Consider the following 52,573-nt stretch of genomic DNA (forward strand, 5'->3'; position numbering starts at 1 on the left):
ACGTGCTCGTCGCCAAATGCACGCGCCAGGCGATGATGATGAAAAAGGCAGCCTGATGCGCTCGCTGCTGTTTGTGCCCGGCGATTCCGAAAAGAAGCTGGAGAAGGGTTTTGGCGCCGGCGCCGACGTGGTCATCGTCGATCTCGAAGATTCGGTGGCGCCACAAAACAAGGCTACGGCGCGCGAGATCGCGGCACGCTTCATTGCCGGCAACAGGCAGCAGACAAGCTCCGCCGTCTATATCAGAGTCAACGATCTCTCGACCGGATTGACCGACGACGATCTGGCAGTGCTGGTGGCAGTCAAACCCGACGGCATCATGCTGCCGAAATCGAACAGCGGCCAGGATGTGCAGCAGCTCTCTGCAAAGCTGCGCGTGCATGAGGCCGAAAACGGATTGCCGGACGGCGGCATAAGAATCCTGCCGATCATCACCGAGACCGCTGCCGGCGTGCTCGCAGCCGCGAGCTATGCCGGGGCAAGCGCCCGGCTTGCCGGCCTCACCTGGGGTGCGGAGGATCTGTCGGCGGCGATAGGCGCGCGCGCTGCGCGCGACGACAACGGCCGCTATACCGACGTCTTCCGCCTTGCCCGCACCATGACCATCCTCGCCGCTGGCGCGGCCGAAGTCGCGGCGATCGACACCGTCTTTCCGAATTTTCGCGACATGGTCGCCTTCGAGGCGGAATGCACGGAAGCCGAGCGCGACGGCTTCACCGGCAAGATGGCGATCCATCCGGCGCAAGTGCCAGTCATCAACGCCGCCTTCACGCCATCGGCCGAGGCGGTGGAACGCTCGCAGGCGATCGTCTCCGCCTTCGAGGCGGCCGGAAATCCCGGCGTGGTCGGCATTGACGGCAAGATGTTCGACCGGCCACATCTCAGGCTGGCTGAACGGCTCCTGGCCCGCGCCAAGGCGGCAGGCGTTTCCTCTTAGTCTCGCGCCAGGACAATGACCCGGTCCCCCGGCAGATACGCCAGCGCTTCCGACTTCAACGGGTTGACGGTGACGCCGCCCAGCGCCCGCGCATCGGTTTGCGCGGCACGGACGCGCGGTACCCGATGGCGACCTCGCCACGCAACCGCGCCGATTCCGCGATCGTCCAGAACGTCACCGGTTGGTCGATGGCGACATAGTCGCCGACCGGGCGCATGTAGATTCCGGAGCCCTCCTCATCGAGCAGGTCATCGAAGATCGCGGCGAGATACTGGTTCTCCGACGCCTGCGCCAACATCAGGCTGACCAGCCTGTTGCTGACGACGAAGTCATCCGCCTTCTGGATGAAGGGCATCGCTTTTCGCGTGTGCACGGCTAAGGAATCCACAGGAACGTCGAACCTGCCACACACGTCTGGCAAGCCACCCTGGACGGGCCCACTATGGCTCGCAGACCGGTCAGCCGTTCCACGGTCCTGTGTAATCGGCATAGAGCTTTGCCGGATCGGGCCGCGGCCGTTCCGGCGCCGGCCCCTGGTAGGAGCCGATATGGACGAAGCCGACGACGCGTTCCTGCGGCGCCAGTCCCAGCAGTGCCCTGCCCTCGGCCACGTCGGAATACCAGTTGCTGATCATGTTGGTGCCGTAACCCAGCGCGTTGGCCGCGATCATCAGGTTCATCGCCGCCATGCCGCCGGACAGGAACATCTCCCATTGCGGGATTTTTGGGTTGTCCTTCGGAATCGATACCACGCCGATCACCAGCGGCGCACGCGAAAACCGCGCCAGCTCCTGGTTCCGGCGGTTTTCCGCCAACGGCCCTTCGCGCTGTTCGGCAAGGGCGGCCAGCTTCCTGCCGATCTCGACGCGTACTTCGCCGCGATAGAGGATAAAGCGCCAGGGCTCCAGCCGGCCGTGATCGGGCACACGGCTTGCAGCCGCGATCATGATCGCGATATCGGCATCGCTGGGCGCCGGTTCCTTCAATTCAGGAATCGGTGCGGAATTTCGGGTCAGCAGGAAGTCGATGATCGGCGACGCCATGGGGGCCTGGTCTCCTAAAGCACTCGATTTTGAGCTGAAGCACGCCATTGCGGATCGGGGCGGCTTGGGGCATTGGCGCGGACGCGCCGGACGAAAGAGCCTGTTGCCAAGGCGGACCGGACTCTTAAGCCTTGAAATTGCCACCGCCTTGGGCTTCAACGCAAGGCATGTTTGAGGGGACATTGCGCCTTTTCCTGATTTGGCTCGCCGCCGCGCTGTTTGCGCCGGCCTCGATGGCCGTGGCGCAGAATGCCGACGGCATCTCCAATCTGAAACTCCCCGATATTTCGAGCTACGCATCGCCCAAGAGCGAGAGGTCGCTGGCGCTCAGTGGCGGTGGCGCCATAACGCTGTCGGCGCAGTTGACCGACAAGGGGGCCGACATCACGCGCGGCATCGTCTGGCGCGTGTTCAAGCCCGAGGCGGCCAGCGACGGCAAGCTGCCGATGGTGGCGTCCGCGCATGGCGGCACCGCGGTGTTCCAGCTCGAACCCGGCAGCTATCTGGTGCACGCCTCCTACGGACGCGCCGGCGCCACCAAGCGCATAACCGTCGGCAAGGACGCCAGGCGCGAAAGCCTGGTGCTCGATGCCGGCGGCCTCAAGCTCGACGCAGTGCTGTCGGGCGGCGTGCGCATTCCGCCCAAAAAGCTGCGCTTTTCCATCTATGAGGGCACCGCTGAGGCCAATGGCGACCGCGCCTTGATCATCCCCGATGTCGAGCCGAACAGCGTCGTACGGCTCAACGCCGGCGTCTACCATGTCGTCTCCACCTATGGCGCGGTGAATGCCGTCATTCGCTCCGACATACGCGTCGAGGCCGGCAAGCTGACCGAAGCGACGGTCGAGCATCGTGCGGCCGAGATGACCATGAAGCTGGTTCGCGAGACCGGCGGCGAAGCCATCGCCGATACATCCTGGTCGCTGCTCAACGAATCCGGCGATCCGATCAAGGAAGCCGTCGGCGCCTTCGCCTCGATGGTGCTGGCCGAAGGCCAATACACCATCATCGCCAAGAACCGCGACCGCATCTACCAGAAGGATTTTACCGTCGTTGCCGGACAGAACCAGGAGATCGAGGTGCTGGCCACCGAGGCGTCGGCGATCGATCCCGAGGAAGGTGCCGACTAAACCGGCGGGTTTTGCCTGCTCAATCGAAGGTGTACCCGTTTCGTCAGGCGGCCTTGCGCAGGCGGCGCGGCAGGAAGTGGACGCGGCCGCGCGGCGCATCCGGCGCCAGATCGAAGACGCCACGATGAAGGCGGTCGAGCAAGGCCTTGCGGTCGCGCAGCGGCTCCAACTCGTCCCAGCTCAGTACGTTGCCTACGCGCACGTCGATCGCCTTGCCGGACAGCCGCGCGAACTCGCGGATGAGCATCGAAAGGCGCAGCGTCAGCGACGCCTTGCCGACGAATTTCGCCACCCGCCCTTCACGCTCGGCCATGTTCATCGGGCCGCTGACCAGATGGAACAGCCGCCCGTTCTGACCGGAAAAATGCATCGGCACCACCGACGCCTTGGCATCCTGCACCAGGCGGGCCGGAAACATCTTCCACGGGAGGTCGCGCGCCCGGCCAAAGCCTTTCGGCGCGGTGGCGACGCCGCCGGCCGGAAACACGACGATGGTGACGCCCTCTTTCAACAGCCGCACAGCCTCATGGCGCACAGCCATATTGTTCTTCACCGCGTCCTTGGTCTCGGAAAAGTCGATCGGCAGCGAGTACGGTTCCATCTCGCGGATCTTGAGCAGATCCTTGTGGATCATGACACGGAATGGACGCCCGAGTTGCTCGGCCAGCGACAGCACCGCAATGCCGTCGCCGATGCCGAACGGATGGTTGGCGACGATCACCAGCGGTGTGTCAGGCAGTTTCGCCGGCGGCCACTGATCGGCGCTGCGCACCTTGACGTCGATGAGCTCCAGCATGCGGCTGAACACGCGTTCGCCGGTAGGCGCCACCTGGCGGCGCCAGAAATCGTAGAGCGCAGCATACCGGTCACGTCCCGACAGGCCTTCAATGGAATGGATGAACCAGCGCGTCAGCGCGGGCTGGCTCGCATTGGCGTAGGAGAGCTCGGGAAACGGTCTTTCCCGCATTTTCAGCTTGAGCATGGGGGCTCGTTACAGGGTTGGCGTGACAGGCATGTGAAAATGGCGGTGGATCGCTCCACCGCCATTCCTTAGAGATATTGATGTTCAGGCCGCGTTTCGTCTGCGGTCGGGCGACGTGGCTTCGTCGGACAGCGACTTGAGCGCATCGGCCAGCTTGAGCGATTCCTGGTCGCGGGAGCCGAGCCGGCGGATGTTGACCGTCTCCTCCTCCGCCTCGCGCTTGCCGCAGACGAGGATCACCGGAACCTTGGCCAGCGAATGCTCGCGGACCTTGTAGTTGATCTTCTCGTTACGCAGATCGGCTTCGGCGATAAGCCCCGCGGCCTTCAACTGTGCGACAACCTTTCGCGCATAGTCGTCGGCATCGGACGTGATCGTCGCCACCACCACCTGCAGCGGCGCGAACCACAGCGGGAAATGGCCGGAATAATGCTCGGTCAGGATGCCGAGGAAGCGCTCCATCGAGCCGCAAATGGCGCGATGCACCATCACCGGCTGCTTCTTTTCCGAATCCGAACCGATGTAGAAAGCGCCAAAACGCTCCGGCAGGTTGAAGTCGACCTGCGTGGTGCCGCACTGCCATTCGCGGCCGATGGCGTCCTTCAGCACATACTCGAACTTCGGCCCATAGAAGGCGCCCTCGCCCGGATTGATCGAGGTCTTGATGCGGTTGCCCGAACGCGTGCGGATCGTATCCAGCACGCTGCTCATGATCGCCTCGGCATGATCCCAGGCCTCGTCGGTGCCGACGCGCTTGTCAGGCCGCGTCGACAGCTTCACGCTGACCTCGTCGAACCCGAAATCGGCATAGGTCGACAGGATCAGGTCATTGATGCGCAAGCACTCGGCGGCGAGTTGATCCTCGGTGCAGAAGATATGCGCATCGTCTTGCGTGAAACCGCGCACACGCATCAGCCCGTGCAGCGCGCCGGACGGTTCGTAGCGATGCACATTGCCGAATTCTGCAAGCTTTACGGGCAGATCGCGATAGGATTTCAACCCATGCTTGAAGATCTGCACATGGCCCGGACAGTTCATCGGCTTCAGCGCGAACACGCGGTCGTCGTCGGTGTCGTCGCCGGCCACCGTCACCTTGAACATGGCGTCGCGATACCAGCCCCAGTGGCCTGACGTCTCCCACAGGCTCTTGTCCAGAACCTGCGGTGCGTTGACCTCCTGGTAGCCTTGCTCGTCGAGGCGGCGGCGCATGTAGTTGACCAGGTTCTGGAACATCTTCCAGCCCTTGGCGTGCCAGAAGACGACGCCCGGCCCCTCTTCCTGGAAATGGAACAGATCCATTTCGCGGCCGAGTTTGCGATGGTCGCGCTTCTCCGCCTCCTCCAGCATCGTCTGGTAGGCATCGAGCTCAGCCTGGTCGGCCCAGGCCGTACCATAAATGCGGGTCAGCATCGGGTTGTTCGAATCGCCGCGCCAATAGGCGCCGGCCACCTTCATCAGCTTGAAGGCGTTGCCGATCTGCCCGGTCGAGGCCATGTGTGGGCCGCGGCAAAGATCGAACCAGTCGCCCTGGGCATAGATCTTGAGATCCTGGTCCTCGGGAATGGCATCGATCAGCTCAAGCTTGTAGCGCTCACCCTTGTCGGCAAAGATCTTTTTCGCCTTGTCGCGCGACCAGACTTCCTTGGTGAACGGCTTGTTGCGCGCGATGATCTCGCGCATCTTCTTTTCGATCACCGGGAAATCGTCCGGCGTAAACGGCTCATTGCGGGCGAAGTCGTAATAGAATCCGTTCTCGATCACCGGCCCGATGGTCACCTGCGTTCCCGGCCACAGCTCCTGCACGGCCTCCGCCAGCACGTGCGCCGCATCGTGGCGGATGAGCTCCAGTGCGCGGGGATCGGTGCGGGTGATGATCTCGACCTTGCCGGACTTGCCGAGCGGGTCGGAAAGATCACGCACAGTGCCGTCGATGGCATAGGCGACGGCTTTCTTGGCCAGCGACTTCGAGATCGATTCGGCCAACCCAGCACCGGTCATCGCCGCGTCGTAGTCGCGGACGGAGCCATCGGGAAATGTCAGGGAAACGGAATTCAGCATCAGGTATCTCCTATCCAGTCCCGCAAACGAGCGCGGGTGGTCGTGGTGTGAAGCCGGAGGCATCCGGCAGCGGGCGGGTTTTAGAGGCAGCACGGTAAGAGGTAAAGAGCCGTCGTTGGCGCAACCGTCAGGAATTGGCGCGACAGATGTCGCAGGCCAGTCGCACAGGCTTGCGAATTTCCCCGACACGAGGTTGGAATCCCCGGCATGGAAGACACAAAACCCAGCCGGACCGCACTGGGCGTCGCGCGCCTGCGGGCCCTCCACCAGTTCTCGCCGCAGGCGGCGCTGTTTCGCGACCCATACGCGAGTGCGATACTGGGCGATGCCGCACCGACGGCGCAGGAGCTCGAGCAGGAAGATGAGCGCAGCCGGCGCATGCGCCTGTTCGTGGCCTTGCGTGCCCGTCTCACCGAGGACTGGCTGGCTGCGGCGGTGCGCCGGGGCGTTCGGCAAGTGGTGGTGCTCGGCGCCGGTCTCGACACTTTCTCGCTGCGCAATCCGTACCCGGATGTCGCGGTGTTCGAAGTCGATCATCCGGCGACACAGGCCTGGAAGCGCAAATGCATCGCCGATGCTGGTCTTGCCGAACCGCCGGCCACCACGTTCGTGCCAGTCAATTTCGAGCGGCAGAACCCGGCGGACGAACTGGCATTAGCCGGCTTGAGGCCAGCCGAGCCCAGTTTCTTCATCTGGCTGGGCGTCGTTCCGTATCTGAGCCAGGAAGCGATCTTCAGCACCCTGTCCTGGATTGCCGGCATGCCCGGTTCGGAGGTCGTCTTCGACTATAGCGAGCCGGCCGAGAACCGCGATGCGGCGGGTCAGGCTGCCCTCTCCTTCCATGCAGAGCGCGTCGCCACTGTCGGCGAGCCCTGGATCAACTTCTTCGTCCCCGCCGCGCTGGCGCGATCGCTGCGCGAACTCGGCTTCGCCGAGATCGAAGATCTGGAAAGCAGCGAGATTGCCGCCCGCTTCTCCAGGGCGCCAAAGGCAGAGGCAAGGAATTCCGGCGGCCACCTCATCCGTGCCCGCCGGAGCGCTTAAGCCACGCAAGATCATTTCACCAGCTGCGGCAAATCCTTCAGGAACGCCGTGCGCGTCGCAGGGCCTTTCGGCGTGTCGATCGGCTTGGTATCGACCACCAGCCGGGCAAAGACGATCCGGCGTCCGCCCTTCTCGGCCCAGCCGACGAACCATCCGAGCGAGCGTTTGTCCTTGCTGTTGCCGAGCCTTGTGCTGCCGGTCTTGCCCTGCACCGTCCAGTCGCCGGCCTGAAAACTCGGCAGGATGGCTTGGGTCATCTCATGCGCCTTGGCCGTAACAGGCATCTTGCCGGCAAGCAGCTGGCGCAGGAAGGCTGTCTGTTCGACCGGCGATATCTGCAGCGAGGAATTTATCCAGGATTGCGTGAGCCCGTTGTCCTTGCCGGCATCGCCCGAGACATCCATGTTGCCGTAGCCGAATTTCGAGACGTAGCCGGCAAAGCTTTTCGCGCCGAGCCGGCGCACGATCTCGCGCGAATACCACACGATCGAGTCGCGCTCCCAGATCGTCGGGTCGACGGTTTTGTGGTCGCGCTTCACGGCCTTGAATTCAGGCTTGTACTCCCAGCTCGGCGTATGCGCGTCACTCAGGATGCCGCTGTCGTAACCGATCAGCGCCAGTGGAACCTTGAAGGTGGAAGCCGGGCTGACGCGTTGGTCGCAGACGCCGTTCTGATAGAGCGTCCCGCCGCTCGCCGCGTCCTGGATCAGCGTGCATTGGACATCGCCAAGCGGCGCCGAGTGCGCCCGCATCGGAAACCCCAAAAACCAGGCCAGCAGGAACAGGACCGCGGCAATGATAAAGGGATGGGTTTCGATCCGACGCATGTGAGCTCTCCTGGGAATGACCAGGAGGCGCTTAGCGAAGCGTCTTGGCTCGATTTTGACTCAAATGCGCAGTCTTTGTGCAGGCCGTTGTTAACCCTACCGGATCGTAAAGAAATGCGGCCTTGGCGATCTGAATCAGGAGCCTAGAGCGTCGCCGTCAGGCCTCGCCGCGCTTCTTGCCGATCCGCCAATAACGCCAAGGTGTGAACCAGACATAGCGTGGGGCGAGCACCTCCGGAACACGGTCTATGCCATGCGTTCCGAACGGCCCGCAGCGCAGCACGCGAAACAGTCCCATCCAGCCGCCGGCCCACAGGCCGTGCCGGGCAATCGCCTCGTGCGCGTATTCGGAACAGGTCGGCAGATGCCGGCAGGAGTTGCCGACAAAGCCGGACAGCGTCAGCTGGTACAGGCGCACCAGCGACGTGCCGAAAATGCGGCCGGGCGTCTTGCGCCAGGGACCGGGCCAGTTGCGCCCGCGCTGGGTCTGTCCGGTGGCATGCACATGCCGGTGCTGGTCACCCACGGCGATCTCTTTCTAAACGTGATCCCGAACCCGTTTTTCGGGATCGGCTTGCGCTTCCAAGCCGATAGATGTGAGCTTCGGCAGGCAAACGCAATCCCGTTCACTCACTTGCTTCCCTGTCGGCATCAGGGTCGCGAGCGACGAAAGGGATGCCGCTCCCTTGGAGTCGCCCAGCGGATGGCTGGCCGTTCCTCAATGCGCGGGGCGTGGTGCCTGTCGCCATGCCATTGAAACGTCGCGATCCGCATCACATCGCCAAAGATTTCCAGAAACTGGATCATGTCCGTGTCTCCTTTGAGACGGATTAGACGCCCACTGGTCTTCGCCTTCAAACGAGTATAATTTCCGCTTCGGATAACTTTGGGTTATGCGAATGAAGCGCGGCCGGCTGCCCCTGACAGCGTTGCGAAGTTTCGAGGCAGCCGGCCGGCAATTGAGTTTCAGCCGGGCCGCCGAGGAGCTGTTCGTCTCGCAGGCCGCGATCAGCCGGCAGATCCGCGAACTGGAGCAGTTCCTGCGCCGGCCCTTGTTCCACCGCCATCATCGCCGCGTCGAGCTGACCGAGGCCGGCCAGCGTCTGCTCGATCAGCTGGTCAAGAGTTTCGACGACATCGACAGGCTGCTTTCGGACTTGGTGGCGGCCCCGGCGCAGTCGGTGGTCCGCGTCAGCGTCGAGCCATCGCTGGCCTCGGTATGGCTGTTGCCGCGGCTCAACCGCTTCAGCCAGTTGCGGCCCGATATCGACGTTTCCCTCGAAGTCGACCCAAGGCCGATCGAGTTCCGCAGCGATCAGCCCGAACTTGCCTTGCGCTTCAGTGCGCGCGCCACCTCATGGCCGCGCAGCGAGGCCGAATGGCTTGCTTCGACCGTCGATTCACCGGTACTGTCGCCGGCCTTGCTGGCGTCAGGCCCTCCTCTCGAAAAGCCGCTCGACCTCGCCCGCTACACGCTGTTGCACGAGGAAAACCGTCAAGGCTGGGCGCGCTGGTTCGAGGCAGCCGGCGTGGCCGCCGACGCCATTCCGGCGCGCGGCCCGATGTTGGCGGATGTGTCGCTGTCAAAGCAGGCGGCCCTGCTCGGACACGGCGTGGCGCTGGGTGACCTGTTGCAGATCGGTGAGGAGATCGCGTCCGGCGCGCTGATCAAGCCGTTCGACATCGATGTCGCATCCGGCGCCTACTGGCTGGTCGCCAGGAGTTTGAACGACCTGCCGGAGCCGGCCAAGGCCTTTGCAGACTGGGTGAGAAGCGAATTTGCCGAAAGCAGAAGGACGCAGGAAACGAAGGCTGGAGCCACCGGCTAGTTAGCGATCCAGCAAGGCTCGAAGCAAAAACACCAGGCTCTGGCGGTCAAACGGAAAGGTCAGGCGGCTTCTTCGGCGCGTTTCTTCTCGATCTGGCCGATGGCATCGACTACGGCATCGAAGGTCAGCATGGTCGAGGCATGGCGCGCCTTGTAGTCGCGCACCGGCTCCAGATATTTCAGATCGGCGAAACGACCTTCTGGCGGCGCCCCGTTTTCCTTGAGCATCTTCAGCATGGTGTCGCGCACAGCCCGCAATTCGTCAGCGCTGGCGCCGATGACATGCTGAGCCATGATCGAGGACGAGGCCTGGCCAAGCGCGCAGGCCTTCACGTCATGAGCGAAATCGGTAACGACGCCATCGTCCATCTTGAGGTCGACAGTCACCGTCGAGCCGCACAATTTGGAATGGGCACGTGCCGTCGCGTCCGGATCATTGAGCCGGCCGATGCGTGCGATGTTTCCGGCAAAACCCAGAATTTTCGCATTGTAGACGTCGTCAATCATATTTTTCCAATCCGTCGCCGCCAAGCGAACAGCGATTGCCGCTATGGCGTCTTTCATTCGCTGGGCACGACCATATATAATGCTGGCAGTCGGGTATCGACAAGGCAACGCAAAGCCGCCGTCCTTGCCCATTTCGTTCACGCCGCTTACGGGCTGGAAGCCGGGCGAATTTCCAGCACCCGAAAGGTCGTGGTCCGTTCAACTCGTTCCTCCTGAGAGAGGAACTACGGGAGACGCCTTTATGGATGCCGTCATCAAGAAAATCATGCCCCCCTCCGACTATCTAGACAAGCCGGTCACCGACAGGCCGAGCGAAGCCGAGGTCGAGGCCGCCGTGCGCACGCTGTTGCGCTGGACCGGCGACAATCCGGACCGCGAAGGCCTGATCGACACGCCCAAGCGTGTCACCAAGGCCTATCTCGAAATGTTCAACGGCTACGACATGTGCCCGGCCGAAGAACTTGGCCGCACCTTCGAGGAAGTCGCCGGCTATGACGATCTCGTCATCGTCAGGGATATCCACTTCCATTCGCATTGCGAGCATCACATGGTGCCGATCATCGGCAAGGCGCACGTCGGCTATCTGCCGGACGGCAAGGTCGTCGGCCTGTCCAAGATCGCCCGCGTCGTCGATATCTTTGCCCATCGCCTGCAGACGCAGGAAGCGATGACCGCGCAGATTGCCGGCGTCATCCAGGACGTGCTCAATCCGCGCGGCGTCGCCGTCATGATTGAGGCCGAGCATATGTGCATGGCCATGCGCGGCATCCGCAAGCAAGGCTCCACTACGCTGACCTCGACCTTCACCGGCGTGTTCAAGGACACGCCTGAGGAACAGGTCCGTTTCGTCACCATGGTGCGCGGCCTCGGGGTGTAAGCCCCGCCGGCATCGCTAGATCAAGGACCGGCGATGTCGGCACTAACATTTCCCAAGGCTCCATCGGACAAGAAGGCGCTTGAAGAAGGCGCGGTGTTTTCACCGCGCTTTGACGCCGCGGGCCTCGTCACTGTTGTCGTCACCGATGCCGAAGACGGCATGCTTTTGATGGTCGCGCATATGAATGCCGAGGCGCTGGCGCTGACGCTGGAGACCGGCATCGCCCATTACTGGTCGCGCTCGCGCAATGCGCTGTGGCAAAAGGGCGAAACCTCCGGCAATTTTCAGCATGTCGTCGAGATGCGCACCGACTGCGACCAGGACGCCCTATGGCTTCGCGTGAAAGTGTTGGGCCACGACGCAACCTGTCACACAGGCCGGCGTTCATGCTTTTATCGGACGGTGGGGCTCAACGACGGCAAGGCGACGCTTGCCGACGATGGCAGCAGACCGCTGTTCGATGCGGACCAGACGTATCGGAAGTGAACCATTCAACAGTCACAAACCACTCATATTCACTATTTTCAAACGTCCTTTCTCTAGAATGGACAAGGGACATGGGAGATCATGATGCTCGAATGGGCGTCATTGCGTAGCAGACCAGACGCGCGGGAGGCCAATGGCCCCTCATCGTCCGGCGGCGTGCCTGACCCGCAACCTGCGGGGAAGACAGGCATTTCGCTCGCGCTGGGCGGCGGCTGTGCACGCGGCTGGGCGCATATCGGCGTGCTGCGCGCGCTCGACGAGGCTGGCATCGAAGTCTCGATGATTGCCGGCACCTCGATCGGCGCGCTGGTCGGCGGCTGCTACATCGCCGGCAAGCTGGATGAGCTCGAGGAATTCGCACGCAGCCTGACCAAGCGCCGCATCTTCGGCCTGCTCGATCTCAATCTGCGCGGCAGCGGCCTGTTTGGCGGCATGAAGCTGGACGCCAGGCTGCGCGAGCACATGGCCGGCATCCGTTTCGAAGACCTGACAAAGCCTTTCGTCGCCGTTGGCGCGGAAATCCGCACCGGCCATGAGATCTGGCTGTCGAGCGGCTCGCTGATCACCGCCATGCGGGCCTCCTATGCGTTGCCCGGCGTGTTCGAACCGGTGAATTGCAATGGCCGCGTGCTGGTCGACGGCGCGCTGGTCAACCCGGTGCCGGTCTCGGTCTGCCGCGCCTACGAGCAGCCGCTGGTCGTCGCGGTCAACCTTCACTACGATCTGTTCGGCCGCGCCGCCGTCATCAAGCACAGTGCCGGCGAACTGCTCATCGAGAAGGACGCGCCTCGGCCGGGCCAGGCCGACCCCGACCACCAGGCGCACCAGACGCGCCTCGGCATCACCGGCGTCATGGTCGAGGCCTTTAACATCATCCAGGACCGGATTTCGCGCGCGAGGCTGGCCGGCGATCCGCCCGACATGTCGCTGCAGCCGAAGCTCAGCCATATCGGCCTGACCGAATTCCACCGCGCCGACGAGGCCATCAGCCTCGGCTACCAGGCGACGATGGCGCAGATCGGCGAGCTGAAGCGGCTGCAGACGGTTCTGGCTTAAACCAATCCAGCAATCTCAGGCCTTGGCTGCATCGGTGATGCGGAACTGCACCGTGCGGTTGCCGTTCCAGTAATTGCCCGACAGCGAGCCTGCGACATGGATCGTCTTGCCGCGGTTCTTGAACAGGAATTCGCCGAGCGCGGTATCGACGGAGCGAAAGGCGATCGCCTGGATGCGGCCGCCGCTCTCCGACTGCAGGTCGGCGCGGATGTGGTTGGTGCCGACTGCCCGCGCGTCGGCCAGCCGGTGGCGTGGCAGCGCGAACACCGGCGCGACATGGCCGGCCCCGAACGGACCGGCCTTCTCCAGTGCATCGAGCAGGCTCAATGTCGCCCCTTCGGCGGCGAGCGCACCGTCTATGGCCAGGCTTTCCTCGTCCTGCAGGCGGAACACCTCGGCCGCCGCGCGCTCCTCGAAGAAGGCTCTGAGTTCACCGAGTTTTGCGCGCTCCACCGTGATGCCTGCCGCCATGCCATGGCCGCCGCCCTTGACGATCAGCCCGGCATCGGCAGCTTCGCGCACCAGCCGTCCGAGGTCGAAGCCCGACACCGAACGGCCCGATCCGGTGCCGATGCCATTGGCGTTGAAGGCGATAGCAAAGGCCGGCCGGCGCGCATGATCCTTCAGCCGCGATGCAATGAGCCCAACGATGCCGGGATGCCAATTGGTGCTGGCGGTGACGATGACGGCCGGGCCATTGCCGCCGGCAAGCTCGGCATCGGCCTCGGCACGCGCCGCGGCCAGCATCTCCAGCTCCATCTGCTGACGTTCCTGGTTGAGCCGGTCGAGCGTCTCGGCAATCGTGCCGGCCTCGACCGGATCGTCGGTGGCGAGCAACCGGCTGCCAAGAGCCGCATCGCCGATGCGACCGCCGGCATTGATGCGCGGCCCGATCAGATAGGCGAGATGAAAGGTGCTGATCGGCTCGCCGATGCGCGACACCCGCGCAAGTGCTGCCAGCCCCTCACTCTTCTGCTGGCGCGCCGTCTGCAGCCCCTTGACCACGAAGGCGCGGTTGACGCCGATGAGCGGGACGACGTCGCAAACCGTGGCCAGCGCAGCGAGATCAAGCAGCGACAGCAGGTCCGGCTGCGCGGCATCGGGCATACGGTTGCGCAGAATCCTCGCCGTCTGCACCAGAGCCAAGAAGACGACGCCGGCGGCGCAAAGGTGGCCTTGTCCGGAAAGATCGTCCTCGCGATTGGGATTGACGACCGCGGTCGCTTCCGGCAGCGCACCACCGACCTGATGGTGGTCGAGCACCACCACATCGGCGCCGGCCGCCTTCGCCGCGTCGATGGAAACGGCGCTGTTGGTGCCGCAATCGACGGTGACGATCAGCGTCGCGCCACGCGAGACCAGTTCGCGCATCGCCTCCGGATTGGGGCCATAGCCCTCGAAAATGCGGTCCGGAATGTAGATTTCAGACGGCACAGAGAAATGCGTCAGGAAGCGTTTGAGCAGCGCCGACGAGGCGGCGCCGTCGACGTCGTAGTCGCCGAAGATCGCCACTTTTTCCTTGGCCATGACCGCTTCGGCAATACGGGTGGCAGCCTTGTCCATGTCGGTCAGCGAGGCCGGATCCGGCAACAGGTCGCGGATCGTAGGATCGAGGAAGCGCTCGGCCTGGTCGGCGGTGACGCCGCGCCCGGCGAGCACGCGCGCGACAATGTCGGGCACGCCATGACCCTGCGCGATGGCAAGCGCCGTCATGTCCTGCCGTTCGCTCAACCGGTGTTCCCAGGAAACACCGGTCGCGGACTGCCTGACATCGAGGAAAAGGCGTTTGTCGCCCGTCATAGGAGGGGTCGTCTGCAGATTGTCATTTCCGGCAATATGCGACGGCTAAACAGGAAAGTCTCAAAACTTTTCCAGATCCTGGTGACGCGCCTTGATCTCGCGCACGGTGCGCGAAGACGAGCGCAGCACGATGGTGTGCGTGGTGATGGAATTGCTGCCGAACTTGACCCCGGCCAGCATGTTGCCGTCGGTGACGCCGGTCGCCGCAAACAGCACGTCGCCACGCGCCATGTCCTCGGCACGATAGATCCGCTTCGGATCGGCAATGCCCATTTTTGCCGCGCGCGCCACTTTTTCCGCCGTGTCGAGGATCAGCCGGCCCTGCATCTGGCCGCCGGTGCAGCGCAGCGCGGCGGCCGCCAACACGCCTTCCGGCGCGCCGCCGGTGCCGAGATAGATGTCGATGCCGGTCTCTTCCGGATCGGTGGTGTGGATGACGCCGGCGACATCGCCGTCGCCGATCAGCCGGATCGCAGCACCCGTGGCACGCACCGCTTCGATCAGCCTTTCGTGGCGGGGACGGTCGAGGATGCAGGCGGTGATTTCGGATATCGCGACGCCTTTGGCCTTGGCCAGGCTGGCGATGTTTTCGGCTGGCGAGGCATCGATGTCGATGACGCCTTCGGCATAGCCCGGACCGATAGCGATCTTGTCCATATAGACGTCGGGCGCAAACAACAGGCTGCCCTTTTCGGCAATGGCGATGACGGCGAGTGCGTTGGGCAGGTTCTTGGCGCAGATCGTCGTGCCTTCGAGCGGATCGAGCGCGATATCGACCGCCGGACCGATGCCGCTGCCGACTTCTTCGCCGATATAGAGCATCGGCGCCTCGTCGCGCTCGCCCTCGCCGATCACCACCGTGCCCTTGATGGCCAGGCGATTGAGTTCCTGCCGCATGGCGTCGACCGCGGCCTGGTCGGCGGCCTTTTCATCGCCGCGCCCGCGCAGTCTGGCGGCCGCGACCGCGGCGCGCTCGGTGACGCGCACGACTTCCATGGTGAGTATCCGGTCGAGACCGGCGACAATGTTCTGGGCCACATTCATCAGGAAAAATCCTCGTTCACAACGCGCCGCCGCTGGAGCCGGATGATTTCAGGTCTGTTCGACCTGAAATCTGAATCCGACTCTAAATCAAAAGAGATAGAGCATGATGTCGTCCGAAAACCGCTTCACACTTTTCGGCATTATGCTCTAGAGGCGCGCTTCTTGTGTCAAAGCTCCATGACAAGGGCAAGACTTGCGGCGTCAATTTTTCGAAATCACAGCAATATCAATCGATTAAAGGGGAAAGATGACTTGCCCCTAGCCCGCACGCTCGATGCGGATGACCTGCGGCTTGTCTGTGAGATGGCCGTCCTTGGTGATACCATCGACGGCCTTGCGCACCGCCGCTTCCGTCGTCTCGTGGGTGACCAGGATCACCGTCTTTTGCGCATCGGTTTCTGGTCCAGCCGCATGTTGGACGATCGATTCCAGCGAAATATCGTTGTCGGCCATGCGCTTGGCGATCGCGGCGAAAACGCCGATGCGGTCGTGCACGGTCAGCCGGATAAAATAGCCGCCGGCATGGCTACGCATCTGCGCCTTCTTGTAGGGGCGCAATTCCTTGGCCGGCAGGCCGAAAACCGGACCGTGCTGGAAGCCCGGCCGGCTCTTGGCAATGTCGGCGATGTCGCCGACCACCGCCGAGGCGGTGGCGTTGCCGCCAGCGCCGGGGCCGGAGAGCAGAAGTTCGCCCAGAATGTCGGTTTCGATCGCCACCGCATTGGTCACGCCGTGCACCTGCGCGATCACCGAGGCCGTCGGCACCATGGTCGGGTGCACGCGCTGCTCGATGCCGCTGTCGGTGCGCTGCGCGACGCCGAGCAGTTTGATCCGGTAGCCCAGGTCGCCGGCAGCGCGGATATCAGCCTGGCTGATGTTGGAAATGCCTTCCATGTAGATGTCGTTGGCGGCGATCCTGGTACCGAAGGCCAGGCTGGTCAGGATCGACAGTTTGTGCGCCGTGTCATGGCCCTCGATGTCGAAGGTCGGATCGGCCTCGGCATAGCCCAGCCGCTGCGCGTCCTTCAGGCACTCGTCGAAGGAAATGCCCTCGGCTTCCATGCGGGTCAGGATGTAGTTGCAGGTGCCGTTGAGGATGCCGAAGACGCGCGTGACCGAATTGCCGGCCATCGCCTCGCGCATCGTCTTGATGACTGGGATGCCGCCGGCCACCGCTGCCTCGTAGTTGAGCAGCACGCCCTTCTTCTCGGCGATTTCGGCCAACGCCACGCCATGCTTGGACAGCAGCGCCTTGTTGGCGGTCACCACATGGCGACCAGCCTCAAGTGCTGCCTTGACCGACGCGCGCGCCGCCCCTTCGTCGCCGCCGATCAGTTCGACGAAGACGTCGATCTCGGCGGTCTGCGCCATCTTGACCGGATCGTCGAACCATTTGGCGGCGGCGAGATCGACGCCGCGGTCACGCTTCGAATCGCGGGCCGAAACGGCTGACACAACGACGTCACGGCCGCACTGGCGCGTCAGTTCGGCCGCTTTGTCGCGCAGCACGCGCGCCACCGAGGCGCCGACGGTGCCAAGACCCGCAATTCCAACACGCAACGCTTCAGCCATGTCCGGCGACGCCCCTCAAACTCTGCTCAATTAAGATGTGCGGCGACCTTAGAGCAATTCCAGGAAAAGTGTGAAACGGTTTTCCGTCCGGAATTGCGTCAAAAACAATGAGTTAGAGCAGATCGCCGTTTCCGTGAAACGGTGAACTGCTCTAGCGATGCGCGGCGAGCGGCACCACATTGTTCGGCTGCTTGGCGCTGGACGCCAGGAAGCGCTTGATGTTGCGCGCCGCCTGCCGGATCCGGTGCTCGTTTTCGACCAGTGCGATGCGCACATGATCGTCGCCATGCTCGCCGAAGCCGATGCCCGGCGCCACCGCCACGTCGGCGTGCTCGATCAGGAGCTTGGAGAATTCGAGCGAGCCGAGATGCTTGAACGGCTCCGGGATCGGCGCCCAGGCAAACATCGAGGCCGCCGGTGCGGGAATGGTCCAGCCGGCGCGGCTGAAGGCGTCGACCATGACGTCGCGGCGCTTCAGATAGACCTCGCGCACTTCGGCGATGTCGGCGCCGTCGCCATTGAGCGCATATGCCGCCGCCACCTGGATCGGCGTGAAGGCGCCGTAGTCGAGATAGGACTTCACCCGCGTCAGCGCCGAAATCAGCCGCTCATTGCCGACCGCAAAGCCCATCCGCCATCCGGGCATGGAGAAGGTCTTCGACATCGAAGTGAACTCGACGCAGACATCGATGGCGCCCGGCACCTGCAGCACCGAAGGCGGCGGATTGCCGTCGAAGTAGATTTCCGAATAGGCAAGGTCCGACAGGATGATGATGTCGTTCTTCTTGGCGAAGGCGACGACGTCCTTGTAGAAATCGAGCGAGGCGACCAGCGCCGTCGGGTTCGACGGATAGTTGAGGATCAGCGCCAGCGGCTTCGGGATCGAATGGCGGACACCGCGCTCGAGCGCCGGAATGAAGCCGTCATCCGGCTCGACCTGCAGCGAACGAATGACGCCACCCGACATGATGAAGCCGAAAGCGTGGATCGGATAGGTCGGGTTGGGGCACAGGATCACGTCGCCGGGCGCGGTGATCGCCTGCGCCATATTGGCGAAGCCTTCCTTCGAGCCGAGCGTTGCCACCACCTGAGTGTCGGGATTGAGCTTCACGTCGAAGCGGCGCTGATAGTAGGCGGCCTGGGCGCGGCGCAAACCGGGAATGCCGCGCGAGGATGAATAGCGATGCGTGCGCGGATCGCGCACCACTTCGCACAATTTGTCGACGATCGCCTTCGGCGTCGGCAGGTCCGGATTGCCCATGCCAAGGTCGATAATGTCGGCGCCGCGCGAACGGGCACTGGCCTTCAGCCGGTTGACCTGCTCGAACACGTAAGGCGGAAGCCGGCGGACCTTGTGAAATTCTTCCATGTCAGTTCCAGACGATTAGAATTGGCTTTGGCAGAGTTGGTTTGGCAAAGCGGACCTTGGCAAAGGTGGGCTTTCGGCGCGCCATATAGCCCTATTTGCAGGTAGGGTCGAGGGCGGGATCGCATTTGGCCTCGATCTGTTTCAGCGTGTCCTTGCCATGGTTCTTCGCCAGCGAGTTCAGCGCCGCCGGGCTGGTGGACGGGACACCGCCGCCGCCCTTGCCCGCCTGCGCCTGCTGTTCGCCCTTCAGCAGGTCAAGCTTGGCCTGGGTCTCCTCAGGCGTGAGCTGCTTTGCCGCGACCTGCGGCGGGATGTTCAGATTGGGATAGGAGCCGGTGTCCTGCGCGCCCTGTGTCAGGCCCACATTCATCCCGTTGCCGGTGTTGGCGCTGGTGCAGCCGCCTGCTGCCAACAGCCCTGGCGCCAGAAAAGCTGTCGCAACAGCGATGCGGCAAAAGCGGCCTGCCCCCGAAAAAATGGTCTTGCCGGTGTTAATCGTCATATTGTTTTCCTGGCAGCCGGGGTACAGCGCATTGGACCCGGTCAGATGTCCCATGATAATATGTCAAGAAAACGCCTCGGGAGGAACCCCGCGAGCCATGTCCAAAACACCTGATTCGAGCAAAGCGGAAGATGATCAATCTTCGACCGTCGAGCAATATCTGGTGAAAGACCCGGAACGCTTCGCGTTGAACATGGCGCGCATGGTCGAACAGGCCGGCAAGGCGGCCTCTGCCTGGGCCGAGCCGCGTGAAAAAGGTGAGGTGCGCGATCACGTCGCCGAGCCCGTGGTCGACATGGTCAAAACCTTCTCCAAGCTCAGCGAATACTGGCTTGCCGATCCGCAACGCGCGTTGGAAGCGCAGACGCGACTGTTCGCCGGCTATATGACCGTCTGGGGAAACGCCATCCAGCGCATCAGCCCGAATGCCGAAGCGCCCGACGATGCGGTCAAGCCGGAGCGCGGCGACAAGCGCTTCCAGGACCCTGAGTGGGGCCGCAACGCGTTCTTCGATTTCCTCAAACAGGCCTATCTCGTCACCTCGCGCTGGGCGGCCGACCTCGTCGAGCATGCCGAAGGCCTCGACGACCACACCCGCCACAAGGCCAGCTTCTACGTCAAGCAGGTGTCCAACGCCATCTCGCCGTCGAACTTCATCCTGACCAATCCGGAGCTGTTTCGCGAAACCGTCGCCTCGAATGGCGAAAACCTGGTGCGCGGCATGAAAATGCTGGCCGAGGACATCGCCGCCGGCAAGGGCGACCTGAAGCTGAGACAAGCCGACTATTCGCCCTTCGAAATCGGTAAGAACGTCGCGACCTCACCCGGCAAGGTGGTCGGACGCAGCGATGTCGCCGAGATCATCCAGTACGACCCGACGACGGAAACGGTGCTCAAACGCCCGCTGCTGATCTGCCCGCCCTGGATCAACAAATACTACATCCTCGATCTCAACCCGCAGAAATCCTTCATCCGCTGGGCGATCGAGCAGGGCCACACCGTCTTCGTCATTTCCTGGATTAATCCCGATGAGCGCCACGGCGCCAAGGGCTGGGAAGCCTATATCCGCGAGGGCCTGCAATACGGCCTCGACACGATCGAGAAGGCCACCGGCGAGAAGGAGGTCAACGCCATCGGCTACTGCGTCGGCGGCACGCTTTTGGCGGCCGCACTCGCGCTGCTGGCTCAGGAAGGCGACAACCGCATCAAGTCGGCGACCTTCTTCACCACGCAGGTCGACTTCACCCATGCCGGCGACCTGAAAGTGTTCGTCGACGAGGACCAGGTCGCAGCGGTCGAAAAATCGATGAACGAAAAGGGCTATCTCGACGGCACCAAGATGGCGACCGCCTTCAACATGCTGCGCTCGGGCGACCTGATCTGGCCCTATGTCATCAACAATTACATGCGCGGCAAGGATCCCCTGCCCTTCGACCTGCTCTACTGGAACGCCGATTCCACCCGCATGGCGGCGGCCAACCATTCCTTCTACCTGCGCAACTGCTATCTCGAGAACAATCTGACGCGGGGCGTGATGGAGCTCGCCGGCCGCATCGTCTCACTGGCCGACGTCACCATCCCGGTCTACAATTTGGCGTCGAAGGAAGATCACATCGCGCCGGCGCTTTCGGTGTTCCTCGGTTCGCAATATTTCGGCGGCGACGTCGAGTATGTGCTGGCCGGCTCCGGCCACATTGCCGGTGTCGTCAACCCGCCGGCAGCGAAGAAGTACCAGTACTGGACCGGTGGCAAGCCGGTGGGCGATTTTGGCCAGTGGTTCGCCAATGCGGTAGAGCATCCCGGCTCCTGGTGGACGCACTGGCAGCACTGGATCGAGACCCAGGACGACACCCTCGTTCCGGCCCGCAAACCGGGCAAGCATATGAAAACCCTGGGTGATGCCCCCGGCACCTATGTCAAGGTGCGTGTGTAACGGACTGTAATGTCTGGTGAGTTGACGGGCCGGCAAAACGGGGCGAAATGGTGTCGTCAACCATCAAGAAGCCTCAATTCGCCTCCAACGAGCGATTAATTCAGAGGCTTGCAGAATTGACACAAGTCTCGTTTCCGGTTTGGGAACACAGGGTTATTGGACGTGAACGTTTCGACGCCGCACCAATAGCAGGCAGACCGGACACCGAGGGGGAATTTAGTTTTGAAATCAGTAGGATCGCGTCTCGCGGGGAGAGAGGGTCGCACAATAGCGGCAGCGCTTTTCTCCGTGCTTCTGGCGTCCTGCACCTCCGCCGGCGACCCGACAATGTCGGTCGGTATGCCCGGCTACAACGCCACTGCTTCTGACATCGCGGCAGCTTCCGGCACCAGCGCTGCGGCGCCAGGCGATTCGACCGTGCAGGTCACATCGACCGCGCAGATCACATCGACAGGGCCGCAGATGATGATGACGGCCGCGGGCGATGCGACGCTGCCCGAGCAGGTCGCCTATGTACCGATGACCAAGCCCGGCGCCAATTTCCCGGTCACTGTTCCCGCGGGCGCCGACACCATCGTCAGCCAGACGCCGCAGGCGCTGCAGCAGCCGGCACAGACGGCGGCCGCAACGGACGACGCGGCGCAGAAGATTGCCGCCGCCGATGCCGGCGTGACCGCACCAAAACCGACGGCCGCGGCACCCGCGACCCCCGCGACCAATGAAGTCTACGTGACGGCAGCCGCTCCCCAGCAGGTCGACGCGCCGAAGAAGGGCTTCTTCGCTTCGCTGTTCAGCACAGCACCAGCCTCGGCTGCACCTGCTCCGCTGATCAACTCCCGCTCGGGCGAACAGCCTGCGGTTGCTGCCCAACCCAAGGAAGCACCCGCCAAGCCCATTGTCACGCTGGCTTCTGCCACTTCGGCCGACAAGCCGGTTCAGTTGGCCTCGCTCGGCGACGACAGCAGCAGCCATATCACCGGCGCCGATGCGCTGCCCGGCGTGCGCCAGACGGCGCTGTTCGAGATCAAGCGCAAATCCGGCATCGACGACGAAAGCGACGTCGATCTGAACGAGGACGAAGGCTCGGGCGGCGCCTATCAGGTGGCGTCCGCCGCCGGCCTCGCCCGGCTGGCGCCCAACGGCCTGCTGAAGCAGAACGAAAGCGTCGATGTCGCCTGCCTGAAGCCGTCGCTGGTGCGCGTGCTGAAGACCATCGAAGGCCACTACGGCCGCAAGATGATGGTCACCTCCGGCTATCGCGACCCCGCCCGCAACCGCCGCGCCAACGGCGCCAAGAACTCGCTGCACATGTATTGCGCCGCCGCCGACATCCAGGTGCCGGGCGTCTCCAAATGGGAGCTGGCGAGCTACATCAGGACTATGCCCGGCCGTGGCGGCGTCGGCACCTATTGCCACACCGAATCCGTCCACGTCGACGTCGGCCCCGAGCGCGACTGGAACTGGCGCTGCCGCCGGCGGGGTTAGGCCTCGCCACACGGCAGACGGGTTGAGGAGCTGCCAGCAGCCCACCGTTCCTTCCGGCTAGCTATGAGCAACGTTGGAGATTGGCCGGAGCCCTCCGCGACTTCGTCATCCTTGGGCGCAGCGACGCGAAGCGGAGCGCAGACCCAGGGATCCATGCCGGGACTCAAGCCGCAGAAACACTGCGGAGCAGAATCTGCACCGTGGCAATGCTCGAACGTCGCGGCATGGATCCTCGGGTCTACGCCGCGTCGCTACGCTCCTTGCTCCGCCCGTGGATGACGAGCGTGCGGAACGCTTCGGCCACAGACATGCGATTTCCGCGCGACCACCAAGCCCGCCTGCCTTACCGAAACCGCGGTTCTTGCCCCTTTTGAAAAAAGTTGTCGCATCTGGCGGCTGATGGGTTGCCGGTTGGCAACAACGCAATTATAAGCCGCTTCGTCTGAGCGCGCCCATCGTCTAGCGGTTAGGACACCGCCCTTTCACGGCGGTAACAGGGGTTCGATTCCCCTTGGGCGTACCAGATCTTTCAATGACTTGACTATGATCTGATGTCTGCGGACCCGAAATGCATCTCCGCGTCGGTGAGTCTCCGCACCAAGGTAGGCTTCGCGAAGCAGCGCAGGTGTGGCCTTAAGTCGCAAACTGTTGGCTTCAAAAGCAGGGGCGTCGGGCTTCATTGACGGTGCGACCAGCACCATATGGTGATCCAAAGCCCTCCAAAACGAGAGAAGCTCGCCCGACAGGCCGCACTGCGGCTGTCAGCCAGCAATGGTTATGAACTAAGGAACCTGAAAACCATCATGCCTGAAAATACCAGACTACCTTCGAGAGACATTCCCCTCATTCAGCTCGGCCTCCATCAGTGCCGCTTCCCGGTGAGCGAAGATCCGTCAGTACCTGGCGGCTACCGCTTTTGTGCCGGGCCAACTTCGCCGGATCGAGTCTACTGCGATCGCCACCATAACATTGTGACCGCCGTGGACCCTCGTCGAGCCCGTTCGGGTCTTCATATCCCCCAACGGCGCGCCGCTTAGACTACGAGGCCCACAAGCAACACGCCGGCACCGGCGCGCGTCAGATCCCGGTAGCTTGTCCAATGGACAACCGCAGGACATCGCTGGGGGTGGAAACGTGCTGTTAACGTCGTTCGCGGGAGATGGTATGTCGGCGTCTGTTTGCAAGTGTAAGTTCCATTCGCTCTCAGCCGTGGAGGTCGGGAATGAACTTGCTGCGAATAGCGCTTTTATGCGCGGCCATGATCGGCCTGGCAGACGTGGTGTCCGTTCGCGCCGAAGATCAGCCTGTTTCGCCGAACGCCGCAGCGGTACCAGAGCAGCCGCCGGTTCATTGCGAGGGGCAAAATTGCTTGCCGCCAGCCGAGGACCACGTCGAGGAGTGCAAGGGGCAAGATTGCACGCCGGTGCCCTCGACCGACCAGGCGCCTGCTCCTGAGGTCGAACAAGTCAACTAAGCAGCATCGGCCGGTATCCTCCCAGCGAAACCGGCGACGATAATGAGGTCCAGTATTTCGCCAAGAAGGTCGGGATCACGCATCAGCTAGATAGTGCCAGTCCGTATGATCCATTCCAGCAAGTTGGAATCTACGTCATCGCTATCCGTATAGTCTCGGATCAACAGGGCAGCCTCATCACGCCATCGGTCCTCTGGGATGTTCTTTTCGATGACGCATTTTACGAAGGCGCCGCGCAAGACATTGCAGTCGGAAGCCGATATCCTTGGCTGGGTCATGATGCCCACCTCTAATTCCCGGGGCGAAAGCGCAACGAACTCCAAGCACCGATGTCCATACATCGCCGGTGACCTTGGGGGATTTAATGCGCTCAGAGGTGGCTTCAACCAGGACTCACTGTACATCCTTAACCAATCGTTGCCGATCGTTCGGAGAGCGCTAATTTCCGTGGGCGGTTCCCGTGTTCCGCGGTGGCCGGCGCGGATTTCACTGTTCTCACCGGCCAATATCGCGTCGGCCATTTTCTGGCTCGATAAGCATCGCCCAAATGAACGATTCCACTAACCGGCCTGGCCCCCGGGCCGGTTAGGCCCGACGTTCAACCCGCCACCCCAAAGCACTGTCGGGCCGCTTGAACTCTCACCTTGCAGACAGGTTCATGCTTCGCTTTTTTTGTTCAAAAAGTGTGAGCTTGTCCGGATAGCCAAGCCTTATCCTCGCGTCGCATTGGTCGCAGTTGAAGCTCGATATAACCTTGAACCACGAGCCCTTTTTCAGCATTACATGGGAACAGTTGGGGCACTCAAATTCCAGGTACTCGTCCTTCAACTCATTCGAAATTGGCATCAAGCCACCTCCCCAATACAACGACGCGAATGACACTGCCGAACGTAGCGCCTGAGCAAACGTTCCGCGTTCCGACGTCAGGCCCATTGCACATGGGACCTAGGTCCGATTACGTTGTCTCGGGCGCGATCGGCGATTTTTTGATCGACTTGATGACCCTTGCATTCGTCACCGAAGTCTTTGGCAATCACCTCGCAGACGCGGCTCGCAAACTCGCTCGGCGAAGGCTCTCAAAAGTCAGGCTGCTGACTAAGACCTGACGGGCGGGCTTAATATCTCATTGTCTGGTTCGGCTCCGTAGCTGTCTCTTATGTAAGCGAGATGGAACATTCGCTGTCAGCCGCTGTTCTTTGCCAGGAGGAACGGTCATGGCCGACGACATTAGGAACCACGGCGTCAGCCAGCAGGACGGCAGAGGCGAAAGCGCTTCGATCCTGGTGATGACACCAGAGCAGTCGCGGGCGGCACGGGCGCTATTGAACTGGTCTCAGGTGCGGCTCGCTTCAAAGAGCGGTTTGAGCGAAGGGACAATACGCGACTTTGAAAACGGGCGGAGGATTCCGCGTCCCACGAAGCTCGCCGCCCTACTTCAGGCGTTTGAGGTGGCTGGTGTAGTATTCACCGCTGCGGGGCCGTCACGAACTAACTTCTCTGAAGGCGAGTCGGGTGTGATCGGCTCCAATGAGATGTAGCGCTACTAAGCTGGATCCAAGAAAATCAGGCGGGTTAACGACTAGCCGCCTTCGCCAGCGCGCGTTCACCCTTGCCCAGCACCGTGTGCGACCCATGCGTGATGCCCACGATCTCGGACCCGTCGAACCAAGTCGAAACGTTCAATTTCGGAAAATGCAGCACGCGAGCCGCCCACCAGCCCTTTTCAATGTCGTGGTCGCCTAGCCCTTCGCCCATGGCGCCAATCTCCTCTCTCGGGCTTCCGCGATCACACCATAGGCTAACGCGATCCCGGCAGTTCACAATACATCTACAAGCGGTCGATTCCTTAGGGATGTAGCCGCTCCCATCAGAGGTCCGTCGCGTGGGGGCACGCGGCGGACTGCTGGTGGCCCATCCGGCTCATGTAGCGCGGCGCCTGGACCATCGTCAGATGACGGTGGTTTGTTTAGCCTTCCCTTACGCAAAGGAACGTCTCCTGCACGGTTCGGGAACGGAAGGAGCCCATTCTACAACACGTTATGTCGGCGTATGATCCCTTGCCAGCCGGCACCCTCACGCCGGTTAGGCCCGGTGGTCAAAACCCTCAAGCCCCCCGCCCTTGACCGCTGGGCCGCTACTAGCCCCACCAGCGAGCGTTTCCGCGGGCCGCCATCCCTACCGCCGGCGAAGAGCCTCGCGGATCCTGGCGCCCGCCTGTGGCTCGACGCCGGCGCTGCGCAGCCAGTCCGCCCAACCAGTCGGGCGCTCGTCGTGGATGAGTGAAGCGTCGAGCGGGTCGGCGGGCGTGCGCAGCGTGCTGGCCACGTCTTTCGTCGCGATAGGCGACAGAAAATCCCTGGCGCTCAGCAGGCTTTCGCAGCCCTCCGGCGGCGCATCGGCGTAGAGGCTGGAGTAAAGCGCGGCATTCCAGTCCGTGATGCATCCATCATCCGAATGGCAACGCCGTCTTTACCGGCGGATGTCAGGATCCAGCCGTCATTGTGCCTTCATCGATGACGGCGGATTGTGGCAGGTGCCACGGGCGGGATCGGCAGGATGCTGGCTTGGGAGACATCGCATACGGACCGGTGGCCGTCGCAGGCCGGCGGATGGAATGCTCTGCAAGCCGGCTTTGCCTTCCTCGCTCTGATGGTCGTCTTCATGCAGCCGGTGGAGGCAGGCGACCGTATCTCGCATGTGCTTGACCACACCAGCATGGCGACGGCCTATGCCGGCGGATCGGATCTCATCACCGCTTACACCACAGGCATGGCGCGCAGCCGCCTGAACCTTGCCGGGCGCACCGGTGAGACCAATCTGGCGGTCCCGCTCGAGCCATGGTCGTTGCGTGCGGAATTCCGGGCGCGGACATGGCGCGCGGCGGATGGCAGCCTGCTGCAGGGTTTTGCAGGAAAAGGCAGTTTTCGGCTGACGGTCGGAAACTGCGTTGCCCGCATCTGTACCGCCAGCGAATGCAGCGACGCCGGCGCGCCGGTTTACAGCTGCAGCGACGGGCGCAAGCGCAAGATGTCGGTGAAAGATCTTGTGACGGCAAATTTCGATGGCGTCGCCTACCGGCGGCTGAGCGCCTTGCCATCCGAGGACTGACGCCGGCAGCCACTCACCCCTGATCGTGCGCCACTTGCGGCCAGCGCTGCAGGGCGGCATGACCGACTTCGGTCAGCGCATAGACCCCACGCTCGGCCCTGGCGAACCATCCATAGACGTTGTCCAAAAGGATGCTGGCCGCGCGTGGCGAAATCGTTTTCAGATCACGCGGCCGCTTCGGGCCATCAGTCATGGCGGCGGCGCAGGCCAGCGCATCCTGCCGGTAGGCGGTCATGATCGGCGCGCGCGAACCGCCGCCGACCACCGGATCGCCGCGCCGGCGCCGGTGTTCCTCCATCAGCCGCGAGCGCCGCTTCGGGTCGCGGCGCGGTGGCAGAGCGGCCGGGCTGAGCAGCAATTCGACCTCGCCCTTGCTGCTGACAGCTAGAAGCCCGAAGCCGAGCCGCCGACAGAGCGCGCGAAAACGACGGTCATGCTCGCGGCCCTTGCCGCGCGCCGACATTCGTGCCGCCAACCATACCTCGTCGCAAGCGGCGGCGCGATCGACGCCTTGCAGGACAAGTTCCAGGTTGAACTGCAGTTTCAGTTCGCAAATGACCAGCACCGGCGGCTCGCCGTCACGCACCGCCACGATATCGCAATTGCCGATTTCGCCCTTGACCGTGAATTCCAGGCTCTCAAGAAACCGCTTCACCGGGACGTAGAGAGACGTTTCCTGCATGGCGCAGGCATAGCCGATTCGGGCCGGACCGGCACCGGGATCGCCGAGGGACCTGGCCGCGCGCTAAACCACCTCAAACCCCACCGTCTGCAAAAGCCCGCCGCCCGGCAGGTTTTCCAGCGTGATGGTTCCGCCATAGCGTTCGACGATTTCCTTGGCGATGGCCAAGCCCAGACCGGCGCCGAGGATGGATTGCCAGCGGGCGGGGTTGACGCGGAAGAATGGCTCGAACGCTTTGTTTAGCAATTCCGGCGGGATGCCGGGGCCATGGTCGGCGATTGCCAGGACGGCGCGGCCGTCGGCAGCGGTGAGCGAAACGCTGCAACCCTTGCCGTGTGTGGCGGCGTTGACGATCAGATTGCGCAAGGCACGGCGCAGGCCCAGCGCCCCTGCCCGCACCGAAACCTTGTCCAGACGGTCGGTCGACACCTGATGCCCCAGCGATCGCATCTCGGCGGCGATGTCGCGCACCAGCCTTTCCAGGTCGACCGGTTCGACCGCGTCCTGGTTGACCTCCTCGCGCACCAGCCGGATCGCGCTATCGGCGATGCGGTCGAGCTCGTCGAGGTCGTGCAGCCATTTATCGCGGTCGTCGTCGAGGAATTCGGCGCGCAGCCGCATGCGCGTCATCGGCGTTCTTAGATCATGGCCGGCGGCGGCGACCAGCCGCATGCGGCTTTCCATCGCCGTCTTCAGCCGGGCGGAGAGCTGGTTCAGCGCATGCGCAGTCGCCTTGACCTCGGCCGAGCCCACTTCCGGCACCGATGCCAGCACGCCGTCCGAGCCGATCTTGGAGACAGCGGCCTCCAGCATTTCCAGCGGCCGGATCAACACGGAAGTGAAATAGACGGACACCGCCGTGGCGCCGGCCACGATCAGCGAGATCCAGCCGGCCAGAACCAGCCATTCGCGCCTTGGTGCCTTGACATGAGGCACCTCCATGATCGCCCAGCGGCCGTCGGGCATTTGCACCGATGCAATTTGTCCGGGTTCGTCCGCCTTGTCGCTGACGATGGCCCGGAGGTCGAAGCCTCGGCGGCGCAGTATGTCGTTGAGCATCGCCGTTTCGGCACGGGCGACCTTGCCGCCGGCGGGATGATCGGTGAGCTGCACGTTCAGCACATCAGGGACAGGGCCGGGCTGCAGCCGCACCACGAGTTCCATCTGCTGCGCAATCCAGGGCACGGTCAGTTCCGGCGGCGGCCCGCCGCCGCGCACGCTGATCACGGCGGCGGTGGCCAGGCCGACCACGCCGACGATCGAAGCAACCAGCAACAGAATGAGCCGCCGGCGCAGCGAGTTCATATCTCGGCCTCCACGGCCTCGACGCGCGCGGTCAACTGGTAGCCGCCATTGCGCACTGTCTTGAACAAGGGCCCCTCGCCGGTTTCGCCGAACTTGCGGCGCAGCCGGCTCATCAAAACGTCGACCGAGCGATCAAGCGGTTCGCGCTCGCGCCCTTGTGTGAGATCGAGCAACTGGTCGCGCGACAACAGCCGGCCGGGGCGGTCGAGAAACACCTGCAACAAGTCGAATTCGGCGCCGGTGAGATCGACAAGGGCACCTTCAGCGTCGGTCACTTTGCGGATGTCGGGCTCCAGCGTGTAGCTGGCGAAGCGGTAGATGCGCGCGCGTGGTGCGGCAAACTCCTCCGGCGCCGCCCGCCGCAGCACGGCGCGGATGCGGGCGGAGAGTTCGCGCGGGTTGAACGGCTTGCCGATATAGTCGTCGGCGCCGAGTTCCAGGCCGATGATGCGGTCGACATCCTCTTTCAGCGCCGTCAGCAGGATAATCGGGATATGCGGTTTGCGGTCGCGCAAGCCCCGGCAGATATCCAGCCCCGAGCCGTCGGGCAGCATGACGTCGAGCACGATCAGGTCGAACTGGCCGGTGCCGAGCTTCTGCTCGCATTCGCGCCGATCCGCCGCCATCGACACGCGAAACCCCTGGCCGTCGAGATAGCGCCCGAGCAGCGTCCTGATCTCGCGGTCATCGTCGACGACTAGGATATGGGGTTGCGATTGCATTGCCTGCGACATGCCCTTTGCCGGTTACCGCGCCGATTATAGGCAAGCCGCCGGCGCACAGCAGATAAAATTGCAACCGAATGTTGCCAGCTATCCGGCAGAAACATTCCGAAACAAATCTCCCTTTGCTGGAAACCTTCGGCAACAGACAGAAGCAAAGCGGAAAAAGAGGCCCCCTATCCTGCCGCCATCCGATGCATGTGGGAAAGGATTACGTCATGCAAAGCAGACTTCTGGTGCTCGGCCTGTTCTCCGCGGTCGCCATTCATCCAGCCCTTGCGCAGCAGCCCGATCTTGTCGCGCCGCCCGGCGAGCCACCGCAAATCTTGGCGTTGCAGGACGACCCGGACCAGAGTCCCCCAGATCAAGGTCCCTGGCCGCACCGGCCGGCATGGCACGGACCGGAGGGCTTCGATCCGCATCGCATGGGTCCGCCGCCGCAATTCAGGCTCGCAGCTCGGCTTGCCGCGCTTGAAACCCGCATCGGTGTGCGCAGCGAACAGCTCGATGCCTGGCGCGACTATACCAGCGCGCTGCAGGCGGTGCTGGCGCCGCCCGGCCCCGACCATGGCCCCGGTGGTTCCGGCAATCGTGGTCCTGGAGCGGCAGATGGCTCCGGCGGCAAAGCCGACCAAGGTCCCCGCGATCCCTTCGCCTTCCAGGAAAAGCTGGCCGACGATGTTATTGAGCGCGCGGTCGCAGCCACCAGATTGAAGGACGCCATTTCAGCCCTTCGCACCAAACTGACGCCCGAACAGCTTGAAATCCTTGCCTCGGCGGAGCCTCACGGCCCACCCCCCGGTCCCTGGGGCCATCCGCCGGAAGCAGCCGGTCCAGGAGGTCTGCCTGGCCATGACAGACACGCTCCCAATGCCCTACCCCGGACTGACGAGCAACTCTGACCGGCTGCGCCGGCCGGCCCGCTGACACCCGGTCTCGGGCCGGCCGGTTCTCTCTCCGAAAATGGTCGCCAGTTCCGGCCGCCATCAAGCAACGAAAGCACGACAATGTGGGAAGCCCTGATGATGCTGCGGCTGATCGCAGCCTTTGGCCCAGTTGGCGGCTCGCTCGGCTCGACCGGCCATGGCGCGCGAGCCGTGCAGCCGGGCCTGCCGGCGGATACGCTCAAGGGCGCGATCCGGCTAAGCTTCGCCGCCTGGCGCCTGTCGCTGCCGTTTTCGACGCCGTCGAGCGCCACCCTTGATGACAAGAAAATTGCGTAAGGGCCGCCCATTGCCGATCAAGGGCCAAGCGCTTGGTGAAACGCTGTCTAGTGGCCTCTTGATGGCACTGGGCATCGCGGCCAAGACTTTTATTCTGCTTGTCGAATACGTCCTGGCCGCCGAGAAGGAGCGCAAGATGAGCCGCTTTGAGGCACTGCTCGACGCAGCGCAAGCGGGCGCGGCAGATTGCCATGACCTTCCGATTGCCATGACCTTCGACCGCAACTCCAGCGAAAGATGACCGACGCCATGCCACTCCCGTCCAGCCAGTTCTTTTTGCCGTCGCGTAGGTCCGCATCCTGGACTGCCGTGCTAGGCGCCACGCTCTTTCTCGCAGCCTGCTCGCAGGAAGGAGCCCAGGCACCGGCAGGCATGGGCGCTGCCGGCCGGCCCGAGGTCGGTGTCGTCACGCTGCATCCGCAGTCGGTGGCCATCACGGCCGAACTGTCGGGACGCACCAGCGCTTCGCTGACAGCCGATGTGCGCCCGCAGGTGAACGGCATCATTCAAGCCCGGCTTTTCCAGGAGGGCAGCGAGGTCGTGGTCGGCCAGCCGCTCTACCTCATCAACCCCGCGAGCTACCAGGCAGCCCTGGATAGCGCGAAAGCTTCGCAGCAGAAGGCTGAATCAGCAGTGCCGACCGCACAGGCCAAGTTCGACCGCTATGCCGGGCTGCTGCAGCAGAAGGTGGTCTCGCAGCAGGATTATGACGATGCCGCCGCGACGCTGGCGCAGGCGCAGGCGGATGTGGCGTCGGCCAAAGCAAGTGTCGAAACCGCGCGCATCAATCTCGACTACACCAAAATCACCGCGCCGATCGCCGGCCGCATCGACAAATCGTCGCTGACGCCGGGAGCCTTGGTCACCGCCAACCAGGACACCGTGCTCACCACCATCCGCGCGCTCGATCCGATCAATGTCGATGTCACGCAGTCGAGCACCAATCTGCTTAATTTGCGCCAGGCGATCAATGAAGGCCGGCTGAAGTTCAGCGGCCCCAATGTCTCGGTCAAGCTGAAGCTCGACAACGGCACCGTCTATACGCCGACCGGCAAGATGGAATTCGCCAGCGCCAATGTCGACCAGTCCACCGGCACTTTTGCGCTGCGGGCTCAGTTCCCCAACCCGGATCGCCTGCTTTTGCCCGGCATGTATGTGCGCGCGCTGGTCGAGGAAGGTGTCGCCCAGAACAGCTTCCTGGTGCCGCAGCGCGCCGTCAGCCGCAATACCAAGGGTGAAGCGACAGCCATGGTCATCAACGCCGCTGGCAAGGTCGAGCAGCGCGTGCTCGCCGTGCGCAACAGCGTCGGCAACAGCTGGCTGGTGGATTCGGGCGTCGGCGACGGCGACCGCGTCATCGTCGAGGGCTTGCAACTGGTGCGCCCTGGCGGCGATGCGACCGGCGTCGAGGTGACGATCGACGAGGCGACCGGCGAGGTCAAGGACCGCGCGCAGACTTCCTCGGCCGTACCTGCGACCTCCGAGGTGGCCGCCAACGCCCCGAAGACCAGGAACTGATCCGATGTCCGCATTCTTCATCAACCGGCCGATCTTCGCCTGGGTGATCGCCATCGTGATCATGCTGGGCGGCCTGCTCGCCCTCACCACGCTGCCGATCTCGCAATACCCGCAGATCGCGCCGACCACGGTCAACATCAGCGCCACCTATCCCGGCGCTGACGCCCAGACGGTGGAAAACTCGGTGACCAAGGTCATCGAGCAAGGCATGACCGGCATCGACAATCTCGACTACATGACGGCGACGTCGACCTCGACGGGTGCAGCCTCGATCACGCTGACCTTCACCACCGCGGCCGATCCCGATACCGCGCAGGTGCAGACCCAGAACAAGCTGCAGCTGGTGCAGTCGCAGCTGCCGCAGGTGGTGCAGAGCAACGGCATCACCGTCTCCAAATCCTCGACCGGCTTCCTGATGGTCATCGGCTTCGTCTCCAGCGACGGCAAGATGAACTCGACCGATCTCGCCGACTATGTCGACTCCACCATCAACGACACGCTTAAGCGTGTCGCGGGTGTCGGCTCGACGCAGCTTTTCGGGTCCGGCTACGCCATGCGCATCTGGCTCGACCCCGACCAGCTCGCCAAATATGCCCTGATGCCGAGCGACGTGGCCGCCGCGATCGAGGCACAGAACACGCAGGTGTCGGCCGGCCAGCTCGGCGGCCTGCCGCAACGCAAGGGCCAGCAGCTCAATGCCACGGTGACCGCCAAGAGCCGGCTGCAGACCGCCGAGCAGTTCCGCAACATCATCCTGAAGAGCCAGACCGATGGCTCGCTGGTCCGCCTCAACGATGTCGCCACCGTCGCGCTCGGCGCCGAAAGCTATACGACGCAAGCCAATTACAACGGCAAGCCGGCAGCCGGCGTCGCCATCAATCTGGCGACCGGGGCCAACGCCATCAGCACGGCGGAAGCGGTACGTTCGACGATCAACCGGCTGAGCTCGACCTTCCCGCAAGGCGTCGAGGTCGTCTACCCCTACGACACCTCGCCCTTCGTGCGGCTGTCGATCGAGGAGGTGGTCAAGACGCTGCTCGAAGCCATCGTGCTCGTCTTCCTGGTGATGTTCGTTTTCCTGCAGAATCTGCGGGCCACCATCATCCCGACGATTGCCGTTCCGGTCGTGCTGCTCGGTACGTTCGCCGTGCTGTCTTTCTTCGGTTATTCGATCAACACACTGACCATGTTCGCCATGGTGCTGGCCATTGGCCTGCTCGTCGACGACGCCATCGTCGTGGTCGAGAATGTCGAGCGCGTCATGCAGGAGGAAGACCTGTCGCCGAAAGAGGCGACGCGCAAATCGATGAACGAGATCACCGGCGCGCTGGTCGGCATCGCCACGGTGCTGTCGGCCGTGTTCGTGCCGATGGCCTTCTTCGGCGGCTCGACCGGCATCATCTATCGGCAGTTCTCGGTGACCATCGTCTCGGCAATGGTGCTGTCGGTGCTAGTAGCACTTGTGCTGACGCCGGCGCTCTGTGCCACCATCCTGCGGCGGCCCAAGGACCATGCGACGCAGACCGGTCCGTTCGGCTGGTTCAACCGCGTCTTCGACCGCGGCACGACGGCCTATCGCGACGGCTCGCACGGCATCATCAACCGGTCCTGGCGTTTCCTCGCCGTGTTCCTGGCCATCGTCATCGCCATGGGCTGGATGTTTGCCCGGCTGCCGAGTTCCTTCCTGCCGGAAGAGGACCAGGGCATCCTGATCACCAGCGTGTCGCTGCCGGTCGGCGCCACGCAGGACCGCACGGAGCGCGTGCTGAAGCAAGTCACCGACCACTATCTCAACGATGAAAAGGACGCCGTCGCAGGGGTGTTCACCGCCTCCGGCTTCGGCTTTGGCGGCGCCGGGCAGAATGTCGGCATTGCTTTCGTACCGTTGAAGGAGTTCAGCCAGCGCAAATCACCGGCCTTGGCGGCGCAAGCGGTCGCCGGCCGCGCCATGGGCGCCTTCCGCAAGATCAGGGACGCGCAGGTCTTTGCGCTGGCTCCCCCCGCCATCCAGGGTTTTGGCAACACCAACGGCTTTGACTTCTACCTGCAGGACGTCAACGGCGCTGGCCATGACGCGCTGATCCAGACACGCAACCAGCTTCTCGGACTTGCCGCGCAGAGCAAGGTGCTCACCGCCACAAGGCCCAACGGCCAGGAGGACCAGCCGCAATTCTCGGTCGACATCGACCAGGAGAAAGCCAGCGCGCTTGGCGTCAACCTGGCCGACATCAACAACACCCTGTCGGCCGCCTGGGGCAGCGACTACGTCAACGATTTCATCGATCGCGGCCGGGTCAAGCCGGTCTATTTGCAGTCGGACCCGAACTTCCGCATGCAGCCGGAGGATCTGGACAAATGGCAGGTCCGCAATTCCGCCGGCACCATGGTGCCGTTCTCCTCCTTCGCCTCCAGCCACTGGACATTCGGCTCGCCGCGGCTCGAACGCTACAATGGCTCGGCCGCGGTCGAGATCCAGGGTTCTGCGGCCGCTGGTATCAGCTCCGGCGCCGCCATGGACGAGATCGATAAACTCGTCGCGCAACTGCCGCCCGGCTACTCCCATGAATGGACGGGGCTGTCGCACCAGGAACGGCTTTCCGGCAACCAGGCGCTGTCGCTCTACGCGATCTCGGCACTGGTCGTGTTCCTGTGCCTGGCAGCACTCTATGAGAGCTGGTCGATCCCGTTCGCGGTCATGCTGTCGGTGCCGATCGGCATTTTTGGCGCGCTCTTGGCGGCCAGCCTGTTCGGCCAGACCAATGACGTCTATTTCAAGGTCGGCCTGCTGACCACGATCGGCCTCGCCGCCAAGAACGCGATCCTCATTGTCGAGTTCGCCATCGAGCGGCAGACGGCCGGCATGGGTCTCGTCGAGGCGACGCTGGAGGCGGCGCGACAACGATTGCGGCCGATCCTGATGACGTCGCTGGCCTTCATCCTCGGCGTCACGCCGCTGGCGGTCGCCAACGGCGCCGGCTCAGGCGCGCAGAACTCCGTCGGCATCGGCGTCATGGGCGGCATGATCGCGGCGACGGTGATCGGCGTGTTCCTGGTGCCGCTGCTGTTCGTCACGGTGCGGCGCATCTTCAAGGGCAAGGTGGCTAAACAGGAAACGGGCGAGACGCCAGCAGCAGCCAACCAGCAATAAGGGTATTTCGTATGACAGGTTTTGAACGTGGCCGTCCGGCCGCGACGCGGACGCTTTTGCCTATGCTTGCCGTTGTCCTGCTTTCGGGCTGCGTTGTCGGCCCGGACTATGAGAAGCCGCTTCTGGCGATGCCGGCAGCATGGAGCGACCAGAAGTCGTCCAAATCGGCGAAGCCGCCGCAACTGTCGCAATGGTGGCAGCGCCTACGCGATCCCCAGTTGAACACGCTCATCGACGAGGCGGTTGCCGGCAATCTCGACGTCGCCACCGCCAAGGCCAAGATTCGCCAGGCGCGCGCCAGCTACCGCCAGAGCGCCGGGACCTTGTTCCCGACGGCCGACGGTTCCGGCTCGGCCACACGCAGCAAGACCGCCGCAACCACGGAAGGCGGGAGCGCCGGCGATGCCTACAGCTATTACCAGGCCGGCTTCGACGCCAGCTGGGAACTCGACCTGTTCGGCGCCAACCGCAGAGGCGTCGACGCTGCCCACTATGGGGTGGATGCCTCCGACCAGGAGCTGCGCTCGACGCTGCTGACCCTGGTCGGCGACGTTGCCTCCTATTATGCGCAGGCGCGCGGTTACCAGGCACGCATCCAGCTGGCACGGCGCACCGCTGCATCGCAGCAGCAGACCGCCGCACTCACCCGCACCATGCTGCTGGCCGGTACGGCGACAGCGGCCGACGTCGCCAAAGCCCAGGGACAGGCAAGTGCCACTGCGGCCGATGTTCCCTCGCTCGAGGCCAGTTACGCCCAAGCCGTACACCGGCTTTCCGTGCTCACCGGCCGCCCGCCGGCGGCGCTGAACGAGCGGCTGAAGCGCGGCGCGCCGATCCCGACGCCGCGCCTGCCGCTGCCGACCGGCATTCCGGCCGACATCCTGCTGACCCGGCCGGACGTGCGCATGGCCGAGCGGCAATATGCCCAATATACCGCCAAGGTCGGCCAGGCCGAGGCGGCCCGCTATCCCGCGATCAGCCTGACCGGCAATATCGACACCTCGGCTTTCAAGGTCGGCGACCTCGGCAAGAATTCCACCATCGGCTGGTCGTTCGGGCCGACGCTCAGCGTGCCGATCTTCAATGCCGGGCAGCTGAAGGCGGCGGCCGACGTCGCCGGGGCCGAGCGCGATCAGTATTTCATCGCCTACAAGACGTCCGTGCTGTCGGCGCTCGAAGATGTCGAAAACGCCATCGTCGCGCTGCGCCAGGAGCGCATCAGGAACAGCAAGCTCGCGGCTTCGGTGAAATCCTATGGCGAGGCGGCAAATCTCGAGCGCACGCTGTTCAAATCAGGGGAAGCCGGCCTTCTCGACGTGCTGGATGCCGAGCGTTCGCTCTATTCGGCCGAGGACGATCTGCTACAAAGCCGCATCGCCATCGCCACCGACTATGTCGCGCTCAACAAGGCGCTCGGCGGCGGCTGGGACGGCGCGATCGACAGTGCAAAGCCTGAAGTCGTCGACGCCAAGACCGGCCTGCGTCTGGTGTCGGCGCCCGCCACGCAGTGATGCCGGGGCCTATAGAAGGATGTTGTGCTGATGGTTTAGAAGCGGGTGCGCGTTTGGCGCTGTCCCGGAGCGGCATCGTCCGCTTTGAAATGCATCTCGTCCTGGACGGCTGCAAAAAACCGGCGGACGTCGTTGGCCGCCGAAGCAGCATCGCTGCCGGCGGCGATCGCCTTGTCGAGGAGTTCGCGCGCGGTGGCCTTCCAGAAGGAGTTGGCCGTATCGCCATGCAGCCTGCCCAGCCTGGCCGCCACATCGCGCACCAGCATGGTCTGCCGGTCTAGCGGAAAGGCGCGCACATTTGCTGAGGACATATTCTGCACCATGACACTGACGCAACGAATCAGACGCTGCTCTATGGCGTCATGCCTAACTGTGAAGTCGGAAACGGAACCTTAACGCCGCGGAGTCCGCGACGATCCGAGCGAGTCGGATGGTCAGCCTCCGGGTCAATAAAAGCTCTAGATCCGCAGGCCCCTCGCCTCGCCGCCGCTGCGCTTGGCCGTAATCATCATGTCCCTGGCCAGCAGGCCGCTGACCCGGCAGAACGCCATGAACGCACGGCAGGCGTCCTCGGTCTTGACGACATCCACCGTGGCGCCGAAGCAAGCGTTGAACGCCGCCTCATAGACCTTGCCCTGTCGCTTCTTTGGCCACTCATGCAGGACGTCCAGCGCCTGTTCGACGCTGTAAATCTCCTCTACCGGCAGCCCGGGCGCGGGCGCGATGCGCACCGGCACCTCGAATTGCAATCTGTCCATTTCCAAGTCTCCCGAACTGGTGTCGCCACAACGCCGTTCGTCGTCAAAAGTTGCTTTGACCTGATGTCGCGCAAGAATGTGTCGTCACTGGGGTCGCCGCGTCCGGGCGTTTAAAGCGCGCCCAGGCGCGCACTTTAACGCTTTGTTTTCTAAGCAATTCCCGATGGAAACCGCTGCACTCGTTCCTGGAGTTTGTTACTATTGGTTGGCCGGATCGGTCTTGGCCTCATAGGCCATGCGCACGGCTATGAAGAGCACATAAGCCGATGGCAAGGCGAATATCGCGGCAAGCACCAGTGCGGCAGTTCCCGCCATGCCGAGCGTCTCGGCGATCGCCCAGTAGACGGAGCCCCAAAAAGGAAAGGTTCGCGCAGGCGGACAAGGTCGGAAGACACTGCCTCGGGGCATGAATATCACCGACGCGAGCCCCTCGCCGCAGTTCTTCCTTGAACCTAGCGGCTTCCAATGCCAAATCTGGGAAGATTTTCGAACGGGCTGACCGGCATGGCCCGCTTACAGACAAAACGGACACCATGGTCACCTATCTCGACGCCGCCACCGCACCCCTCAGGAACACCGGCCAGATCCGCCTCTACGGCGAGGAAGGCTTTGCCGGCATGCGCAAGGCCTGCGACCTCACCGCGCGCTGCCTCGACGAGCTGGTGCCTATGGTCCAGCCGGGCGTCACCACCGAGACAATCGACCGTTTCGTTTTCGAATACGGCATGGATCATGGCGCGCTGCCGGCGACACTCAATTATCGCGGCTACACCAAATCGTCCTGCACCTCGATCAACCATGTCGTCTGCCACGGCATTCCCGACAACAAGCCGTTGAAGGATGGTGACATCGTCAACATCGATGTCACCTACATACTCGACGGCTGGCACGGCGATTCCTCGCGCATGTATCCGGTCGGCACCATCAAGCGCGCCGCCGAGCGCCTGCTCGAAGTCACCCATGAATGCCTGATGCGCGGCATCGCGGCGGTCCGGCCAGGTGCCCGTACCGGCGCCATCGGCGCTGCCATCCAGAGCTATGCCGAAGCCGAACGCTGCTCGGTGGTGCGCGATTTCTGCGGCCATGGCGTCGGCCAGCTGTTCCATGACGCACCCAACATCCTGCACTACGGCACATCGAGCGAAGGCGTCGAGATGCGGCCGGGTATGATCTTCACCATCGAGCCGATGATCAATCTCGGCCGGCCGCATGTGAAAGTGCTGTCGGACGGCTGGACGGCGGTGACGCGCGACCGCTCCTTGTCGGCGCAATACGAACACACGATCGGCGTTACCGACACGGGCTGCGAGATTTTCACGCTGTCGCCAAACAAGCTCGACCGCCCCGGCTTGCCGGCCTAGCGATCCAAATACGCAAACGGGCCGGCGACACAGCGCCGGCCCGTTTGTGTTTCTTGTTCTTGTGGTTAGCGACCTCAGCCGACAACAGCCGGGTGAAGCAGCTCTTCGAGGCCGATGTTGCGGTAGATCTCCCGGCGCATGCGATCGGCAACGCCGTTGACGATCTCCGCACCATCCTGAGACGGGTCGACATGGACGCGGAACGGCCGCTTGCCGAACGGCATGTCCACGACGCGAACGATCGCGCGCGCCACTTCCGACGGATCGGCATCGGCGGGCTCGAGGCTAGCCAGCCCCTTCAGCGCCCGATCGGCGATCCCGGCATAGGGTCCGGCTTCATATTCGGCAACGCGCGCCGCATCGGACGGCTTGCCCGAATGCGCAAAATGATTGGTGCCCTTGGTGAAGGCGCCGGGAACCATGATGATTGTTTCTATCCCCCACAAAGCGAGCTCGGTGGAGTAGGAAACGGCCAGCGCATCCATCGCCGCCTTGGCGGCGAAATAAGGAGCCAGGAAGGGCGGGGTGCCGCCGCGTGTCGAGGACGAGCCGACCCAGACCAGCAGGCCCTTGCCCTGCCCGCGCAGATGCGGAAGTGCCGCGCGATTGACTCGCTGAGCCCCCAGGACGTTGACGTCGTACTGCTGGATGAACTGGTCGGGGGTGAAGGCCTCGGCGGGACCGAACACCATGTGACCGGCATTGTGGACGATGACATCCAGCCTGCCCGCATCGGCAATAATGTGGGCGATGCCGGCCTCGGCTGAGGCGTCCGATTGCACGTCGAGTTCCGCGGTGCGCAGATCGGCCTTGTGCTCACTGGCCCAGGCGGCGACGGCAGCGACCTGGGGGGCATTGCGCCCTGTGGTCTCGCGCATCGTGGCGTAGACCGTGTGGCCGGCTTCGGCCAGCGACCTGGCGGTCATCAGGCCGAAGCCCGAGGACGCGCCGGTGACGAGGATGACGAACTTGGACATGACGATGTTCCTTGATTGAGGTTGCGTGTGCGGGCGGGCGGCAGGATCAGATGATCCCGCCATTGGCGCGCAATGTCTGGCCGTTGATCCAGGCGCCGTCCGGCCCGGCGAGGAAGGCTACGGCGTCGGCGATATCCTTGGGCTGGCCAAGGCGCTCGAGCGGGGCCAGTTTGGCCAGGCGATCGACGAGGTCCTGCGGCTTGCCGTCGAGGAACAGTTTCGTTGCCGTCGGCCCTGGCGCAATCGCGTTGACCGTGATGTTGCGGCCGCGCAGTTCCTTGGCGAGCACGCTGGTCATCGCCTCCACTGCAGCCTTGGTGGCGGCGTAGACGCCATAGGTCGGCTGCAGCAGGCCGACGACGCTGGACGAGAAATTCACGATCCGGCCGCCGTCGCGCAGACGCTTCGCCGCTTCGCGCAATGTGTTGAAGGTGCCCTTGAGATTGACGGCGATCGTGCGGTCGAACAGCGCGTCGTCGCTGTCGGCGATGGTGGCGAGGTTCATGATGCCGGCATTGTTGATCAGTACGTCGACGCCGCCGAAAGCGGTTTCGACCGTGTCGAACATGCGGGTCACCGCGACAGCGTCCGAAATGTCTGCCTTGGCCGTCACTGCCTTGCCTCCGGCCGCTTCGATCCTGGCGACGACCGCCTCTGCGGCAGCCGCGTTGCCGGCGTAGTTCACCACGACGGTGAAGCCGTCTCTGGCGAGGCGCTCGGCAACGGCGGCACCGATGCCGCCCGAGGCGCCGGTGACGAGGGCGATCTTGCCGGTCTGATTGGTCTGGTTGGTCATGGTCTGTCTCCTTGTTGGATGCCGTTGATCGGCTGCCTACAAGATGGCCCTTCCAGTGGTGCGGATAATCGGGCATAATCCGACATCATCATTCGAGAATTCGAACAATGGATCGCTTCGACGCCATGCGCGTCTTCATCCGCATCGTCGAGCGGCGCAGCTTCACCAAGGCCGCCGACGACCTGGGCCTGCCCCGCTCATCTGTCACCGACGCGGTAAAAGGTCTGGAGGCACGGCTTGGCGTGCGGCTTTTGCAGCGCACGACCCGTCAGGTCAGCCCGACACTGGACGGCGAAGCCTATTATCAGCGCTGCGTCAGCCTGGTTGCCGATCTGGAAGACGCCGAAGGCGCCTTTGTTGGCGCCAAACCGTCGGGCCTGGTCCGCGTCGACATGCATGGTACCCAGGCGCGGTATTTCCTGCTGCCCGGCCTGCCCCGCTTTCGTGAGCAGTATCCGGACATCCGGCTGCATATCAGCGAGATGCACCAGCCTCTGGATATGATCCGCGAAGGCTTCGACTGTCTCCTGCGCGCCGGCGAACTGGCCGACAGCCCGCTGATCAAGCGGCGTCTGGCGACGCTGGAAAGGGGCACCTTCGCCAGCCCCGACTATCTCAGCCGCTTCGGCACTCCGCAGACGCCCGACGACCTTGCGGGCCACGAAATGGTCGGCTTGATGTCGCCCGAAGCAGCCGAGATCATTCCGCTCGTCTTCAGCGTCGACGGCAAGCCCCGCCGGCTCACCTTGCCTGCCAATGTGACGGTGACCGGCCCCGAGACCAATGTTGCGTCCGCTTGCCTCGGTCTCGGGCTGATCCAGGTGCCACGCTACCGGGTCGTCTCGGAACTGGCCAGCGGCGCGCTGGTCGAGGTGCTCACAGGCTTTCCGCCGACACCGTTACCGGTTCACGTTCTTTATTCACCCACGCGTCAACTATCGCCGCGCCTGCGCGTATTCATCGACTGGATGGCACAGCAGTTTCGCAATCGAACCGCGCCGGCCGAATGAAGCGCCGGCGGCCCGATCGTTTCGGGCGGATGCCATGTCATGATAGCTGGATCGCTGGTTCATTCGGCAGGTCGACGGTAACGATCAGTCCGTTGGGCTGGTTGTCTTGCAGTTCGATCCTGCCGCCATGCCCCTGGATAATGTCCGCGACGATCGAGAGGCCCAGGCCAAAGCCATGTTTCGAAGCAACGCCGCGCGAGGCATCTTCCTTGAAGAAGGGCTCGAAAACCTGAGTGCGCGCCGTCATCGGAATGCCCGGCCCATCGTCACCAACCGCGATGCGTGCCGCTGAGCCGGTCTGTGTCAACGCGACCGTGACGTTGCCGGCAAATTTGACCCCATTGTCGCAGAGATTGGTGATCGCACGGGCCAGCGCATTGGGTTTGCACCAGCCCAGAAGCCGGTCCGGTCCCGAATATGATACCGAGAACCCTACATCGGAGAATTCCGCGCAGACAGTTTGCAGCACGCTGGCAATATCGGCGCGCTGCAGCTTCTCCGTCGAGACGTCGTTGCGCAGATAGGTCAAGGTCTCGCTGATCAGGTCTTCGATATGCTGAATGTCGGTCAGCATTGCCGTGCGAATGGAATTCTCGTCCATACGCTCGGCGCGAAGCCGCAGCCGCGTCAAGGGCGTGCGCAAATCGTGGCTGACGCTGCGCAACATGCGCGTGCGGTTCTCGATCATCGTCCTTATACGTGTTCTCATCCGGTTGAGAGCGCGCGTCAGGCCGATCATCTCGGTGGACCCGCGTTCGATGAAAAGCTCGTCGCCATTCTCGATCTCGGCCGAACCGACTGCCGTGGAGATGCGCTTCAGCGGGCCTGTGACGGTCCATACGGCAAAGAGCCAGATCAGCGTGGGCAAGGCAACGAAGGCCATGAACCTGTAGAACGAAGAACGGACGGTGCCTGATGTCAGAAAGGAATCGGGCATGCCGAAATGAGCCAGGACGCTCTGCTGGTCCAGGTCGACGACAAACGCGTATTGGCCGCCGATCCTCATCCAACGCCCATCAATCGAACCTTTTTCGATCCGCAGAAGCCAAGCGATACTTTGCCATTCCAGGTAGGACGTCGGGATAGCGCGGATCTGTTCCCTGGGGAGCATCTTGAAGTCAAAGCCGGCTCGCCTTGCCGCTGCCAGAATCACGCCGCGATCCTCCATCCGCGCCCCGCGCAGCAGAGTGGCGACAACATCAGTCTGTCTGGCGCTGTCTTCCACGGCCGGGAGATCGAAATAGTCTGTAAAACTCTCGACAGCCGAGCCGCTGGACAGGATCACGATCACCGCGACGACAATGATTGCCGCGAACTGCCCACGCACCGACTGCGGCAGGAAACGGCCGAGGAAATTCCTCATGCTTCCTCCACCGTCGCGGTGAAGATGTAACCTCCCAGCCGAACGGTCTTGAGCAGCACCGGATCGCGCGCATCCTTTTCGATCTTCTGGCGGATGCGGCTGACGTGGACGTCAACGCTCCGCTCGATCGGGCCGGCAAGCCCGGCATGCGTTACGCCGAGAAGCTCTTCGCGTGACAGAACACGGCCCGCATTGCGGCAAAATGCAAGCAGCAGGTCGAATTCATGCGTGGTGGTGGCAACCCTTGCATTGCTCGGGTCATGCAGTTGTCGGCGTATGGGATCGATGCGCCAGCCGTTGAAGCGAAGCACCCTCGATCGATCCCGCTCTTCGGGAGCATAGGCTGCGCGGCGCAGCAGAGCGCGTATCCGCGCGGTCAGTTCGCGCCCGCTGAACGGTTTTGTCACGTAATCGTCCGCACCGATCTCCAGCCCGAAGATACGGTCGATTTCTTCGCCAAGCGCGGTCAATATCAGGATCGGAATGTTGGTTTCGGCGCGAAGGCGGCGGCAGATGTTGAGGCCGCTTTCACCGGGCAGCATGACATCGAGAACAATGAGGTCGAACTTCTGGCTGCGAAGCGCGGCGTTCATCCGCACACCGTTGCCGACGATTTCCACGATCATGCCGTTTTCGGCAAGCGTGTCGCCCAGCATGCGCGCAATCTCGAAATCGTCTTCGACGATAAGGATGCGTGGGCCTTGCCTTGCCGCTTCGGTGTTCAAGTCGTCTTGCTGCCTTTGCCAGGCAAGCTCGGATTTTGTCATAGCCTGCATGTGCGCCTGCCTAGTGTCAGAACCGGTATCCGACCAGAAGCATCCCTGAGGGCTGAACCTTGTCGACGACGATCGGGCTGTCGGCGGCGTCACCCAGGAGAATGCCGACTCCCGCTTTGCCACGCACCATCCAGTTCGCATCGAGCATATATGTGGCGGAAATCGAAAAATCGGCGCGCTTCAACCCGGCCCCGGCATCATAACGCGCCAGCCCTGAGCGAGCCGATTGTTCCGGCGTGACGCCGAAATAGGCCTGCATGTAATTTTCATCGGCAAATACGGCGGATGCGCTGGCGCCGACGATCAACGATTCGGTCAGAGGTCGGCTAAGCTCGATCCCCACCTCGCCCTCCAAACCGTCACTGCCGCCGATGGTCTTGTCAACTTGGGCGAAGATCTCAGCCGGACCGAACTTCGCGGCCGCCTTCATGCCGACTTTCGCGCCCATATCGATATCGCCCAGGCCGCGAAGGCGATCGGCGTCGTCCTCCTTGCGGCCCATTTCAAAACCGAGCCGCGCGCTCAGTTCGAACGGCCCTTGTTCATAGACGGCGATGTTGGCGCCTGACGGATTGATCGTCACGATGTCGAGGAATGTCGCGGTGACGAAAGGCACCGGCATGACCTTGAACTCGTCGCTGCCCTCATATTTGGGGACGATGATGACGCCGCCGCCAAGGACGACGTGCCAATCGGCCAGCTTCTGCTCGAAGCGCCCAAATCGGGAAACGTCGGGCGGCGGGATGAAATCGTCGGAATTCACGGCGATGGCATCGGCTGCCATGCCCGAATGCGTTGAAAACAGGATTGCCATCGCCGCGACAGATGCCCTGCCGGCAAATAGTCCAGTCTCGATTTTAGCGAACATGCGTGCTCCAAGCATAAAAGGCGAAAGCCCCCGATGCTGTCAGCATTTCAGGTGAAGGTGGCTGCATGCATTAAGTGGTGTTAAGTTTTGTTGCGCAATCGTGGCTGCATCTTGCCGCCTCCACGATCTGCGTGACGAACTGTTTCAATCCACGCCAGAAAAGCTCTAATGTCTGCCTCGAAGGGATGTGGGCTGCATATGGCGAACAACGGCAATGACGACGAACGGGGGTTCTTCTCCGAGCGGTGGATTGAGCCGCCGGCGAAGGACAAGGCGCTAAAAGACAAATCAACCGAGAAGCCGCATTATCATGGCCATCGCGACCGCTTGCGCGAGCGATTTGTTGCCGGCGGTGGCGACGCCCTGCCCGACTACGAACTTCTCGAACTGCTGCTGTTTCGCCTGATCCCGCGCGTCGACACCAAGCCTATCGCCAAAGCCCTTTTGGCGCGTTTCGGCACGTTCGGCGAAGTGCTTGGCGCACCGGTGGCGCTGCTGCAGGAGGTCAAGGGCATCGGCCCCGCCGTCGCGGTCGACCTGAAGGTGATTGCCGCTACCGCGCAGCGCATGGCACGCACGGAAGTCCGCGACCGCGAGGTGCTGTCCAACTGGACGCAGCTTCTTGCCTATTGCCGCTCGGCCATGGCTTTCGAGAACCGCGAACAGTTCCGCATCCTGTTCCTCGACAAGAAGAACGTTCTGATCGCCGACGAGGTGCAGCAGGTCGGCACCGTCGACCACACGCCGGTCTATCCGCGCGAAGTGATCAAGCGCGCGCTGGAACTCTCGGCCAGCGCCGTCATCCTGGTGCACAACGATCCCGCTCGATACCCCACGGGCGTTCCTAATCATGCTTGAGCACTTTTCGATGTAAGTCCCCCAAAATGGTAGCCGCCATCGGCACCCACGGCATGCCGGTTGCGGAAATCAACCAGCCGTTCCTCCGCCGAGGTTTCCAACGCCTGAGGCAGCAACCCCCAGCCGCGCGGTTCCAGATCGCAATCAGTAGGCGGTCAGCGCCGTACGCGATCCGGGATCGGGCGGCCTTGTCGGAGGCGGCGTGTCGTGCAGCTTCGGTTTTGCCGGTGGTGGCGCCGGCTTCGGAATCGCTGCCCGGCACCACCGTGGCGCCTAGAATGGGACCAACGTTGTTCTTAAGGGTTCGGGGTCTCAAGGTGGGGCCTTTCCCGCCGGGTGTGCTCACCGAGATTTCCTTTTTCGGGGCGGCGTTGATCTTGGCGGCGCGGTCTCCCATCGCCTCGGCGTGTTCCTCGTCCGATGCGAGGCGTATGGCTTCGGCCGCGGACTCACGCGCTTGCTGCCAGGCCACCACCCATTCGCCCTCGATGCCGCAGCGCGAGGCATGCGGGAACAACGACGCGATCGCGGGGCCACCATATTCGCGCTTGGGCACGGCCTCGTCCCAGACATGCACTTCGAGCGGATCGTGCACGATCAACGCCTGAAGCTGGATCGGAATTTTCACGGCCGACAATTCCTCGTCCCTCGCCCGAACCGCAATCGGACCGGAGTGTACAAACAATGGAGTCTCCCGCAGCGCTTCCCAACTGGCCGGGCATGCGGATCACCGCGGAAAGGCACAGTCAGTCCCACGTCCCATCCTGCGGCCGCTGACGCTGCTGGCTGTCCCGTTCACCGCGCGCGGCGGAGGCGAATTTCCTCCATCCCGCGCGGTTCTCCGGCTTTGGCGAGTGCCCGCCCTCAAAGGATTTCAGATGATCACGACGCGAAGCTCCGAAGAACACCGCCATAGTAGTTTGGGAATTTAAGAGACATTCAACGACATCTGAAGAAGCCGTGAAAGTCGGTCGGCAAAGGCACGCGGATCATTTGGCTTGTCGCCGTCCAGCACTCGGGCTTGGTCAAGAAGCAGTAGCGTCGCATCTTCGCGCAGCGTTGCATCCTCGGTCTCGGCAGCGATCGCTTTCACGGTCGGATGATAGGGATTGATCTCAAGGACTGGCTTAGTTCCGGACTGGGGCCGCCCAGCACCCTGCAGGATCCGCTCCATGTGACGGTCATAGCCTTGCTCGGAGGCGACGAGACACGCCGCGCTCTCAGTCAATCGGTCCGAACTGCGCACATCGGAGACTTCGCCGGCGAGCTTCTCCTTGGCAAAGGCGATAAAGCCCTGCATTTCGGCCGAGGCGGCGCCGGTCGACGCGGCATCCCCTTCCGGCCTCGCGAACTTTGCCAGATCGGCGGCGCCCTGCGTAATCGACTTGAACGTCTTACCCTTGAAGTCCGGCGCATTGGTTACCCAGAAGCTGTCTACCGGATCCGTCAGCAGCAGAACCTCGATGCCGCGTGCGCGAAACCCTTCGAGCTGCGGCGATGTCTTCAGCTGCTCAAGATTGCCGCCGACCAAGAAGTAGATCGCGTCCTGGCTATCCTTGGCATCCTTGACGTAGTCGGCAAGCGAACGATGCCCCCCGCCCGAAGCGGTGGTGCGGAACCGTGCTAGCGCCGTCAACTGCGCCCGACGCTCGAAATCTTCGCAGATGCCTTCCTTGATGACGCTGCCGAAATTGTCCCACAGTTTGTGGAAGGCACCGGCGCCATTTTCGGCCAGCTTTTCCAGCTCCTTGACGATCCTGCCTGTAACACCCTTGCGGATTGCCGCCAAGATCGGACTGTCTTGGATCATCTCACGCGAGAGATTGAGCGGCAGGTCGGCAGTCTCCACCAGTCCCCTCACGAACCGCAGATAGCGCGGCAGAAGGTCGGCATCGTCGGTGATGAAGACGCGCTTCACATATAGCTTCATACGGCCCTTGCGATCTGGATCGGAAAGGTCAAATGGCTGCGAGCCAGGGATGAAGGCAAGGACCGTGTATTCGTACCGGCCTTCGGCGCGAAAATGCACGGTCAGCGCCGGATCGTCGTACTGGCCGGACACGCTTCGGTAGAAGTCGGTATACTGCTCGGTCGTAATATCAATCTTGGCCTTCGTCCACAGCGCTGTGCCGTCGGTCAATTCGGACGGCTCCGCGCCCGCCTTCTCAATGATGGTGATCGGCACCGGCACATGGCCAGAATGCTCCTTGACGATATGCTCCAGGGTCGAGCGCGACGTATAACTTTTGGCATCCTCCATCAGGTGCAAGGTGATGCGGGTGCCGCGAGCGGGCGCCTCCGTTAGATCGACAGGTGCGATGGTGTAGCTGCCCTTGCCGTCCGACGACCAGAGCCAAGCCTCGTCCGATCCGGCGCGGCGTGAGATGACATCGACACGGTCGGCAACCATGAAGCTGGAATAGAAGCCGACGCCGAACTGGCCGATCAACTGCGTTCCCTCCCCTGCCTTCCTTGCTTCGACGCGCTCCATGAAGGCTCGCGTGCCCGAGCGCGCGATGGTGCCTAGCGCCTCGATCATCTCGTCACGGCCCATGCCGAAGCCATTGTCCTCGACAACGAGCCGGCGATCGTCCTCGTCCGGCAACAGGACGATACGGCCGGACGGATCTTGTGCTAGCAGATCGGGAGCCGCGATCGCCTCGAAGCGCAATCGCTCGGAGGCATCGGAGGCGTTGGAGATCAGTTCGCGGAGAAAGACACTCTTGTCGGAATAGACTGAATGGACCATCATGTGCAATAAGCGGGCAACGTCAGCCTCGAAGACGTGCCTCTCGGCTAGCTTTTCTGCAGTTGTCGTCGTCATGCACAATTCCTCATCCAAGGCGAAACTCGACCACGAGATCGCAAGGGCCAAGAAGAATTTCAAGACCTCACATGTGGCATCTTAAGCGTCGATGAAGCGCGCGTCGCCCACCTATATCCCACCAAGTTCGATTATCGTGCAACTCGAGAACGCAGACCTCGATTTCTTCTGCGATCGGTGCCTGGCGGCGCAATCCCCATTGGCTGCAGTCACGCTCTGTTGACGCCGTGTCCGCGTACTGGATACGACGCGGCGGACGACAGACTGCTGAGCAGCGATCCTGCCCAACCGTGGAACATCGCAATTGAACCACACAACCTCAAACTCAGCGGTGCGATACCGCCTACGGCCGACCCTCACGAGCATACCCTCCTTTGCACATCCGGGACGGGTAGCACTGGAGGACTCCGGCGTTCATCAGATCACGTGTACGCGAACGCCCCGTTTCAGAGCGAGAGCCATCACTGACGGCGGCACAGGCCGGCCGCGGCCTCAATGTCTATCCCGCTAGCGTTGGACGCTTCCTCCTTCGGGAGGGGATGAGCACTAAAAAACCGTTCTGCCGGCCGAACAGTTCAGGCCGAAGCTTAGGCGCCGCGGCGCGCATTGGACCCGCTATCAGAGGCGCATTGACCCAACATGCCTAGTCTTCATTGATGAGGCCTGGGTCAAGACCAACATGGCGCCCCTGCGTGACTGGGGCGAGCGCGTCAGGCGCCTTGTCGCCCACTCGCCCTGCTATCTCGCCGGCGCGCTGAACATCCCGGTCCAACATCACCATCGCGCCGTCCAAATGCCAGGAACGCTTCAAGTCTGGCAGTCCATGCGCCGCAACTGGATCTCGAACCGCGTCTTCATATTCTGCGAAAATACGCTCGATCATTGCTGCTATGCTTGGAACACCCTCATCGACCCGCCCCGACCGATCATCTCCCTGGGAATGCACGAGTGGGCATGGGTTTTAATCCAATCAGGGCTGTAGGTATGTCGTCACGCCGATCAAGTGCGACGCGCTTCAGGAGGAAGCGGCGTTTCTCAGACTGAGGGGCCGCAGGTCGGTCCAGACCTTCGCGATATGTGCAAGGCAATCGCTCTTCTTTCCGAGATAGCCGGCGTCCTTCCAACCGGTCGGCAAATCGCGGTCGACCGGCCATATCGAGTATTGCTCCTCGACGTTCACCACAACGCGGTATTCGATATCATCCCTCATGGTCGAAGCTCCTTTGCAAGGCACCGCCTATGGCTCGCAAGAGAGCGGCGCGCTGAGAATTGAGGTAGAAGTGATCACCCGGAAATAGCTGCAGCCGGAAGTGCCCGGTCGTAAGGCGCGCCCATCCGGCAAGCTCGTCGCGGCGGGCTTCCACGTCGTCAAGTCCTCCAAACACTGCGATCGGGACGGCCAGCGGCGGGCCGCCGGAAAAACTGTAGCTTTCGTAAAGTTCGATGTCCGCCCGGAGCCTCGGAAGAACAAGCGACATCATCTCGGCGTCGGCGAGCACCTCCGGCGGCGTGCCGCCGAAGCGCCGTACCTCGGCGAGAAAGTCATCATCCGCCAGAAGGTGAATGCGATTGGCGGCGCGTCGCGGCTTCGGCGCGCCGCACCCAGAGAGGAACAGCGTGACCGGGGCCGGCAAGCGGCGATCGCGAAGGGTACGGGCGATCTCGAACGCGAGCAGCGCCCCCAGGCTGTGCCCAAACAAGGCGAAGGGCTCACCCAGCAGCGGCATCATCGCTTCGACGATCTGCGCCGACAGTCGCCCGGCCGATGTCACGGCCGGCTCCGCGATGCGGCCTTCGCGACCCGGCAACTGGACGGCCCAGAGATTGACAAACGGCGGCAGGGCACGGCTCCACGGGAAATAGGCCGAGGCGCAGCCGCCAGCGTGAGGCAGACAGAAAAGGTTGACGCCGCCCTCGCGCGACGTAGCCCTAAAGCGGTGGAACCATTCACTCATGAAGCACCTCCATCGCCAGTTCGCGGTCGGGAGCCACGGGCGCGGCGACCGCTTGGCCGAGCAGGGCTGCCAGGCGCTCCAGCAGCCGCTCGATGGTCGCACGCTGAAACAGTCCCGGCCGGTACTTCAGGTGGAGGCGGATTCCATCGGACTCGTCCGAAGCCATAAGCACGAGATCGAAGGAATTGGGCGTCAACGCCGGATCCCAGTCCTCCGCGCCTTCGTGAAACGGGACGATCCGCAGACCACCGAGATCGAGCGGCGGCGGAGCGTCCTGTAAGACGCACATCACACGGAAGATCTGCTCGCGCCGCACGCCGCGCACGCGCTGAAGAACACGGGCGAGCAGGCCGAACGGAACCTCCTGGCGGGCGTAGGCTTCCAGAGCCACGCGACGCACGCGCCGCATCAGCTCAATGAAACTCAGGCCCTCATCGACGCAAAAGCGCATGACGATGACATTGATCAACATCCCGACGAGTTGATCGGCGCCCGGACGCTCGCGATTGGCCACCAGCGCGCCGATGCGCTGATCGGATTCTCCCGTCAATTCGTAAAGAAGACGACTGAACGCCGTCAGCAGCGTCATGAACAAGGTGCATCGCTCGCGCCGAGCCAGCGCGCGAAGCGCATCCGACAGTTCGGCAGACAGCGTCAGCTGGCAGGCCCCGACGCGCAAGTCTCCAGCGTCGGCTCGCGGGTGATCCAGAGGCAGTTCAAGCGGCCGGAGCGGCCCGGCCAGCTGGTCGAGCCAATAGGCCAATTGACCGCCCCAGTCCTCGCCTAGCAGGGAGTCGCGCTGCCAGCGGGCGAAGTCTGAAAAGCTGAACGGCAGTTCCGGCAGCTCAGGGCGGCGGCCGGCAAGGCGCGCTTGATAGGCTTCGCCGAGATCGCGAACGAGCACCGCGATCGACCAGCCGTCCGCAGCGATGTGATGAAGCGTTAGCGCCAGCGCATGATCGTCGTCCCCGAGCCGCATGAGCCGCGCGCGCAAGAACGGTGGCCGCTCGAGCGGGAACGGCCGGCGCGTCTCGCGCTCGGCGATTTCGCGGACGGTGGCCTCGCGCTGTACCGGCGCCAGCGCGGCAAGGTCGTCGAACGCCAGCTCGAACGGCCCGGCTTCGACCAGACGTATGACAGGCTCGCCACCCTCGAACAGCAGGGCCGAACGCAGCGGCTCGTGACGGTACAGAACGTCGTCGAAAGCGGCGCGCAGGGCTTCGGCGCCAAGCGGTCCCCTCAGCCGTACGACCATGGGAATGACGAAGGCGCCGGGCTCGTCGATGGCTTGTGCCACCGTCCAGAGTTCGAGCTGGGCCAAGGTCATCGGCGCGTCTTCGCCCGGCTTGCCCCGGGCAATGACGGCGGAATGGTCGCCGCGCACGGCGACCGCGAGGGTCTCCGCCAGACCCGCGACGGTGGGCGCCTCGAAAAACTTCCGCACCGACGTCTGCACTGAGAAAACTTCACGCACGCGCGCGAGCAATTGAAGGGCCAACAGCGAGTGGCCGCCGAGCGCGAAGAAATCGTCGTCGGGAGCGACGTCGCAGTGCAGCAGGTCGCGCCAGATCGAGATCAGGAGTTCTTGGGTCGGCAGAATTCCCAGGGGCGCCCGGCTCGGCTCGGGGGTCGGGGTCGGCAGCGCCCGGCGGTCGATCTTGCCGTTGGCCGTGCGCGGCAGTTCAGCAAGCGTGACCACCGCCGAGGGCGTCAGCCAATCGGGAAGCCGCCGGCGCAGCCGCTCGCGCAAATCCGGCCCCGAAAGGCCCTCCCCCACCACATAGGCCACAAGCCGCTTGGCCCCGCCCTCGCCCTGTGCCAGAACCACCGCCTGCCGCACCCCCGGCTCGGCCAGA

At 63.2% G+C, this 52,573-nt stretch carries 54 protein-coding genes and 1 tRNA gene (1 of these 55 only partly in view); 25 read left to right on the forward strand and 30 right to left on the reverse strand.

Features of this window, described 5'->3' with window-relative positions; all coding sequences use genetic code 11:
• Positions 1–56, forward strand: the 3' portion of a protein-coding gene (locus tag AC1DXM_RS28880) for a MaoC family dehydratase (protein WP_477238491.1). It extends 397 nt beyond the left edge of the window; the window shows 56 of its 453 coding nt (coding positions 398–453); its start codon lies off the left edge, out of view; its stop codon occupies positions 54–56.
• The gene (locus AC1DXM_RS28885) at positions 56–937 is read left to right on the forward strand and encodes an HpcH/HpaI aldolase/citrate lyase family protein (protein ID WP_477238493.1); all 882 of its coding nucleotides are present in this window, start codon (positions 56–58) and stop codon (positions 935–937) included. Before AC1DXM_RS28880 ends, AC1DXM_RS28885 begins: the two co-directional genes overlap by 1 nt.
• A 55-nt stretch (positions 938–992) precedes the next feature.
• On the opposite strand, the gene AC1DXM_RS28890 is transcribed toward AC1DXM_RS28885, so the two are convergent.
• Both AC1DXM_RS28890 and AC1DXM_RS28895 read right to left on the reverse strand, forming a co-directional pair.
• The gene (locus AC1DXM_RS28890; RefSeq protein ID WP_477238495.1) at positions 993–1,310 is read right to left on the reverse strand and encodes a hypothetical protein; all 318 of its coding nucleotides are present in this window, start codon (positions 1,308–1,310) and stop codon (positions 993–995) included.
• Positions 1,311–1,395: 85 nt separating this feature from the next.
• The gene (locus AC1DXM_RS28895; protein ID WP_477238497.1) at positions 1,396–1,980 is read right to left on the reverse strand and encodes a nitroreductase family protein; all 585 of its coding nucleotides are present in this window, start codon (positions 1,978–1,980) and stop codon (positions 1,396–1,398) included.
• Here AC1DXM_RS28895 and AC1DXM_RS28900 point away from each other — a divergent pair.
• Both AC1DXM_RS28900 and AC1DXM_RS28905 read left to right on the forward strand, forming a co-directional pair.
• Complete coding sequence (locus AC1DXM_RS28900; protein ID WP_477238499.1) at positions 1,964–2,155, forward strand: hypothetical protein; 192 nt, start codon at positions 1,964–1,966, stop codon at positions 2,153–2,155. The genes AC1DXM_RS28895 and AC1DXM_RS28900 overlap by 17 nt on opposite strands.
• Positions 2,148–3,110 (forward strand): hypothetical protein, encoded by a 963-nt coding sequence (locus tag AC1DXM_RS28905; protein ID WP_477238501.1) that lies wholly within the window; start codon positions 2,148–2,150, stop codon positions 3,108–3,110. Before AC1DXM_RS28900 ends, AC1DXM_RS28905 begins: the two co-directional genes overlap by 8 nt.
• A 43-nt stretch (positions 3,111–3,153) precedes the next feature.
• Here AC1DXM_RS28905 and AC1DXM_RS28910 read toward each other — a convergent pair whose 3' ends face one another.
• Positions 3,154–4,092: a lysophospholipid acyltransferase family protein gene (locus tag AC1DXM_RS28910; protein ID WP_477238503.1), complete on the reverse strand. Its 939-nt coding sequence runs from the start codon at positions 4,090–4,092 to the stop codon at positions 3,154–3,156.
• 84 nt (positions 4,093–4,176) lie between these two features.
• On the reverse strand, positions 4,177–6,150 hold the full coding sequence (gene thrS / locus AC1DXM_RS28915) for a threonine--tRNA ligase (protein ID WP_477238505.1): 1,974 nt from the start codon (positions 6,148–6,150) through the stop codon (positions 4,177–4,179).
• 207 nt (positions 6,151–6,357) lie between these two features.
• Here thrS and AC1DXM_RS28920 point away from each other — a divergent pair, with 207 nt between their 5' ends.
• Positions 6,358–7,194, forward strand: coding sequence for an SAM-dependent methyltransferase (locus AC1DXM_RS28920; RefSeq protein ID WP_477238507.1), 837 nt, complete (start codon positions 6,358–6,360; stop codon positions 7,192–7,194).
• A gap of 11 nt (positions 7,195–7,205) precedes the next feature.
• Here the strand turns inward: AC1DXM_RS28920 and blaOXA are convergent, their stop codons facing one another.
• From blaOXA to AC1DXM_RS28935, 3 genes are all read right to left on the reverse strand, one after another.
• Complete coding sequence (blaOXA, locus tag AC1DXM_RS28925) at positions 7,206–8,021, reverse strand: class D beta-lactamase (RefSeq protein WP_477238509.1); 816 nt, start codon at positions 8,019–8,021, stop codon at positions 7,206–7,208.
• Between the two features lie 157 nt (positions 8,022–8,178).
• The gene (yidD, locus tag AC1DXM_RS28930) at positions 8,179–8,547 is read right to left on the reverse strand and encodes a membrane protein insertion efficiency factor YidD (RefSeq protein WP_477238511.1); all 369 of its coding nucleotides are present in this window, start codon (positions 8,545–8,547) and stop codon (positions 8,179–8,181) included.
• Positions 8,548–8,672: 125 nt separating this feature from the next.
• On the reverse strand, positions 8,673–8,828 hold the full coding sequence (locus tag AC1DXM_RS28935) for a hypothetical protein (RefSeq protein ID WP_477238513.1): 156 nt from the start codon (positions 8,826–8,828) through the stop codon (positions 8,673–8,675).
• Positions 8,829–8,920: 92 nt separating this feature from the next.
• Here AC1DXM_RS28935 and AC1DXM_RS28940 point away from each other — a divergent pair, with 92 nt between their 5' ends.
• On the forward strand, positions 8,921–9,850 hold the full coding sequence (locus AC1DXM_RS28940; RefSeq protein WP_477238591.1) for a LysR substrate-binding domain-containing protein: 930 nt from the start codon (positions 8,921–8,923) through the stop codon (positions 9,848–9,850).
• A gap of 59 nt (positions 9,851–9,909) precedes the next feature.
• Here the strand turns inward: AC1DXM_RS28940 and AC1DXM_RS28945 are convergent, their stop codons facing one another.
• Positions 9,910–10,356 carry an iron-sulfur cluster assembly scaffold protein gene (locus tag AC1DXM_RS28945; RefSeq protein ID WP_477238515.1) on the reverse strand — a complete coding sequence of 149 codons (447 nt, stop codon included), beginning with the start codon at positions 10,354–10,356 and terminating at the stop codon, positions 9,910–9,912.
• Positions 10,357–10,597: 241 nt separating this feature from the next.
• Between AC1DXM_RS28945 and folE the strand changes: the two genes are divergently transcribed.
• From folE to AC1DXM_RS28960, 3 genes are all read left to right on the forward strand, one after another.
• Positions 10,598–11,233 (forward strand): GTP cyclohydrolase I FolE, encoded by a 636-nt coding sequence (gene folE / locus AC1DXM_RS28950; protein ID WP_477238517.1) that lies wholly within the window; start codon positions 10,598–10,600, stop codon positions 11,231–11,233.
• A gap of 33 nt (positions 11,234–11,266) precedes the next feature.
• Positions 11,267–11,719: a phosphoribosyl-AMP cyclohydrolase gene (hisI, locus tag AC1DXM_RS28955; RefSeq protein ID WP_477238519.1), complete on the forward strand. Its 453-nt coding sequence runs from the start codon at positions 11,267–11,269 to the stop codon at positions 11,717–11,719.
• Positions 11,720–11,803: 84 nt separating this feature from the next.
• Positions 11,804–12,775, forward strand: coding sequence for a patatin family protein (locus AC1DXM_RS28960; RefSeq protein WP_477238521.1), 972 nt, complete (start codon positions 11,804–11,806; stop codon positions 12,773–12,775).
• A gap of 15 nt (positions 12,776–12,790) precedes the next feature.
• Here AC1DXM_RS28960 and recJ read toward each other — a convergent pair whose 3' ends face one another.
• The 5 genes from recJ to AC1DXM_RS28985 form a co-directional block, all read right to left on the reverse strand.
• A complete protein-coding gene (recJ, locus tag AC1DXM_RS28965; protein ID WP_477238523.1) occupies positions 12,791–14,575 on the reverse strand; it encodes a single-stranded-DNA-specific exonuclease RecJ in 1,785 nt (594 codons plus the stop codon).
• A 60-nt stretch (positions 14,576–14,635) separates the two neighbouring features.
• Complete coding sequence (gene glpX, locus AC1DXM_RS28970) at positions 14,636–15,619, reverse strand: class II fructose-bisphosphatase (protein WP_477238525.1); 984 nt, start codon at positions 15,617–15,619, stop codon at positions 14,636–14,638.
• Positions 15,620–15,877: 258 nt separating this feature from the next.
• Positions 15,878–17,191 (reverse strand): homoserine dehydrogenase, encoded by a 1,314-nt coding sequence (locus tag AC1DXM_RS28975; RefSeq protein WP_477238527.1) that lies wholly within the window; start codon positions 17,189–17,191, stop codon positions 15,878–15,880.
• A 151-nt stretch (positions 17,192–17,342) separates the two neighbouring features.
• Entirely contained in the window at positions 17,343–18,560 is a 1,218-nt protein-coding gene (locus AC1DXM_RS28980) for an LL-diaminopimelate aminotransferase (protein ID WP_477238529.1), read from the reverse strand.
• A 91-nt stretch (positions 18,561–18,651) separates the two neighbouring features.
• Positions 18,652–19,062, reverse strand: coding sequence for a hypothetical protein (locus AC1DXM_RS28985; protein ID WP_477238531.1), 411 nt, complete (start codon positions 19,060–19,062; stop codon positions 18,652–18,654).
• Between the two features lie 97 nt (positions 19,063–19,159).
• Between AC1DXM_RS28985 and phaC the strand changes: the two genes are divergently transcribed.
• From phaC to AC1DXM_RS29015, 6 genes are all read left to right on the forward strand, one after another.
• A complete protein-coding gene (gene phaC / locus AC1DXM_RS28990) occupies positions 19,160–20,995 on the forward strand; it encodes a class I poly(R)-hydroxyalkanoic acid synthase (protein WP_477238533.1) in 1,836 nt (611 codons plus the stop codon).
• A 327-nt stretch (positions 20,996–21,322) separates the two neighbouring features.
• The gene (locus tag AC1DXM_RS28995; protein WP_477238535.1) at positions 21,323–22,480 is read left to right on the forward strand and encodes a YcbK family protein; all 1,158 of its coding nucleotides are present in this window, start codon (positions 21,323–21,325) and stop codon (positions 22,478–22,480) included.
• A gap of 448 nt (positions 22,481–22,928) precedes the next feature.
• Positions 22,929–23,003 (forward strand) — tRNA-Glu (locus tag AC1DXM_RS29000).
• Between the two features lie 178 nt (positions 23,004–23,181).
• The gene (locus tag AC1DXM_RS29005; protein WP_477238537.1) at positions 23,182–23,517 is read left to right on the forward strand and encodes a GcrA family cell cycle regulator; all 336 of its coding nucleotides are present in this window, start codon (positions 23,182–23,184) and stop codon (positions 23,515–23,517) included.
• A gap of 185 nt (positions 23,518–23,702) precedes the next feature.
• Positions 23,703–23,954, forward strand: a complete 252-nt coding sequence (locus tag AC1DXM_RS29010) for a hypothetical protein (protein ID WP_477238539.1) — start codon at positions 23,703–23,705, stop codon at positions 23,952–23,954.
• Positions 23,955–25,168: 1,214 nt separating this feature from the next.
• Positions 25,169–25,492: a helix-turn-helix domain-containing protein gene (locus AC1DXM_RS29015; protein WP_477238541.1), complete on the forward strand. Its 324-nt coding sequence runs from the start codon at positions 25,169–25,171 to the stop codon at positions 25,490–25,492.
• A 34-nt stretch (positions 25,493–25,526) separates the two neighbouring features.
• On the opposite strand, the gene AC1DXM_RS29020 is transcribed toward AC1DXM_RS29015, so the two are convergent.
• Positions 25,527–25,709: a hypothetical protein gene (locus AC1DXM_RS29020; protein ID WP_477238543.1), complete on the reverse strand. Its 183-nt coding sequence runs from the start codon at positions 25,707–25,709 to the stop codon at positions 25,527–25,529.
• An 801-nt stretch (positions 25,710–26,510) separates the two neighbouring features.
• Here AC1DXM_RS29020 and AC1DXM_RS29025 point away from each other — a divergent pair.
• On the forward strand, positions 26,511–27,062 hold the full coding sequence (locus AC1DXM_RS29025; protein ID WP_477238545.1) for a hypothetical protein: 552 nt from the start codon (positions 26,511–26,513) through the stop codon (positions 27,060–27,062).
• A gap of 13 nt (positions 27,063–27,075) precedes the next feature.
• Here the strand turns inward: AC1DXM_RS29025 and AC1DXM_RS29030 are convergent, their stop codons facing one another.
• The 3 genes from AC1DXM_RS29030 to AC1DXM_RS29040 all read right to left on the reverse strand — a co-directional run bounded on the left by AC1DXM_RS29030 (position 27,076) and on the right by AC1DXM_RS29040 (position 29,771).
• Positions 27,076–27,744 (reverse strand): DUF2161 domain-containing phosphodiesterase, encoded by a 669-nt coding sequence (locus AC1DXM_RS29030; RefSeq protein WP_477238547.1) that lies wholly within the window; start codon positions 27,742–27,744, stop codon positions 27,076–27,078.
• 63 nt (positions 27,745–27,807) lie between these two features.
• A complete protein-coding gene (locus tag AC1DXM_RS29035; protein WP_477238549.1) occupies positions 27,808–29,049 on the reverse strand; it encodes an ATP-binding protein in 1,242 nt (413 codons plus the stop codon).
• Positions 29,046–29,771, reverse strand: a complete 726-nt coding sequence (locus tag AC1DXM_RS29040) for a response regulator (protein WP_477238593.1) — start codon at positions 29,769–29,771, stop codon at positions 29,046–29,048. Before AC1DXM_RS29040 ends, AC1DXM_RS29035 begins: the two co-directional genes overlap by 4 nt.
• A 218-nt stretch (positions 29,772–29,989) precedes the next feature.
• Here AC1DXM_RS29040 and AC1DXM_RS29045 point away from each other — a divergent pair, with 218 nt between their 5' ends.
• The 6 genes from AC1DXM_RS29045 to AC1DXM_RS29070 all read left to right on the forward strand — a co-directional run bounded on the left by AC1DXM_RS29045 (position 29,990) and on the right by AC1DXM_RS29070 (position 37,171).
• Positions 29,990–30,673 (forward strand): hypothetical protein, encoded by a 684-nt coding sequence (locus AC1DXM_RS29045; protein WP_477238551.1) that lies wholly within the window; start codon positions 29,990–29,992, stop codon positions 30,671–30,673.
• A gap of 105 nt (positions 30,674–30,778) precedes the next feature.
• The gene (locus AC1DXM_RS29050) at positions 30,779–30,994 is read left to right on the forward strand and encodes a hypothetical protein (protein WP_477238553.1); all 216 of its coding nucleotides are present in this window, start codon (positions 30,779–30,781) and stop codon (positions 30,992–30,994) included.
• Between the two features lie 10 nt (positions 30,995–31,004).
• On the forward strand, positions 31,005–31,235 hold the full coding sequence (locus AC1DXM_RS29055; RefSeq protein ID WP_477238555.1) for a hypothetical protein: 231 nt from the start codon (positions 31,005–31,007) through the stop codon (positions 31,233–31,235).
• Positions 31,236–31,243: 8 nt separating this feature from the next.
• Complete coding sequence (locus AC1DXM_RS29060; protein WP_477238557.1) at positions 31,244–32,512, forward strand: efflux RND transporter periplasmic adaptor subunit; 1,269 nt, start codon at positions 31,244–31,246, stop codon at positions 32,510–32,512.
• A gap of 4 nt (positions 32,513–32,516) precedes the next feature.
• Positions 32,517–35,660 (forward strand): efflux RND transporter permease subunit, encoded by a 3,144-nt coding sequence (locus AC1DXM_RS29065; protein WP_477238559.1) that lies wholly within the window; start codon positions 32,517–32,519, stop codon positions 35,658–35,660.
• 11 nt (positions 35,661–35,671) lie between these two features.
• The gene (locus AC1DXM_RS29070; protein ID WP_477238561.1) at positions 35,672–37,171 is read left to right on the forward strand and encodes an efflux transporter outer membrane subunit; all 1,500 of its coding nucleotides are present in this window, start codon (positions 35,672–35,674) and stop codon (positions 37,169–37,171) included.
• 35 nt (positions 37,172–37,206) lie between these two features.
• Here AC1DXM_RS29070 and AC1DXM_RS29075 read toward each other — a convergent pair whose 3' ends face one another.
• A complete protein-coding gene (locus AC1DXM_RS29075) occupies positions 37,207–37,482 on the reverse strand; it encodes a DUF6074 family protein (protein ID WP_477238563.1) in 276 nt (91 codons plus the stop codon).
• Positions 37,483–37,629: 147 nt separating this feature from the next.
• Complete coding sequence (locus AC1DXM_RS29080; protein ID WP_192257237.1) at positions 37,630–37,929, reverse strand: DUF982 domain-containing protein; 300 nt, start codon at positions 37,927–37,929, stop codon at positions 37,630–37,632.
• Positions 37,930–38,462: 533 nt separating this feature from the next.
• Between AC1DXM_RS29080 and map the strand changes: the two genes are divergently transcribed.
• On the forward strand, positions 38,463–39,290 hold the full coding sequence (gene map / locus AC1DXM_RS29085; RefSeq protein ID WP_477238565.1) for a type I methionyl aminopeptidase: 828 nt from the start codon (positions 38,463–38,465) through the stop codon (positions 39,288–39,290).
• A gap of 74 nt (positions 39,291–39,364) precedes the next feature.
• Here the strand turns inward: map and AC1DXM_RS29090 are convergent, their stop codons facing one another.
• Entirely contained in the window at positions 39,365–40,267 is a 903-nt protein-coding gene (locus AC1DXM_RS29090) for an SDR family oxidoreductase (RefSeq protein WP_477238567.1), read from the reverse strand.
• A gap of 46 nt (positions 40,268–40,313) precedes the next feature.
• Complete coding sequence (locus AC1DXM_RS29095) at positions 40,314–41,063, reverse strand: SDR family oxidoreductase (protein ID WP_477238569.1); 750 nt, start codon at positions 41,061–41,063, stop codon at positions 40,314–40,316.
• A gap of 107 nt (positions 41,064–41,170) precedes the next feature.
• On the opposite strand from AC1DXM_RS29095, the gene AC1DXM_RS29100 reads away from it, so the two are divergent.
• Positions 41,171–42,073, forward strand: a complete 903-nt coding sequence (locus AC1DXM_RS29100) for a LysR family transcriptional regulator (protein WP_477238571.1) — start codon at positions 41,171–41,173, stop codon at positions 42,071–42,073.
• A 37-nt stretch (positions 42,074–42,110) separates the two neighbouring features.
• Here the strand turns inward: AC1DXM_RS29100 and AC1DXM_RS29105 are convergent, their stop codons facing one another.
• Genes AC1DXM_RS29105 through AC1DXM_RS29115 form a run of 3 tightly spaced genes read right to left on the reverse strand, consistent with a single transcriptional unit; the run spans position 42,111 to position 45,080 of the window.
• On the reverse strand, positions 42,111–43,436 hold the full coding sequence (locus tag AC1DXM_RS29105; protein ID WP_477238573.1) for an ATP-binding protein: 1,326 nt from the start codon (positions 43,434–43,436) through the stop codon (positions 42,111–42,113).
• A complete protein-coding gene (locus tag AC1DXM_RS29110; RefSeq protein ID WP_477238595.1) occupies positions 43,433–44,203 on the reverse strand; it encodes a response regulator transcription factor in 771 nt (256 codons plus the stop codon). Before AC1DXM_RS29110 ends, AC1DXM_RS29105 begins: the two co-directional genes overlap by 4 nt.
• Before the next feature lie 25 nt (positions 44,204–44,228).
• Positions 44,229–45,080, reverse strand: a complete 852-nt coding sequence (locus AC1DXM_RS29115; protein ID WP_477238575.1) for a MipA/OmpV family protein — start codon at positions 45,078–45,080, stop codon at positions 44,229–44,231.
• 198 nt (positions 45,081–45,278) lie between these two features.
• Between AC1DXM_RS29115 and AC1DXM_RS29120 the strand changes: the two genes are divergently transcribed.
• Entirely contained in the window at positions 45,279–45,938 is a 660-nt protein-coding gene (locus AC1DXM_RS29120) for a JAB domain-containing protein (RefSeq protein WP_477238597.1), read from the forward strand.
• Here AC1DXM_RS29120 and AC1DXM_RS29125 read toward each other — a convergent pair.
• The 6 genes from AC1DXM_RS29125 to AC1DXM_RS29150 all read right to left on the reverse strand — a co-directional run.
• A complete protein-coding gene (locus AC1DXM_RS29125; protein ID WP_477238577.1) occupies positions 45,925–46,566 on the reverse strand; it encodes a hypothetical protein in 642 nt (213 codons plus the stop codon). The two genes, AC1DXM_RS29120 and AC1DXM_RS29125, sit on opposite strands and share 14 nt — an antisense overlap.
• 300 nt (positions 46,567–46,866) lie before the next feature.
• A complete protein-coding gene (gene htpG / locus AC1DXM_RS29130; RefSeq protein WP_477238579.1) occupies positions 46,867–48,762 on the reverse strand; it encodes a molecular chaperone HtpG in 1,896 nt (631 codons plus the stop codon).
• A gap of 643 nt (positions 48,763–49,405) precedes the next feature.
• Complete coding sequence (locus AC1DXM_RS29135) at positions 49,406–49,645, reverse strand: hypothetical protein (protein ID WP_477238581.1); 240 nt, start codon at positions 49,643–49,645, stop codon at positions 49,406–49,408.
• Positions 49,646–49,777: 132 nt separating this feature from the next.
• Positions 49,778–49,972 (reverse strand): MbtH family protein, encoded by a 195-nt coding sequence (locus tag AC1DXM_RS29140; RefSeq protein WP_477238583.1) that lies wholly within the window; start codon positions 49,970–49,972, stop codon positions 49,778–49,780.
• Positions 49,962–50,717: a thioesterase II family protein gene (locus AC1DXM_RS29145; protein ID WP_477238585.1), complete on the reverse strand. Its 756-nt coding sequence runs from the start codon at positions 50,715–50,717 to the stop codon at positions 49,962–49,964. The genes AC1DXM_RS29140 and AC1DXM_RS29145 overlap by 11 nt, the downstream gene beginning before the upstream one ends.
• Positions 50,710–52,573: condensation domain-containing protein (locus tag AC1DXM_RS29150; RefSeq protein WP_477238587.1), on the reverse strand; the 1,864-nt coding region annotated here is incomplete at its 5' end. The genes AC1DXM_RS29145 and AC1DXM_RS29150, both read right to left, overlap by 8 nt.

Source organism: Mesorhizobium sp. P3_A2, from assembly GCF_056403115.1.

Coding starts and splice junctions, on each gene's coding strand:
- AC1DXM_RS29065 (WP_477238559.1), top strand. CDS start 32,517: ATGTCCGCATTCTTCATCAACCGGCCGATCTTCGCCTGGGTGATCGCC.
- AC1DXM_RS29105 (WP_477238573.1), bottom strand. CDS start 43,436: ATGAGGAATTTCCTCGGCCGTTTCCTGCCGCAGTCGGTGCGTGGGCAG.
- AC1DXM_RS29095 (WP_477238569.1), bottom strand. CDS start 41,063: ATGACCAACCAGACCAATCAGACCGGCAAGATCGCCCTCGTCACCGGC.
- phaC (WP_477238533.1), top strand. CDS start 19,160: ATGTCCAAAACACCTGATTCGAGCAAAGCGGAAGATGATCAATCTTCG.
- AC1DXM_RS28905 (WP_477238501.1), top strand. CDS start 2,148: ATGTTTGAGGGGACATTGCGCCTTTTCCTGATTTGGCTCGCCGCCGCG.
- AC1DXM_RS29060 (WP_477238557.1), top strand. CDS start 31,244: ATGCCACTCCCGTCCAGCCAGTTCTTTTTGCCGTCGCGTAGGTCCGCA.
- AC1DXM_RS29045 (WP_477238551.1), top strand. CDS start 29,990: ATGCAAAGCAGACTTCTGGTGCTCGGCCTGTTCTCCGCGGTCGCCATT.
- hisI (WP_477238519.1), top strand. CDS start 11,267: ATGTCGGCACTAACATTTCCCAAGGCTCCATCGGACAAGAAGGCGCTT.
- AC1DXM_RS28935 (WP_477238513.1), bottom strand. CDS start 8,828: ATGATCCAGTTTCTGGAAATCTTTGGCGATGTGATGCGGATCGCGACG.
- AC1DXM_RS28885 (WP_477238493.1), top strand. CDS start 56: ATGCGCTCGCTGCTGTTTGTGCCCGGCGATTCCGAAAAGAAGCTGGAG.
- blaOXA (WP_477238509.1), bottom strand. CDS start 8,021: ATGCGTCGGATCGAAACCCATCCCTTTATCATTGCCGCGGTCCTGTTC.
- AC1DXM_RS29135 (WP_477238581.1), bottom strand. CDS start 49,645: ATGATCGAGCGTATTTTCGCAGAATATGAAGACGCGGTTCGAGATCCA.
- AC1DXM_RS29100 (WP_477238571.1), top strand. CDS start 41,171: ATGGATCGCTTCGACGCCATGCGCGTCTTCATCCGCATCGTCGAGCGG.
- AC1DXM_RS28960 (WP_477238521.1), top strand. CDS start 11,804: ATGCTCGAATGGGCGTCATTGCGTAGCAGACCAGACGCGCGGGAGGCC.
- AC1DXM_RS29075 (WP_477238563.1), bottom strand. CDS start 37,482: ATGTCCTCAGCAAATGTGCGCGCCTTTCCGCTAGACCGGCAGACCATG.
- AC1DXM_RS28945 (WP_477238515.1), bottom strand. CDS start 10,356: ATGATTGACGACGTCTACAATGCGAAAATTCTGGGTTTTGCCGGAAAC.
- AC1DXM_RS28910 (WP_477238503.1), bottom strand. CDS start 4,092: ATGCTCAAGCTGAAAATGCGGGAAAGACCGTTTCCCGAGCTCTCCTAC.
- AC1DXM_RS29005 (WP_477238537.1), top strand. CDS start 23,182: ATGGTGATCCAAAGCCCTCCAAAACGAGAGAAGCTCGCCCGACAGGCC.
- AC1DXM_RS29090 (WP_477238567.1), bottom strand. CDS start 40,267: ATGTCCAAGTTCGTCATCCTCGTCACCGGCGCGTCCTCGGGCTTCGGC.
- AC1DXM_RS28980 (WP_477238529.1), bottom strand. CDS start 18,560: ATGGAAGAATTTCACAAGGTCCGCCGGCTTCCGCCTTACGTGTTCGAG.
- AC1DXM_RS29070 (WP_477238561.1), top strand. CDS start 35,672: ATGACAGGTTTTGAACGTGGCCGTCCGGCCGCGACGCGGACGCTTTTG.
- AC1DXM_RS29035 (WP_477238549.1), bottom strand. CDS start 29,049: ATGAACTCGCTGCGCCGGCGGCTCATTCTGTTGCTGGTTGCTTCGATC.
- AC1DXM_RS29120 (WP_477238597.1), top strand. CDS start 45,279: ATGGCGAACAACGGCAATGACGACGAACGGGGGTTCTTCTCCGAGCGG.
- AC1DXM_RS29015 (WP_477238541.1), top strand. CDS start 25,169: ATGGCCGACGACATTAGGAACCACGGCGTCAGCCAGCAGGACGGCAGA.
- AC1DXM_RS29010 (WP_477238539.1), top strand. CDS start 23,703: ATGAACTTGCTGCGAATAGCGCTTTTATGCGCGGCCATGATCGGCCTG.
- AC1DXM_RS29040 (WP_477238593.1), bottom strand. CDS start 29,771: ATGCAATCGCAACCCCATATCCTAGTCGTCGACGATGACCGCGAGATC.
- AC1DXM_RS29140 (WP_477238583.1), bottom strand. CDS start 49,972: ATGAGGGATGATATCGAATACCGCGTTGTGGTGAACGTCGAGGAGCAA.
- AC1DXM_RS28940 (WP_477238591.1), top strand. CDS start 8,921: ATGAAGCGCGGCCGGCTGCCCCTGACAGCGTTGCGAAGTTTCGAGGCA.
- AC1DXM_RS29145 (WP_477238585.1), bottom strand. CDS start 50,717: ATGAGTGAATGGTTCCACCGCTTTAGGGCTACGTCGCGCGAGGGCGGC.
- folE (WP_477238517.1), top strand. CDS start 10,598: ATGGATGCCGTCATCAAGAAAATCATGCCCCCCTCCGACTATCTAGAC.
- AC1DXM_RS29110 (WP_477238595.1), bottom strand. CDS start 44,203: ATGACAAAATCCGAGCTTGCCTGGCAAAGGCAGCAAGACGACTTGAAC.
- glpX (WP_477238525.1), bottom strand. CDS start 15,619: ATGAATGTGGCCCAGAACATTGTCGCCGGTCTCGACCGGATACTCACC.
- htpG (WP_477238579.1), bottom strand. CDS start 48,762: ATGACGACGACAACTGCAGAAAAGCTAGCCGAGAGGCACGTCTTCGAG.
- AC1DXM_RS28995 (WP_477238535.1), top strand. CDS start 21,323: ATGTCGGTCGGTATGCCCGGCTACAACGCCACTGCTTCTGACATCGCG.
- AC1DXM_RS29050 (WP_477238553.1), top strand. CDS start 30,779: ATGTGGGAAGCCCTGATGATGCTGCGGCTGATCGCAGCCTTTGGCCCA.
- AC1DXM_RS29115 (WP_477238575.1), bottom strand. CDS start 45,080: ATGTTCGCTAAAATCGAGACTGGACTATTTGCCGGCAGGGCATCTGTC.
- AC1DXM_RS28920 (WP_477238507.1), top strand. CDS start 6,358: ATGGAAGACACAAAACCCAGCCGGACCGCACTGGGCGTCGCGCGCCTG.
- map (WP_477238565.1), top strand. CDS start 38,463: ATGGTCACCTATCTCGACGCCGCCACCGCACCCCTCAGGAACACCGGC.
- AC1DXM_RS28985 (WP_477238531.1), bottom strand. CDS start 19,062: ATGACGATTAACACCGGCAAGACCATTTTTTCGGGGGCAGGCCGCTTT.
- AC1DXM_RS28975 (WP_477238527.1), bottom strand. CDS start 17,191: ATGGCTGAAGCGTTGCGTGTTGGAATTGCGGGTCTTGGCACCGTCGGC.
- recJ (WP_477238523.1), bottom strand. CDS start 14,575: ATGACGGGCGACAAACGCCTTTTCCTCGATGTCAGGCAGTCCGCGACC.
- AC1DXM_RS29020 (WP_477238543.1), bottom strand. CDS start 25,709: ATGGGCGAAGGGCTAGGCGACCACGACATTGAAAAGGGCTGGTGGGCG.
- thrS (WP_477238505.1), bottom strand. CDS start 6,150: ATGCTGAATTCCGTTTCCCTGACATTTCCCGATGGCTCCGTCCGCGAC.
- AC1DXM_RS28900 (WP_477238499.1), top strand. CDS start 1,964: ATGATCGGCGACGCCATGGGGGCCTGGTCTCCTAAAGCACTCGATTTT.
- AC1DXM_RS28895 (WP_477238497.1), bottom strand. CDS start 1,980: ATGGCGTCGCCGATCATCGACTTCCTGCTGACCCGAAATTCCGCACCG.
- AC1DXM_RS29025 (WP_477238545.1), top strand. CDS start 26,511: ATGCTGGCTTGGGAGACATCGCATACGGACCGGTGGCCGTCGCAGGCC.
- AC1DXM_RS29080 (WP_192257237.1), bottom strand. CDS start 37,929: ATGGACAGATTGCAATTCGAGGTGCCGGTGCGCATCGCGCCCGCGCCC.
- AC1DXM_RS29030 (WP_477238547.1), bottom strand. CDS start 27,744: ATGCAGGAAACGTCTCTCTACGTCCCGGTGAAGCGGTTTCTTGAGAGC.